Here is a 57,671-nt window from a genome sequence, read left to right as displayed (position 1 = left end):
ACACAGATAAGCCTACAAACGTAGGCTTATCTAAAATCTGCTTTTTCTAAACTCGCTTCTCCATTAAACTGTCCGACCTTTTTGCAGATCCAAGAGAACACCATGCAACGCGACTACACCTTAAATTGCTTAATTACCATGCCTCGCCATGAACTAGAAGAATTTAGTTTAAGAATGATTCATCGCCTTGTTCCTGAAGATGCAATGACGGAATTATTTACGTTCGAGCAAGAAGAAGTCACCAGCGAAGAACGCATGCAATCAGCGAAATTTGACGCAATGCTTCGAATGACCGCTATCGCGCTTGGTGAAGTGAACCTAGCCTTCTCAGAGTCAGATAACTCGCAACAGAACATCGAGCGTATGACTCGCCTACTGCTTTGGCACTTCTACTCGATCTCTTTCAACCTTGAAGAAGCAATCGCAATCGAAGTGCACTGTGAGAAAGTTGAGAAGATCTTAAAGAACGCACCTAAAGATGCGTTTGGCTGGGTTAAAGAATTAACTGAGCTGCTTCACTTCTACGCGAAAGTGAACGAAGGCAACGAAGACAGTAAAGACGCTTAGCGTTAGTTCTACGTAAGAACACATCAAGCTAAACCGAAGGCAGACAGAGCTATACCGAAGGCAAGTAAAAGCTTTGCTGAAAGGAGTTCTCTGCCTTTGTTGTTTCTAGCACGCTGTGATGTAACATCAGTATCGACTGCGCGATTTTAGTGCCGATACCTAACGAACCATTCGGCGCTTCCTGTTCAACCTCATTATGAATCACCACCTTCACCCGTTTTGAATCCGCTTCAAAATCAACATCTAACGACACCACGGTGCCACTTGGGCTATGCCTCAATGCATTATCTAACAGATTCAAAATCAACCTCTCAAGCAGATCACTGTCACCCACAGCCTTGATTCCATTAGGCATATTAACGTTCAACTCAACATTTTTATGGCGATATTGGCTTTGTATCGTTTCTAAGCATTCGCTCATCATCCCATTGAAATCGATTGAAGCGTATTGATATGTGGGTACCGGGTTATCATTCTTGGCGCTATCTAACAGCGAATAGAGCTGTTCAGACAACTTGTTGCCGTTACGGTAAGCAACGTCAATTAACGGGTCTGATTGCGGGTTTTGAATCTTCCACGTTTCCAGATAACCCAACACACTCGACAATGGCGTTTTCAAATCATGACTGAGTTGCAATAAGCTTTGTCTGCGGTGTGATGACTGATATTCAAGTTGCAAAAATTGCTGTTGAATGTGCTTCGCCATCAATTGGTACGAGCGTGCAATCGGCACCAATTCTGGTACTTGATGAATGAAGTTCGGATCCAATCGAAAATCTTGCTCTGCTTGTTGTTGCAGCTTGTTGGTTACTGCTTCTATTGGGTTTAACAGGCTACGTTTGACCAACAGATAAGCCCCAACCGCAAAACCTAAGATAGAGATCAGCATAAGCCCCGCTAGCGCGATGTATGGCGTGTCGACCTGCGAATTGGCAATCACGGTGTGGCGATTACTGCCAATCAAAACATACAGATACCCAACGGTCGAACCTAGCTCTTCAATCGCTGCCACGGAGAAAACCTTGCGAGCCCCCGGATTGATCGGATCTTCCCCCAGAATGGGATAAGGCTCGTCGTTTAAAAACTGTTGAATGGGTGCTAAGTCTATCTGGTTCGCTAACACAGTGCCTTCTGGCGCAGCATGAGTCGTAATCTTGCCCTGACTATCGAGGAAATAGATATCGAAATCTGGCCCTATCAACATCAAGGTGTGGAAAATGGATTTGAGTGCTTTCGGGTTGTAGTCGGTACCAATCATCAGAGGATTATCGTCGCGCATATGAACGGCGAGCTCTTTGTGTAGGCTCTGCTTAGTTCTTTGCTCTATAGTCTCTTTTTGCCAATGATAGGTGTAAGCAATCACCACACTCACGAGCAGAAACCACAAACTGGTGAACAACACTAAACGCGATTTGAAACTCATGTTCTCTCCTCGATGGCTCGTAGGTCTTACTGGCTTTTTAGTAAACTTAGGGCGCGACACATAGACCTAAGCTTTCGACTCAAACTTATAGCCAACGCCCCAAACGGTTTTAATGAAATCATCATCACTATTCGGCATCGCAAGCTTGGTTCTTAGACGGTTGACCGTGCTGCACACAGTATGGTGGTAGCCAGAGTGATGAGTATTCCAAACGTGATCGAGCAGCTCGTCTTTGCTATACACACGCCCCGGGCGGGTTGCTAAGAAGTGAAGTAAGGTAAACTCGGTAGCAGTAAGCGGTACATCTCGGTTATCGAGTGAAACCTGATGGCGTTCAGGTTGAATAGTGAGCCCACCAAAATTCATAATTGATTCTGTTGTCACAACCTCTTGAGTGGCTGATTCGACATGACTTAAACGGCGAAGTACGTTCCTCACTCTTGCTTGAAATTCAAGAACGCTGAAAGGTTTCGTTATGTAGTCATCAACACCGGCTTCTAAGCCTGACACCTTATCTAACTCTGCGTCTCTTGCGGTTAGCATGAGTACTGGCGTCCAATCCTCTTGCTGACGCAACATTCGACAGAAATCGAGTCCGTCACCGTCTGGTAAGCCACGATCCAGTACGATCAAATCGAAATGACCCTCTTTATAGAGCGCCTGAGCCTTTTCAATCACATTGGTTCTGATTACGTCATGCCCTTGGAACTTAAGATGCATCTGCACCAGTTCAGCCAAGTCATCATCGTCTTCAACCAACAATATGTTTGCCATCAAATTTACCGCAGCATTATTCATGATCCCTGCTCTATTCTGAGTCTGCCCACCTTTCAATTGACCGGAACAGAGCAGGAATTCTTTCATCTTGCTTTCAACCTGTTACTCAGTTCGAGTAATGGTGATTCTTGCACCGGGGTTAAGGAAACGATGATTTGCACTTAAAGTAGAAGTCGTAAGGCCGTCATCTTGGCTGATTACGCCAGAGTGGAAACTCACTACATCGGTGTCGTCTCGTGTGGTATTAAAACCTTCACCACCGCCTGCTGGTCCCGGAATGGTTGCAGCAAGCTCATCGTTCAACTCAGTTCCCGAATCCCAAACATTCATGTTCATGGTAAAGGTATCGCCCACCGCTAAGGACTTGAGTGATAAACCGGATTCGCCAACAAACGCATCATTGGTGTTCACCAACATTGAAGCGACAGAGATATACCCTTCTTGATTTGGGTCGACACGAATAGAGACCGTGTCTTGCTCACCTGAAAGAATCAGCCCATTGCCTGAGATGCCTTGATAAACATTGGCGTCACTGTCACTAAGCGCAAGCAATTGTGCATTACTGCCACCTTCCGCCAAGTATTCAAGATCGACAGAGGCACTTTGCCCAACTTCGAACAGGTCAAAGTTCGTATTGTGAGTTAACACCGCGAGTGGTGACATTGGTTGATTGGGGGTGAGGTTAGTAACACTCACATCATAGCGATAGTAATCGTCGTCATCGTCCGGACAACCCGCTAACACAGCTACTGATGCAGCGATAAATAGAATTCTAGCTTTCATACATCCCCCTTACTTCACAACAATGGTGATAGTTGCAACAGGGTTTAACCAACGATGGCTGCTGCTATCGAGGTCACTGATGCCACCCGCCGCATCACTATCACCAATGTTACCTGGGTGAATATGAACCTTAGCGTTTGATACTGCCGTTTCTACACCTGTGCCACCAGCGCCAAAGGTAATGAATGGAGGGTTCGGCATACTGCCCGCCAGCTCATCATTGGCTTCGGTGCCTGCGTCATAACCATTTAGAGTCGCTTTGTAGGTGCCCGCTTGAGTTGGGATTTTCCAGCTATCTAGACCAACAAAGCCGTCGTTGGTCGGCAGCAACATGGCACCCAATGATAGGTACTCTAAATCACCAGTACTGATATCAAACGTAGTTGCGACGCCCGGATTTAGAATTCCGGCGGCCGGGTTCTCAACCACCACGCCTCCCGCGTTGGCAATGACACCAGATAAACCTGAAATATCGCCACCTTCGGCCATGGACTCTAGTTCCGCAGAAGCCGTTTCACCCGTTCTAAACATGAATAGGCTTGAGTCATGAGCCGCCGCTAAGATAGGCGTAAAGTAGATCCCTTTCGTTGCATTAGTGACAGTGATTTCAAGCTCAGCAGCCTGAACTTGAGCCGCTCCGAAGGCCAGCATAGCCGAGCTGATCACTAAGCTGATTTGAGTACGTTTATTCATTTTGATTCCATCCTTTATCGAGTCCTATCGTTGCCAACAAAACGAATAACAGCGATATACCGTTACCTTTGCCAGAACGAACTGTGGTGTTGTTGACTCTAAGAATGGCGATCAAATCTATCAGCAACTTCATTGAATTCTCATAAAAGTCTCACAAGTTTATCCAAACTTATTACTGCAAATAAAAATAGCGATAAAATCGCTAATATTTAAGCGAAAAATATCAATTTATTATTTACGTAAGAAGGGATAGAAAAGAAGGTAAAGAATAGAAATGGAACGAATAAAACGCAAAAAGGCCGAATCGATTTAACGATTCAGCCTTTATTCTAGCGTACTGTTGTTACTCTTTCCCAAGCCGTATTTGGCCTTTCAATCGAGCTAACAACACAACATCAAATTAGAACGCGTAGTTTGCGTCAATCAGTTCGCTAACTTCCACTTTGCTTACTTCAGCACGAGCTTCAAGCCATTGAGCAACTTGCAGTTGTTCTGCTTCTGTTACTGAACGGTAGCGCTCAATTGAGCATAAGAAACCTTCAAACAGCTCAAGGCCGCCGCCACCAAAGCACAGACCGATGCTGTCGATGAAATCAATGAACTCGTCAATGAACACATCGTATTGGTCAAAATCAGCAATCGAAGTCTTGCAGCTTACTTCAAAACCCAGAATCGCGAATTCACCTAGGTATAGCTTTTTGCGTAGGCGGCGATTTTTGTTTTCGATTTTATCTAATTTCATAACTGTCTCTCTTTTCGTTTGATAAAGCATTTATACACAGTTCCACATCAATCCCCAAGAGTTTTGTATTACACAAGGGTGTTAATGGCAAAAATCGTGCTACAGAAACAAAACCTTAATCAAATCTATAAAAATCTGTCACTTAACTGCTTCACGATTAGTCACACATTGACCCAACTTATTAACCAATTAGTTAGTAGGTGGGTAAGTCATGAATAACGAATAATAAAATCAGCCAATAGGAAGCAGTAGAGATGAGCAAGGAAACATTTGATAGCACTCGTTTTAATAAGAGTAAAAACAAACCCTTCGAAGAAGTTTTAGATGCGAACCTTTCAAGAAGAAATGTTCTCAAAGGCGGTTTAGGCATCAGTGCAATGACTGCATTTGGCGCTTTTGGTTTAGCAGGCCACAGCACAGCGCACGCGGCGACAGCATCATCTAGCGCACCGCAAAAAAGCACTGCTACACTTGCATTCGAACCGGTTAAAGGCTCACTGACAGACAGTGTCGTTGTGCCAAAAGGCTATACAGCACAAGTATTGGTTCCTTGGGGTACTCCACTTAACAAGCAAGGCAATGCTTGGTTAAAAGACGGAACCAACAACGCACAAGATCAAGCAAACTCACTGGGCATGCACCACGACGGCATGCACTTCTTCCCGCTTAATGGCAACAGCAACGATGGTTTGTTGGTGATTAACCACGAATACATCGACCAAAAAGCACTGCACGCTAATGGTCCTACATACGATGAAGGCAACCGCCCTAGCCTTGATGAAGTACGTAAAGAGATCAACGCGCACGGCGTCAGTGTGGTTCGTGTAAAACTTGAAGGCAACCAATGGGTGATGGTCGATAACGATCCACTTAACCGCCGCTACACGGGCGCGACCGTAATGGATCTATCTGGTCCTGTTGCTCATAGTGAATTTACCAAAACCAAATTCTCACAAGACGGCAGCCAAGCTCGTGGCACGTTGAACAACTGTGGTAATGGCTACACGCCATGGGGCACTTACCTAACGTGTGAAGAAAACTGGCCGGGTTATTTCGTTAATAAAGGCGAGACAACACCAGCCCAAGAACGTATTGGTATCGCTACCGACAAAACACGTTACGGTTGGGACACGCTTTCAGGTAACAAACAAGAACGCTTAGACGAATTTGCTCGCTTTGACGTAACACCAACAGGTGAGTCAGCAATGGACGATTACCGTAACGAAGCACACGGTCACGGCTACATAGTTGAAATCGACCCATACACAGCAAACTCTCGCGCTAAAAAACGTTCTGCACTGGGTTGTTTCCGTCACGAAGGCTGTACGTTTGGTAAGTTGTCCGAAGGCGAGCCAATCGTATTCTACTCTGGTCACGATTCTCGCTTTGAATACCTTTACAAATTCGTTTCTGAAGAGAAATGGGACCCGCGTGACGCAGACCCAAGCAATCGTCTAAGTGCGGGCGACAAGTACATGGACAAAGGCACACTGTATGTGGCTAAGTTCAACGATGACGGTTCAGGTACTTGGCTACCACTAACGTTGGGCAGCAAGACTACAAACGGCGGCAAGCTAGGTGATTCATTTGATTCTCAAGCAGCACTTATCATCAATACAGCAGGCGCTGCCGATCTTGTTGGTGCAACGCCAATGGATCGCCCTGAATGGTGCTCTGTTGACCCAATGACAGGTACGGCTTACCTAACGCTTACTAATAACAACAAGCGTAAAGAAGCGAACTCTGCGAACCCTCGCGTAGACAACAAGTTCGGCCATGTTATCCGTTGGGATGAAGGCAAAACGGCAGGCGAGTTCGATTGGGATATCTTCGTATTTGGCTCACCAGCAGTGGAAGATGAGTCTATTAATCGCTCTGGTCTAACAGACATGAACCAGTTCGCGAGTCCTGACGGCTTAGCGTTTGATGCTCGTGGTATTTTATGGATTCAGACAGATAACGGCGCAGATGAAGTAACTGGCTACACCAATGACCAAATGTTGGCAGTGGTTCCATCTCAGTTAACGGATGACAATGGCAACAGCGCGGTGATTGATGCAAACAACCAAGCACAGCTTAAACGCTTCTTTGTGGGTCCAAACGGTTGTGAAGTAACTGGCTTTACTATTAGCCCAGATTTCAAATCACTGTTTGTGAACATTCAACACCCAGCAAACTGGCCATCGTCAGAAGATGCAACGGCTCAGACTCAGGGCAACGTTCGCCCAAGAGCATCTACGGTTGTGATTCGTCGTGAAGACGGCGGTGAAATCGCGGTTTAAATATACAACGCAGGCTAAGATCAGAAACGTTTCTGTTATCTAGTTTCTGTTCGCTAGCTAAGTAAAATGAAAAAGAGCGATAAGGCCAAATGCCCTATCGCTCTTTTTATATTCTATGCATTCTTCGGTTTAAGTAAGAATCCGAATTTTCAAAACTCACCGTAATCCTAAGTAGTCATCATTCCACGTACGAGTCATCCTCGAGAAGGAGGAACGACTGAGTCGGGGATCTCTAACCGTTATCACTGATCGCAATACCGTTAATCACAGTTAACTCACGAACAACCAAACGCCAACACCCATCATCAACGTACCTGCAATGCGGTTCATCAACTTGACGTTATCAGCTTTACCCAGCATATGTTTTAGGCTCTTACCACCTGTCGCGTACAAGGTCATGCAGACAAATTCAGAAACCAGAATAATAGACACTAAAATCAACAACTGCGGTGCTAAGTCTTTATTGCTATTAATGAAAGGAGGCAATAAAGAAATCATGAATGCCCAGCCTTTCGGGTTCGCAATCGCTGTTACGAAGCCTTGAACCACCAAGTCCCAATCATTGCTGACTTTTGTTGTTTGGTTGTCAGTGCTGATCGCCAGTTTGCCTCTTGAACGCCACATCTGAACGCCCAAATAGAACAAGTAAGCTGCGCCAACAAATTTGAAGCCCGTAAATAGCCACGGGTAGTTCAACATAATAGATGCAATACCCAATACCGCAGCAATAGAAACCACTGCAACACCAGCCAATTCACCGATCATCATCCATAATGTACGCTTGTATCCAACACTCATTCCTAGCGTCAAAGCCAAGGTCATACACATCCCGGGCGTGATTGACACGAAGAAAAACGTGGGAATAAAAGCCCAAAGTAGTGCGCTATCCATATTATTACCTTATCGACTTATTTTTATTTACTGGTTCTTACTTTGATTTGATGCTTCTTATTATTACGCGGCTCGAGATGAAACGAAGTAGTGATGACAATAAACAATATTGCGATCAATACAAACAAAAAGAGCCACATAACAGTGGCTCTTTTCAATCACCAACCGTAATTACTTACGACGGTTTTTAATTCGCTTCATCATAGTCAAACGACGTTCAGCGCTTGCTTGATCTTGTGGCTCTTCGTTCGCGTTGTTCTTACGACCTTGGCGGTTTTTGTAAGCCGATTTAGTGTTCAGCTTCTCAATGTAAGCATCACGTTTCTTCGGTTCATAACCCGGTTGTTCAACACGGCGAATACGTTGTTGAATCAGTTTTTCAACTTGAACAACAGTCAGCTCTTCTTCGCGGTTAACGAAAGAGATTGCGTGACCTTGTTTACCAGCACGACCTGTACGACCAATGCGGTGAACGTAATCTTCCGCTAGGAAAGGCATGTCGTAGTTAATTACGTGCGGTAAGTCTTCGATATCAAGACCACGAGCCGCAACGTCGGTTGCCACCATCACACGTGCTCTGCCTTCTTTGAAGTCATCCAAAGCACGACGACGAGCGCTTTGCGCTTTATCACCGTGACAAAGTACCGCTTTAATACCATCAAGCTTAAGCTCTTTAACTACATCATTCGCTGTTTCTTTGTAGTTCACGAACACAAGAACCTGACGCCAATTTTTACGGCCGATAAGCTCAGAAAGCAGTTCAGTTTTACGTTCTTGATCCACTGGGTAAACCACGTGACCGACAGTAGCAGCCGTTGAGTTTTCGCGCTCAACACTAATACGTTTTGGTTTACGCAGAATATCAACAGACAGTTGGTTTAACTGAGTAGAAGTCGTTGCAGAGAACATCATGATTTGCGGTGATGTTTCTACATCCAACATGATCTTACGAACGGCATTGATAAAGCCCATATCAAGGATACGGTCAGCTTCATCAAATACTAGGAATTCTAGGTTAGCAATAGACACGTTACCCGCTTCTAAGTGCTCTTCTAAACGGCCAGGTGTTGCAACCAAAATATCCACACCCAGTTCTAGTTGACGAACTTGTGAAGACATCTTGTTACCACCGTAAACCGCAGAAACGCTTAGATCCGTGTATTTAACGTAGTCTTTAATGTTTTGAGCGATCTGCGCAGCAAGCTCACGAGTTGGAGCAAGAATAAGGCCGCGAGCCGTTCCTCTAGACGCCTTTTTACCGCTGTTCAAAAGGTGTTGGATAACAGGCAATGAAAATGCCGCTGTTTTACCCGTACCGGTTTGAGCAGTAGCAAAAATATCATGGCCTTTACGAGCCATTGGAATCGCTTTTTGTTGAATTGGAGTGAGTTTTTCATAACCACACTCAGTCAACGCTTTGACTAATTCAGGAGCAAAACCTTGAGAGGAAAATGACATTGTTACGGGTTCCTTAAGCAGACAGCCTACATTCTTATTTCAGCCGAGCACTATAAAGTAATTAGAGTGATTTATCTCACATTTATCGTGATATAACGCAAACTTTCTCATTTAATCTGGTGTTTACCCCACCTTCAACGAAGTAAACACCGAAATCCTTGGTTCAAACAGCAAAAACAGGGCTATTTGATGCCACACAGCTTGAGTAGAATCTGCTCGAGATCGCCCCATGGCATAAGCTGCGAGTCGATCACTTCCAGTCGAGATTCAAAACCATCAAGCGTAATTTCGTTCACAGACACGACTTGATTCGCCACATTGAATGCGTAGCAACCTTGGTCGGTGTTCACGACGGCTTTTACTCGTTCAGCGGTTAGATCCGACAACATAGAGAATAGCGCATCGAAGTCGAACTTATGCTCTGCGCCAAACAACCAACCACAACTGAAATAGCCCTGCCCTTTATTCTCTTTACGGATGAAGGCTTCACCGGGAGGAAGTTGGAATTGAGGCTCTTGTTCAGCGTGATCGTGGTGGTGCGCTTCAAGATTAGATGAAGCACTGCCGTATACTCTTTCAATGTCCAACACTTCCAATGGCACTTCACCAGCATGAATTAGCTTATGGAAGACTTTTGCTGGCGATTGATCCGTCACCCAATCATTAAACACATCGATGTCTTCAGAATGAACAAGGTCAACCTTAGTACCAAGAATCACATCTGCACTGTTTAGTTGATCATTAAAATTCTGATTCGAGGTGTACTTTTCATTAGATAGATTTCGTGGGTCAACCAAACCAAGCGTCGCTTTTAAATCGACATATGGTGTGTACTGATCTGAAGTCAGTGTCGCAATCACTTGTTTAGGGTGACCAAGCCCTGTCGGCTCAATCAATAAACGGTCTGGTTTTTGGCGAAGTAAGGCATTAATACCTACCGACATAGGCACGCCCGCAGTACAACACATGCAGCCACCCGGCACTTCTTTAATCAAAGCGCCTTGATCTGTCATCAATGCACCGTCAATACCGATTTCCCCGAACTCATTAACCAGAACAGCCCAGTTTTCATTCTCAGGTTTATTTTTTAGCAGGTTCAAGATGGCTGTCGTTTTACCAACACCCAAGAAACCCGTAATGATGTTTGTAGGAACTTTTTTAGTCATATCAGTTCTCCTTTTTAAGGGAGTATATACTCAATCACCAAAAAGTTGACCCCAATCGATTGTTTATACTGAGATTCGTTAATAGAGGTTAGAGCGACAATAATCAGAAGAGATAAAAAGTAGAGGCAGGATGTGGAAATGGGATGCTCCAGACGAACTAAAGGCGTACTTACTCAGTACGCCTCACCCTCGTTACTCAATCGTGAGTTCGCGAATCAGGAAGCCTTAAATATCGACCTGAACATTTAACGAGGAACTAAAACTTTGTTTCTGAATCCATCCAAATTGTGTGTAAAACCTCACTTCTCCTTGCGGTTCGTTATGTTGCTTTACGATTTAACTATGGTTCATTTTTGGGGATATTCAAGCCGCCGCCAGAGAATCGATCAAAATTGTGACGGTGATTCCACTATTGGCCATAGATTCCATTTATGTAACACGTACATTCCATAAATGAAATTCAACTTTTCATCTTTGTTGCTATAGGATATGCAGAGGAAGCGTATAATTTAATGCAACACCGCCTTAACTCATTCAGGAAACTTATCTCTATGACCAGAAGAGAGAAAATTAAGCAGTCCTTACTAGCCAAAATGCCAAGGGATGCTATTAATCAATTTCTCTCAAGAGATAAGACCCCAGCTTCGGTTCTCTTTCTTTCTTGTATTGTGGGTTTACTTGCGGGCGTTGTGGGTACCTATTTCGAAGTTGCGGTTCATTTCATCACAGAAACCCGTACCGATTGGCTTAAAGATGAAATCGGTAGCCATCTACCCCTTTGGCTTGCTGCTTTCCTTATTAGTGCTGCATTCGCCTTTATTGGTTATTTTCTCGTTCACCGTTTTGCTCCAGAAGCTGCCGGTTCAGGTATCCCTGAAATCGAAGGGGCAATGGACGGCATGCGCCCTGTTCGATGGTGGAGAGTATTACCCGTAAAATTCTTTGGCGGCATGGGCGCACTCGGTTCAGGTATGGTTTTAGGCCGCGAAGGGCCAACCGTTCAGATGGGCGGCAGTATCGGTCGTATGGTCACTGATATCTTTCGAGTCAAAGATGATGACACTCGCCACTCACTGTTGGCTTCAGGTGCCGCAGGTGGCTTAGCCGCCGCATTCAACGCACCACTGGCAGGAATCATGTTTGTGGTTGAGGAAATGAGACCACAGTTTCGCTACTCACTCATATCAATCAAAGCCGTCATCATCTCAGCAGTTTCAGCCAACATTGTGTTTCGTTCTATCAATGGCCAATCTGCCGTTATCACAATGCCTCAGTACCAGCCGCCTGAACTCGACGCACTTTGGTTATTCTTATTATTAGGTGTGTTGTTCGGCCTGTTTGGTGTGATTTTCAATAAACTGATTACGCTTTCCCAAGACCTGTTTGTGGCGATCCACAAGAATGACCGTAAACGCTACTTAATGACAGGCACCCTACTTGGCGGTTGTTTTGGCTTGTTGCTGCTCTATATACCTGAATTAACTGGTGGTGGTATTGGTATCATCCCGAACATCACGAATGGCAACTACAGCGCCAATGTGTTGTTGTTGATTTTCTTAGGCCGAGTCCTCACTACCCTGCTTTGTTTCGGCTCTGGTGCGCCAGGCGGTATCTTTGCACCAATGCTTGCGCTAGGAACACTCTTTGGTTATGCGTTTGGGCTTATCGCAGCGGCATTCTTTCCTGAACTGAATATTGAACCGGGTATGTTTGCCATTGCAGGCATGGGAGCCTTATTTGCTGCCACCGTTCGAGCGCCTATCACTGGTATTCTGTTGGTTATTGAAATGACCAATAACTACTACCTGATCCTGCCGTTGATCATTACCTGCTTAGGTGCGGTAATCATTGCTCAAATGTTAGGTGGGCAGCCAATTTACAGTCAACTGCTTAACCGTACGCTGAAAAACGAAAAACTAAGACAACAAGATCTCCCTCAGCAAGAGGAAGTACGTTAATTACAAATGACTCATGAAACAAAAGCACACATTCAACGTGCTTAATCTCCCGATTCCGTATCAAAATCAAAAAAGCAAACGTTAAACTTGGTATCATCCACTCAAAATTAGTTGAGTGCCCTCAAAATCTATTGATGAAAGACCTACACACTCTAACTAAAGCAAATAGTCCAATATTCTGTAATTAACTAAGTCGGAGCAAGTCGTTGAACTGGAGAAGATTAACCCAAGTAAAAAATGTGCCGCCATCACAGGCGTCTTTAGCACTTGGCGTTATTGGGTTAGGACAAGCTTGGGCGTTATATATCCCGGGCATTGGTGAGATCATTCGTCCCTACCTTGCTGCATTCGGCGCGCTATTATTGCTGCCTGTTTTACTGCGCTATTTAACGAGCTTTAATACCTTCCTTAATGATATTCGCCACCCGTTAAGCGGAAGCTTGATGGCACCAATGAGCATGGCTTTACTGATTCTGTGCGACTATTTAGCCGAGATATCGCCAGCTATCGCCTACCCAGTTTGGTTCTGCGCGCTATTGCTGCACTTTACCATGATGGTGTTGTTCTTCAGTTTTCAGATCATCAACTTCAAAATGTCGAACATTGTACCGAGTTGGTTTCTGTATCCGGTCGGTTTGATTAGCAGTTCCTTAGCTGGCACACAGTTCGGGCACACCGTATTTTCAGAAACACTTGCAGTCACTTGTATTGGTATCTATTTCCTTATGTTGCCAGTGGTGTTGTACCGCTTGGTGTTCGAAGGCAATCTTCCTCGCCGAGCAAGACCAACACTCGCTATCATGGCTGCTCCGGTTAACTTATCTTTAGCCGCTTACTTGGTTAACTTTGACAACCCAGACCCGATTCTAACAGGCGCATTGTCTGGCATTGCCATCACCATGACACTATTGATTTACTTGTGTTACATCCGCCTAATGCGTTTGAAGTTCCAACCTTCAATTGCTGCCGTCACCTTCCCATCCGTGATCAGCGCTATTGCCATGCATCGACTAACCACATTTTTCGGCGCGGAATACCCACAATGGTATTGGCTACACAAGTTTGGTTTCTTTGAACTAACCATCGCAACCATTCTAGTGATTTGGGTTGCAGGTGGTTACGTGAAAATGTATTGGCCTGAGTTTTTTGATTCCGATTACATGTCTAAGAAGGTTAAACGTTCTTAGATAAAAGCTAAAAGATCCTAGCTTCAACCATCATACTCTGCAGTAGGTGATGATGTTAGACAGAGCAAACCAAAAAAGGCCTCACAATGTGAGACCTTTGAATAGGCAAGGTTTTTAATAGATCAGGCGAGTGTTACTAGAAATGCCGAGAGCTATTAGAAGTTAGCGTGAGGGCCGAATACTTCGTAGTGAACGCGTGAACGGTCAACTTTCAATGCATCTAGCTGCTCTACGATGTTCTTCATGAAACCAACAGGACCACAGATGTAGAAATCGCTCTCTTCAAAGCCTTTAGTATCAGAGATAGACGCTAGATCCATTTGGCCTTGATGCGTGTTTTCACATGCAGATTCGTCTTTGTTCATGTACCACGTTTTCGCTTCCCAACCTTTGTCAGCAACAATATCTTTAACACGAGTCGTGAAAGAGTGTTGGTCTACGTTCTCACAAGCGTGAAGGTAAAGTACTGGCTCGTTTTTATCTTCCGTGTTTAGGAACTCAAGCATAGACTGCATTGGCGTTACACCAACACCTGCAGAGATAAGTGTTACTGGCTTGCTGCGCTCTTGATACATGAAGTCACCCGCTGGTGCGTATAGATTAACTTCATCACCAACAGCAACCGTATCGTGTAGGTGGTTAGATACAACGCCTTGTGTCTCTTGGCCTTGTCCTTCACGTTTAACAGAGATGCGGTATTGCTTGCCGTTTGGCTTATCAGACAGTGAGTATTGACGAATCTCGCTGTATTGCGAGCCTCCCGGTTTCACTTCGATACCGATGTATTGACCTGGTGTGTAATCCAGAACTTCACCGCCGTCTTTTGGCATAAGGATAAAGCTAGTTACTAGCGCTGACTCTTCGATCTTGTCTGCAATCACAAACGCACGTGCCGCTTCCCAACCACCAACAGCTTGCTTACGCTGTAGGTAAAGTTCAGCTTCACGATCGATGAATACTTGAGCTAAGAATAGGTAAGCGGCTGTCCACGCTTCTTCCACTTCTGGAGTAAACGCGTCAGCAGCTAGTTCACGTAATGTTTCAATCAGGTGCAAACCAACAATTTGGTAGTGCTCTGGTTGAATGTTAAAGCTTGTGTGTTTCTGAGCAATACGTTCAACGGCTGTTGTTAACGCTGCTAGATTTTCAATGTTCTTTGCATATGCCGCGATAGCTTCAAACAGTGCTACGCCTTGGCGACCTGTTCTTTGGTGAGTCATATTGAAGATATCTTTCAACTCAGGGTTATGCGTGAACATACGTTGATAAAAATGCTGAGTTAAAGCTGGGCCTGCGCTCTCAAGTAGAGGGATAGTAGATTTGATGATTTCGATATGTGCATTGTTAAGCATGAATTTACTCCGAACACTGAGCCTTATGACCTATATGTCATTTTGACTACTAAAAATTAAGAATGACTTATCGATTTTCTGAAACCTTAGTTATTTTTAGAAACTGAGTTATTTTGACTCGTTTTCATTTCAAAAAATCGCGAAACCTGATTAATGCCACCTGATTGATTGAGATCAAGAATAGTCTGTTTAATCAGCGCTATAATTGGGCTTCGCTGTATCTTTTGCACAATCAGTGCCAACTTTATCAATCCCCGTCATTACTGGTTTTCTTCTCAAAACTCATCTTATAAAAATGTCAAAAAGACCTTTTTTTTAAGTCAATAAGACTCTATTATGTAGATAAACACACAGTTAGAGTTTTTTATGCAAGATATCTCCGCATCTACCCTCATGGAAATGACCATTGGCCTCGCAAGTGGTGTCAACGATCAAGATCGTTTCAATCGCCTGATCGATGCCATTCGCAAAACCATAACGTGTGATTGTGTCGCGCTTTTAAGCCTTCAAGGCGACACACTAGTACCTATCGCAATGCAAGGGCTCAGCCGAGATACATTCGGTCGTCGCTTTATCATTTCAGAACACCCACGTTTTGAAGAGATCTGTGCGTCTCGATCTCCTGTTCGTTTCGATGCTGACAGCTCCCTACCCGACCCTTTCGATGGTTTGCTTATTGACCATGATGGCGATTTACCAATGCATGCTTGTATGGGCTTACCTTTGCTATTTGGCGATAAGCTCTTAGGCATTCTGACTCTAGACAGCTTGAAACCTGATGTCTTCGCGAATATTCCGGCGCGTAACCTTGAAGTGCTGGCGGCTATTGCAGCCTCAACCATGCAGATGGCACTGACCTTCTCGCAACTTGAACATCAAGCAAAACAGTCAAAGCAATTACTCGAAGAGTTGAACGTAGAAGCGTGGGAACGTGACGGCGGTGAGTTGATTGGTAACAGTGACACCATGGTCGCGCTTAAGAACGACATCGCTGTTGTAGCTCCATCTGAGTTTAATATCTTGATTCATGGTGACACCGGGGTTGGTAAAGAGCTTGTGGCTCGTACCCTGCACCACCAATCTCAACGTAAACGTAACCCACTCGTCTACGTAAACTGTGCTGCAATTCCTGAAAACTTAGTAGAGAGTGAACTGTTTGGTCACGTTCGTGGCGCGTTCACTGGCGCAGACAAAAACCGCTTAGGTAAGTTTGCTTTAGCCGATGGTGGCACACTGTTCCTTGATGAGATTGGTGAATTGCCTTTGGCTGCTCAAAGTAAGCTCCTACGTGCGCTGCAAAACAACGAAATCCAACCGGTTGGCCAAGACAACATTCAAACCATTGATGTGCGAGTATTGGCAGCGACAAACCGAGATCTAAAACAAGAAGTTGAAGACGGTCGATTCAGAGCCGATTTGTATCACCGACTGAGTGTGTACCCTATCGCGGTACCGGCACTGAAAGATCGTGGTGACGACATCAGCCTATTAGCGGGTTTCTTCTTAGAACAAGCGCGTCGTAAGCTTGGTATCAACCAAGTTAAGTTCCGCTCTGACGTTCTATCTTTCCTAAACCGTTATGGTTGGCCGGGTAACGTGCGTGAACTTGAGCATGTGATCAGTCGTTCCGCATTGAAAGCGTTAGCACGCAGCACCAATAAAAACCTAGTGACAATTACCAAGGAAGATTGTGGTCCACTCGACCAAGATCAGCCTATTGCCACGACACAGGTGAAGAACACACCGTTATCGACACCAACGATCGACCTTTCTGCAGGGCTACGTGGTGCAACGGACGATTTTCAACGCAGTATCATTACTGAGGTGTTGGAAGATGCCAACTTTAACTGGGCACAAGCAGGGCGAGTTCTGAAAACCGACCGAGCAAATCTGACTCGACTGTCTAAGCGTTTAGGGCTAAATGTGGCTAAGTCTCACACGATCGAACGGACAAAATAGATATTAGCGGTTTGTTGCGAGCATCTGACAAAACTTGTGTATATAATGCTGCAAATTGTAACGCTAATTTTAAATATGTAGAGAGAGTTATGAAGTTTATCCGTTGGTTCTTAGGTCGTGTCATCTTGTTATTGAATTTTGTTTTCAGCCCACGTGGTGTGAAGCGTTCTCAAGAAGAACAAAGCAAAGTGAATGAGCAAGCAAAAACGCACACGTTATACCAATTCGAAGCGTGCCCATTTTGTGTGAAAGTGCGCCGCGCGATGAAACGTCAGTCGGTTCAATTTGAACTTCGTGATGCAAAAAACAACGAGCAACACCGTGCTGAGCTTGAAGCTGGCGGCGGTCGTGTGAAAGTGCCTTGTCTACGTATCGAAAAAGACGGCAAAACTGAGTGGATGTACGAATCTTCAGATATCGTGACTTACTTAGAAAAGCAGTTTGCATAAGCAATAAAGCGACAAAATCTAGATACAAAAAATCCCTCTAATGTGAGGGATTTTTTATGTCTGTTATTTGGCGTTAATCGCTTCAAATTGGGCGCGAAAGTTCAAACCACTACTTCGCTACAATCAGCATCAATTCCACACGGCGGTTACACGCCTTGCCTTGCGCAGAAGCGTTGGTGCAAGCTGGTACGTATTCGCCAAATCCACGAGTATAAATAGAACGACTCGACACATAGTTACTCTCTAATCGAGCCTTCACTTCTTTTGCTCGCTGCTCTGAAAGCGGATCATTGATTCGATCTGTGCCCGTGTTATCGGTGTGCCCTTCAATCACCACATCAATATCTTGGCGTTGAGCAAGGTAGCTGCCTAGCGTATCTAGCCATTGATTATACGCTGGCTCAGGGAATGCTGAACCTGTTTTAAAGTTCACGTGCTGCTCAAGCTTTACCATCACATGGTTACCCGGCAACACTTCAAAATCGATACGGTTTTGTCTTAAAAAGACTTCCAGTGGATCGTTAGTCGAAACGCCACGTCCGTAGTTGGTCGTGATGGTTCTTTGTTGATGAGTGCTGCTCTGAATCGAGTACCCACGATTACTTGCTACTTGAGTCATTTGAACCACACCCCATTCAGGATGCATCAAGTCGTAATCGGTTTGCGGCGCAGTTTCTAGCATGTCACCGCCAAGTAAGTCAGTTGGTGACGTGGCTTCACACCCAGCCAAAGCTATGCTCAACATTATCGCTAAATATCTCATTACTTCACCAACCACTCATGCAGATAAACCATTCACTAATGTCTATATCGGCACCGAGGGAAAAACTTTAGACGAAAAGAAAGCAGAACCCAAAAAAGTGCTGTTGATCACAGTTAACCGTCTACTAGCCTGTCTTCAGCCGCTAGTTCGAACTGTTTGCATTTATTTACCTTATAATTGTTTTCCAATTCGTACTAAATAGTTAGAATCTCACGACTTCTCAACACTAGAGCAAACATTATGTTTAAACCATTTACTAAATTCATCACAGCACTTGCTGCCGTACTTATTATCGCGGGTTGTAGTGAAACAGACGAGCCACAAAAAGGCGTTCAATACGAAGCGCTTCCAACTGCTCTAACAGAATTTAACTTGTCTCCGATCACTGAAATCTTCTCTCTTAACTGTGGTCACTGCCGTCAAATGGAAAGTGCCATCCCAGAGATTGAATCTCTAACAGACCATACGATTGGCAAGATGCACGTGACGTTCAACGAAAGCGCTCAAATCAGCGCAATGATCTACTACACAGCAGTGATGCAGCTTGATGCGACGCCTGACCACGCGTTCATGGACGACCTATTTGGTGCCGTTCAAATGGGTGCAGATGCAACACCAGAGCAGCGTCAACAAGCACTAGAGACAGCGTTTACTTCTCGTGGTTTGGTTAGCCCATACCAGCTGAACAAAGAACAGCAAGTCGCTCTTTTCGACTACGTTAAAAAAGCTGAAGAGATTTCAGTAAAAGGTCAGATCAACTCAGTACCAACCTTTATCATCAACGGTAAATACCAAGTACTAACAGCAGGTCATCAAGACGTTGCTGGCATTGCAAAAACGATCAACTACCTTTTGACCCAACCATAATCACGGCTGTAGTCAACTGATTAACACATTCTGTATTAACTACGAAATTCAGCACTCAATATAAATAGGTTTTACTATGTCTAAATTTGTCATCCCGGTCATTGTCTTTCTGTTGGCGGGTTTCATGATTTACCGTACTTGGACGAATCATAAGTCTGGCGGAGAAAACTTCGAACAAGGCCAACAATTTCTAATTGAAAATGGCACCAAAGAAGGCGTGATTACGACTGAAAGCGGTCTTCAATACCTTGTTCTTGAGGAAGGCACAGGCACAGAGCACCCAACTAAGAACAGCAAAGTAACGGTTCATTACCACGGTACGTTGATCGACGGCACTGTTTTCGACAGCTCTGTTGAGCGTGGCGAGCCAATCTCATTTGCCCTTAAGCAAGTAATCAAAGGCTGGCAAGAAGGTTTGACTTACATGGTTGAAGGCCAAAAAGTTCGTCTATTTATTCCAAGCACTCTAGCTTACGGTAAAGGCGGTTCAGGCCCTATCCCACCATCATCGACTCTGATTTTTGATGTAGAACTCATCTCTATCAAATAATCGAAGTGATTGATTTAAGCCCCAACATACGCGCTATGTTGGGGCTTTTTTATATCTGAACATTTGATAGCACTTTGGCTATTTAGCTACTTAACTACCTAGCTACTGTAACAACGACCAAATATACCCTTGAAAACCAACCACTAGACGACTGGTCTAATTTAACCTATAGTACCGCCCATGAACGTAAAAACGAATGACACACGCCTGCATGTTTTAGATGTTGGCTATCAACTAATAGTAAACAACGGCTTTAACGGCGTTGGCTTATCGCAATTGCTTAAAGAAGCGGACGTGCCGAAAGGGTCGTTTTACCACTACTTTAAATCTAAAGAGCAATTTGGCGAGGCGTTGATTCAACACTATTTTGAAAACTACATCACTAAGATTGAAGCAATTTTAGTACACGGTGAAGGTAATCATTATCAGCGAATCTTGAGCTATTTCTCGCTATGGGCGAAGACCGAAAACGGCACCTGTAATGCTCATAAATGCTTGGTCGTTAAACTCAGCGCGGAAGTTTCTGATCTCTCTGATCCTATGCGCCAAGCGCTACTAAAGGGTGCTGAGAAGGTGACGAATACCATCGAACAATGCATTGTCGGCGGTATCGAAGATGGCTCTATAAAGGTTGAAGACAGCCAACAAGCAGCTCAGAACCTATACTCAATGTGGTTAGGCGCGAGCTTATTGAGCAAACTGAGCCAAAGTTCACATAGCTTACACTCGGCTTTAAGCCTTACCGAACGAATTTTAAAAGGTGAAAGCTAATAACGCGCAGCGCGCTTTATAGGCTTTAACTTAAAAGAAATCACCCGCCCTCTTATCAACTTGATGACGGCGGGATTTTTAGACAACAAGACTAGACGACTGGTCTAATTCTAAATATATAAAACATAGATTAAGGATATCCAATGACTCAACAAGACAATCGCCGCATCGTATTGGCTTCTCGCCCAGTTGGCGCACCAACTCAAGACAACTTTCGTTTAGAGACAGTAGCTGCGCCAAGCATCAAAGACGGCGAGATGTTACTTCGCTCAGTTTACCTTTCTCTAGACCCATACATGCGTGGTCGTATGAGCGATGCTAAATCCTACGCAGATCCCGTTGCGATTGATGAAGTAATGGTTGGCGCAACCGTATGTCAGGTTGAAGAATCAAACCACGCTGATTACGAAGTTGGCGAATGGGTACTGGCTTACACAGGTTGGCAAGATCTTGGTGTCTCTAACGGTGAAGGCCTAATCAAACTCGGCAAAGAACCAACGCACCCTTCTTACGCGCTTGGCATCATGGGGATGCCTGGTTTTACCGCGTACATGGGCTTGCTTGATATCGGCCAACCTAAAGAAGGCGACACGCTAGTCGTTGCAGCAGCAACAGGTGCTGTAGGCGCAACCGTTGGACAAATCGGCAAACTAAAAGGCTGTCGTGTTATCGGCGTTGCAGGCGGTCAAGAGAAGTGCCAGTACGCGAAAGAGGTACTTGGCTTTGATGAATGTATCGACCACAAAGCTGACGACTTCGCAGAGCAACTGGCTAAAGCGTGTGACAACGGCATTGACGTTTACTTTGAAAACGTTGGTGGCAAGGTATTCGATGCAGTAATGCCTTTGCTTAATACAGGTGCTCGTATTCCTGTGTGTGGCCTTATTTCTCAATACAATGCGACATCACTTCCTGAAGGCCCAGATCGTATGTCTAGCCTGATGGGTATGTTGCTGGTTAAACGAATTAAGATGCAAGGTTTCATCATCTTTGATGACTACGCGCACCGTTACAACGAGTTCGCTGTTCAAATGACAGAATGGCTATCTCAAGGCAAGATGCACTATCGTGAGCACCTGGTTGAAGGTTTAGAAAATTCGCCACAAGCATTCATGGGCCTATTGGAAGGTCAGAACTTCGGTAAGCTTGTAATCAAAACGAATGAAGCTAAATAAATTCAATAAACTGAACCCGTTAACTAGGTAGAATCATGATTACTTTACATCACCTGAATAAGTCGCGCTCAAAGCGCATCATCTGGCTATTGGAAGAGCTTGGGGTAGATTACCAAATCAAACCATACCAACGAGACAGTGTCACTTTTCTTGCACCGCCAGAACTTAAATCCATTCACCCATTGGGTAAATCTCCTGTCATTGAAGACGATGGCGTCGTGATCACTGAATCTGGAGCTATCACGGAATACCTAATCGACAAATACGGTCAGGGTAAGTTCGCACCTACACGCGGCACCGCAGACTACGTGGAATATTCTCAATGGCTTCACTTCGCTGAAAGCTCAGGTATTTTGCCAATGTTGCTTAAGATCTTTGTAATGAAAGACGGCTGTGAAACTAACTTCCTAGGCGGTTATGCAGACGATGAAAACCAAAAGATCTTAACTTACGTGAATGATGCACTTGAAGGTAAAACCTACTTGGTTGCAGACACACTAACAGGTGCAGATTTTATGATGTCTTTCATCGTAGAAATCGTTGGGAACTTTGGTGCAACTGCGCTCTACCCAAACATTGCTAAATACGGTGAACTTTTAACAAGCCACCCTGCTTACCAAAAAGCTGAGCAAGTAGAGCTAGAACATTCGAACTGATCGAGTTTCACTCAAACACGTGCTTGCTAGGGTAAACACAAGAAACTAAATGAAGCCAAAGCCGATTTATCTTCTGCTTTGGCTTCTCATTTGTCTTCATTTCGACAACAATACCGAACTCTAACTGAACAGCCATAGAGTTTGATCTTAATGCCAACAAACCTCGCTCAATACACACCTCTGCACCTAGCAAACACGAATGTAGATTTAGCGCTACCGACTCGCTTTACGTTCCCGTATTACTATACGCCACACCCTGTGTGTGAACTCACTATGTTGCAGCTTCAACAGTCACTTATCGACTGTGGTGTGAATGAAACCTCGCAAGGTCATCTCTACGCTGTGCTTCTTGTGCAGAACCCAACCACGCAAGAGTTAGGCTACCTTTCTGCGTTTTCAGGCTTGCAGTTAGATCCGGCTGTGGTCTCTCAGTTAAACAACATTCACTTTGTTCCACCAGCGTTCGATTCAAAACAGTTTCAATCTCAGAACAGTGCGAACCTTGCTCGACAGTTGCAACTCGCGGACGACATTGAAAAGCTGCAACAGTCGCACAATCTAGACGCATTATTGGCCGAGCTTGAAGGGTTAAAAATCGAATCAGCACAAGCCATCGAAGCCTTTCAGTTAGCAATGGCCGCGAACAAAGCCCAACGTAGCGAACTCAGAGAGCAAGCAAACCAAGAAAAAGCATTAGGGAACCTAGAGTCAGCTGCAAACTTGCTCAAACAACTGGGTAATCAAAGTAGCCAAGAGAAACGTGACCTAAAAGCACTTCGTATTGAGTGGAAACAGAAGATCGCAGAGCGCCAATCACACGTTGATTTGATTGAAAGTGAACTGAAAAACCGTAAGCAAGATCACCAAGCAGTTTCACAGCAGTTGGAAACTCAACGCCTCTCTCACTATCGCTTTATCGATCAAGCCAAGCAATCTAAGAGTTTACTCGAGTTGCTCGATGGCAAAGACGCACTTGAAGGCTCTGGTGATTGCTGCCTACCTAAGCTACTTAACTTCGCCTTTGAACACGGGTTCAAGCCGCTAGCGTTGTCTGAATTTTGGTGGGGATTACCACCTACAGATATCATTCGACAACACGCAAACCTGTACCCTGTTTGTCAGAGCAAAAGCTTTGAGATCCTCGACCACCAGCTAAGTGATATTGAACTAGAAGATAACCCGCTTATCGTGAACCCTGCTGTAGGTAAGTCTTTTGATATTGTTTATGAAGACGACGAGATCGTGGTCGTCAATAAGCCTGAAGAGTTCTTGTCGGTTCCCGGTAAGTTCATCGAAGATTCTGTTTATACACGCATTAAAGCGCGTTACCCCGATGCGACCGGCCCTTTGATTATTCATAGATTGGATATGTCGACGTCAGGTTTGTTGATCTTGGCGCTCACGGCAGAGTCAAACAAGCACATTCAGAAGCAGTTCATTGATAGAACCGTCGAGAAGCGCTACACCGCTTTGTTAGATGGTGAAATAACGGGTGAATCTGGCTATATCAGCCTTCCTTTGCGCGGCGACATCACGGACAGACCAAGACAACTGGTTTGCCACCAACACGGCCGAAATGCAGAGACCCATTGGCAAGCGGTGAGCACTCATAATGGCAAAACCAAGGTTCACCTGTACCCTAAAACAGGGCGAACCCACCAACTTCGAGTACACTGTGCTCATCCATTAGGGCTTGGTGTTCCAATACGTGGTGACGACTTATACGGATACAAACGCGAGCGCTTACATCTGCACGCTGGCTACCTAAAATTGATTCACCCGACAACCGGTGACTGGATAGAGTTTGAAGTGCCTTCTGAGTTCTAAACCGTTTCCATTTGGTAGGGCTTCGTGCCCTACTCTTATTTCCTTTGCCTCTCATAGCTATCGCTACATGTCGAATAAACTTAGTACGATGCAATGACCAAGAAGCCAGAACCCAACAGAGTCACCATCGCGGGAATACCATCCTTCCACGTATCGAATCTCAAATGAAAGTAAATCGCCCCTAGTGAAGTACTCGCTAATATCAAACCTCCCATCATTTGCGTATGTTCATGTGCTAAACCAACCAAAGCACAGAGCAACAATACAGCTCCAGTAAACTCAACCATGCCAACTAGAAACATAATCACTCGGTTTAATCCATAGCTTTTAAAAAAACCAAGTTGGATTTCAAACACTTTACGCTGCCAAGCAAGTGTCTTGATTGAGCTTGCCAATAAAAAGAACACCACCAGTAATACACTCACCACTGAAATCATATTGCCACCTTTCTTAAGAGTTATTAACGTCAGTGGGATTATTTAATCATTCATAAATCGAACGATAAATGCTAATTTCATGATAGTTAGAATTCCAATTTGGAATGGTTGAGTTTAGATAGCAGACATAAGGCAAGTGGAATGGATAAAATTGAGTGTATTCGTATCTTCGTAGAAACTGCGCAGCTGAACAGTTTTACTGCTACTGCCAATAAACTCGACATGACACAAAGTGCCGTCAGTAAAAAGATTGCGTGGTTAGAAAGTGATTTAGGAATGACTCTGTTTCAGCGAAACAGTCGCAAAATATCCCTAACCCATGCAGGAAAAGACTACCTCACTTATTGTGTCCGCTTCCTAGAAGAAATGTCCGCAATAGAAAGTCAGCTCAAGCGAGAAACCGAGTCCGTAGAAGGTGAATTGAAAATATCCGCTCCAAGTGCCTTTTCAACCATGTTACTCAGTGAACCGCTTCAAGCATTCATTGAACAACACCCGGGGATACGGGTTAATCTCAGCGTTGACGACCGCATCGTTAATCTCAATGAACACAATATTGATGTCGCCATCCGCGCATCACAACTGAAAGACTCAGGCCTAAAAGCGCGCTTGTTGTTTAATAACAGAGTTCACTACTTCGCTTCACCCGAATATCTAGAGAAACACGGAGCACCGAAACAGCCTCAAGAATTAATCAAACACCACTGCTTAACCTACTCACTGATGACGCCTACGAATGAGTGGCGTTTTACCGACAAGAGCCACAAAGCCAGCAGTATTAAAGTAAATCAAATATTCACTTCAGACAGCCCAGAAATGCTGCTTAAGATGTCTCGTCAAGGTTTAGGTATTGTTGCTTTGCCGAATTGGATGGGTAAGGAATTTGTTGAGAAAGGGGAATTAACACGGTTATTGGCAGATTGGAGTAACGACCAGCTACCAATCTACGCGGTGTATCATGCGAGCGACTATTTGCCCCAAAGAATCCGAGTGTTTATCGATTTTCTTGCGGATTATTTGAGTTCAAGAAATAGTTAAAGCTCTAAGAACAGCTAGAGCTCAACTGAGATCGATAGCTAAAATAAAGTCTTAGCCCATTACATCCTTGCGCTGATCAACGCATTCATAAGAGCCCATTTCGAACTCACGACAAATCCATGGTCGGTTTTCGTAGATAGTACACATCAGTGTTTCTCTATCTACCGCAGAGCACCAACCGTCATCTAAGCGCTTCATGGTTTCACCGCCCCATTCATCATAAGCGATGTGCTCTTCAGGTACGCCCGTATCTGTGATGATCATAACTTCTAAACGACAACAGCATGCCTGACAATTGGCACAGGTTACTTCGGGTTCGGTTACGTTCTTTATCTCTATCGTCATAAGTGACTACACTGCTAAATTTTGCGTATAGTAATCGAAACAGCCCGCTACGGCTAATAAAGATAGTGCGGCGCGGGGTTTTCATTGATGTAGAAATAACAATGGGCGCTGTGATTCACTCACAACGCCCATAATATTTCGACTTTTCAGCGCGGCTTATCGCCACAAGCTCTATCTAGAATAGGCTCGCGAAGAACAGCTTAACGTAGTCCATTAAACGTTTGAACAAACCGCCCTGTTCAACCGCTTCAAGCGCGATCAAAGGCTGAGTTTGAACATCTTCACCATCAACAGTGTAATGAACCACACCTAGAGTTTGACCTTCTGCAATTGGCGCTTTCAGTTCAGAATTAAGCTCGATAGATGCAGTCAGCTTTTTACTGTCCGACTTAGGCAACGTAATGAACGTGTCTTCTGCCACACCTAGTTTCAATGTGTCTTGCTCACCAAACCATACCTTCTCTTCAGCCACTTGATCGCCGCCTTTGTGCGGGTTTAGTGTATCGAAGAAACGGAAGCCATAGCTCAACAGCTGTTTGCTGTCTGATTCACGGCTCTTAACGCTTGATGCACCCATCACAACCGCGATAAGTCTCATCTCACCTTGTGTCGCTGAACTCGCCAAACTGTAGCCAGCACCAGAGGTGTAGCCCGTTTTCATGCCATCAACGGTTAAGCTTCTATCACGCAACAAGCCATTACGGTTGTGCTGTGTGATGCCGTTGTAACTGAAAGAGCGTTCGCTGTATAAGCCATACACATCCGGTAAATCACGAATAATGGCACGACCGAGTAGCGCGATATCATAAGGAGTCGAATAGAGATCGTCTGCATCTAAACCATGTGCATTGGCAAAATGGGTGTTTTCTAGCTTCAGAGAGGTCGCCCAAGAGTTCATCAGGTCGACGAATGCATCTTGCGAGCCCGCAACGTGTTCCGCTATCGCAACACTTGCATCGTTACCTGATTGAATAATCAAACCTCGGTAAAGATCCATCATTGCTACATCGGTATTTACTTCGATGAACATCTTTGAAGAGTCTGGGAATTTCTTCGCCCACGCGTTCTCGCTGATTCGTACCTGATCATCAGCAGAGATGTTGCCTCGCTTCATCTCTTGACCTGCCACATAGCTGGTCATCAGTTTGGTCAAGCTCGCTGGGTTTAACTTCGTGTGTGCGTTTTTTTCTACCAGCACATCACCAGAATTAAAATCAATTAACACATACCCTTTTGCGCCTAGGCTAGGTGGGCTTGGTACTATAGAAGGCGCTGCGATAGCTGCATTACTTACCATCGCGGCGTTACTTACAATGAATATACTTAATAGAGGGAGAGAGTATTTGGAAAACAGTTTCATTGAATCAAACCTAAGTTAACGTTTTGAGCAGTATAGACAAATGCTAGCAAAAGAAGCGCGAACTTTACGTTGCTTTACGTATTTGTACCATTCGTTACAAATAAAAAAGTATAATCTGCGATCTGACCATATTTTCCACAACTAATATTTACTCCACGAATGCATTAAACGCCTAATGCTATCGCTCAGGCATGCGTCTAAATAACATTTCCACAAAGCCAGTAATGCGCTGTTTGCTCTCGCTTGGCTCTAAATCAGGTTGAATGCCAGACTGTGCTAATGCTTGCCATTGTACGACCTCTGAGTTAGGTACGAAAAACGCAATGTACAACGACCCTTTCTCCGCAACTTTACCTTCACCATCGTAAAATGGCACACCAGTAGATAGCTTAATCGCATCGAAGATAGACTCATCGTTCAGTTCCGATTCTTCCGCCAATCCAAAGCCTACAACAACATCGCCGACACCATCCTGCTTTAACTGGTAACCTTTACTTGAGAGTTGTTCTTGAATCGAATCACGCACTAAATCGGTCACCACGGTTTCATCGTATTTTTGAGAAAGGTAAACCTTTTCTGATTCAGGGTGCCATGAGTACGTCATCACGCCGTGTTTCATGAAATCAAAGTCACCGCTAGTCACCACACCATAATTGTGTGTTGGTGGTATTTCTTGCGTGGTGCATGCGGTCAGCCCAATAGCCATCAAAGCCAATAGTGCTGCTTTTTTTATGCTTTTTGTTGCACAAATGGATCGTTTTATCATTCGAGGCTTCCTTACCTATATAAGAATAACTATCAATTCAACCTCCAACATAAATAGTAATTATGTTAACAGAAAGGTCATTAAACGTTTGCGTAATCGCTAACCTTCACTTCTGTCCGTTTTGGGGGTTTAATCACAAAAACAGAGTTGGTATAGTTCACCCCGTTAAACAAAACCAGACCATTCGAGGCACGGAGCTTCCTCAATCATCTCATGAAGAGAAGAATTGGTACCGACAAAGTATCGGCAAATTTAAGAGGGTCAAACAATGGAATTCAATATGGTTGAAATTTTAGGTTACGCTGCGTCTATTATGGTCGCAATTTCATTAACAATGAAAGATATCGTTCGTCTGCGTGTCCTTAACTTTATTGGCTGTGCACTCTTCACAGCATACGGCATCATGATTGACGCATGGCCAGTTGCAGCCACCAACGGCTTTATCGCTTGTGTAAACATCTACTTCCTTGCAAAAATGCAAAAGGAAAAAAAAACGGAAGCGATGAAAGCAGCGAAAGCTTAAATTAGCGATTAGCCTTTCAAATAATTCTGAAAAAGCCCAAATAGAGCGATCTATTTGGGCTTTTTTGTCTCTGTCGTTCTCAAGAGCTCGATTTATGTGAACAAAACTTTTCAATTCAATGAGGCTTTCAACCGATCACATGTAAGCAACCTGATATTCGTTCTCTCGATACGCTTGAGTGTTGTTACGTCCGCTTTCTTTTGCTTGATAAAGCGCTTTGTCGGCTTTATCGATAGCGGTTTCAATATCAGTCAGTGCCTGAGCATGGCAACAACCAGCGCTGATAGTCACTGGCGACACTAAGCCTTGAAGTTGCTCAACACATAGACGTAACGCCTCTGATAATTCGAATAACTCATGTTCATCACAATCAAACGTCACCAAAATAAACTCTTCACCGCCATAGCGTGCAATCAAACGACGACGGTTAACAAATCTCTTAAGTGACTTTGCGACCGCACAGATAACTCGATCGCCTTGAGCATGACCGTATTGATCATTGACCCGTTTGAAATGGTCAATATCAAGCAAGATGACGCCGACATTCGTTATCGGATAAGGTGAATTCTGAGTAATTTTCAGTTTTAGCTGCTCGATGAAACTCCGTCGACTAGGAAGCCCAGTAAGGTAATCGAGGCTTGCTACATCCAGGATTTTAAGATGACGATGCCGCAGGTAAAGCACCAACACGACAATAATGCTCAACAAACTTACAACCAAAGCCATCAAACTAATAAACAACAGGCTATGATTTCGATTAAGCTCTTGCTCTAAGATACCTGCAGAAATGACCCAATTAAGATAAGGGTAAAACTTATAGAAGATTTTTTTGTTGGTCGTGCCACTATCACTGGAAATCGAGTAACTGAATTGACCTTCTGGTTTGGTGGCGATTCGATCAATAAGCAGTTCAGACGAGTAGCCTATTAAGGATTTCAATGATTTATGTTCATAATCCGGATGAAGCACTAAGTTACCTTGCAGATCGACAATGTACACATAACCGCTATCACCAAACGCGTACTTTCTAAGTTTGTCTTTTAAACCTTCAAGATCGACCAAATACATCAGTTCTTCTTTATAGGTCGTCGCAACCAAAGTGTTGCCACTCGGGAGCCTCATCGAATAAGCGACTTTGGCTCTACGGCTTATTTCATGAGGGTTAGCGTGAAAGTACTCGATCATGCCAGAGTCAATAGTGAGCTGTTTTTGGATATGAGTAAGATGCCCACGCTTCTGACCTTGCAAGAATGGATGATAGAGATGGACGCCTTGAGGTGACATCAAATAGATATAACCCGATTGTCCAATGTGTAATTCACGGGCAATTTGGCTTACCTGTTCAACTTCTTGTTCTGGCGTGGTATGCCATACATGAGACGCAACGGTATCCGTAATTCCTTTAAGATATGTCTTTATCGCCTCATTAACTGTGGTGTCGACAATATCGTAGCTCGCGTTAACAATCGTACGAAAAAACAGTTGGTTAGATTCCAACAATGACCTTTCAGTTCGATTGAATTGAAAGGCAGAAAGAATCATCGACACGACGGCGATCGCAATTGAAAAATTAAGAATGTATTTACGTCTGACTTTCAAGATTACCCCGTAGATTTATAATTTCAGGTAACGCTGTGACTTCTCTTATATACAGACTGTTTTATATCATGTTTTTATTTTTTACTGAACGAGTGTCGATATTTTCAAGGGTTTCTATACGCAATCTGTGACTTATGACAAAAACGCCGAACTGGATTCAGTTCGGCGTTTTAATTTTACGTTTAAATTGATGACTTAATTTATACTAACATCCTGATAAATAGACTTAAAAGCATTCGCATTTATTACCTATTACTACGCTCTATTGTCTATAAAGAGATTACTTAGCATTAAATTAAGAACAAACTTGAGTCCAGCTACCGTCGCTACCCGGTTCAGAACTTGTCCACCAGTTTGCTTGGTAAACACTACCGTTATGAACCACTTGGTCGCCTGTGTTTGCATGGCTTGGATTACCCGCCCAATCTTTCTGAGGTAAGTCTGGGTAAACCGCTAAACCTGCTGTATCACATGTGCCTGGGTTGGTGCCACCATCGCCAGGGTTACCGCCACCTGAACTGATATCACCTAATGGTAGATCTGGCTGCTCGAAGCTAAATGCGTAATCAACACCACCGACATTCACCGCGTAGTTAGCTGGGCCAGAGATTGGCAAGTAATACACCATATCTAGCTCATACACACCGCCAGCAGGAAGCTCTTCCCATGTCGGCAAAGTAAACGCCACTCGGTGCATGGTTCCATCTAATCCACCGATGTTATCCGCACGAGTATGACCTGAAGCAATCACAGTCAAACCACCACCCGATTGATCTTTCGCGTTATCAGGCGCAGACACAGGAATATCGAATTGGAACTCAGTTCCACCCGGAAGAGCTTGCCCTGTGTTGTTCGCGAACGTGATCTTAGGGTTGATTGGGTAGTTTTGGTCACCGACCTTGAAGCCACCAACCGATACCGCGATATCTAGCGCTTCTGTTGGGATAGCACCCGTCGCTACTTTGTTTCCATATGGAGTCGCGGACTTAAACTTATCGTAGATAGCTTTCGTCATGGTGTTACCCATGTGGAACTCACCGTTACCACTATTACACGCTTGCTCAGTGGTATCGATAGAGGTTCGGTTGCCATTCGCATCGAGTACATAACAGTTGTAATCCCCTGCTAGTTCCCAGAACATGATGCCGCCGATCTCTTTGTCGATAACGTAGTCCGCTTTCACGTCGATAGACTGTTTATCTTCCGTCGAAAGGAATACGCCCTTCTCTGCGTTCCACAACCAAGGTGCAACCGCCACGCTGTCGTAGTTTCTCGTGTAAGTGCCCGTTAGAACATCTGAAGGATCATTCACAGGATCTAGCTTGTAAGCTTCAGCATAAGAACCCCAAATACCTTTCTCTAGGTTCTTCGCGTGCCACATTGGATTAGAACCCGCGCCCATTTCGTTACCTTTTGGATCGGTATCGTGCCACATGTTATCGATACCAATAGCGCCATGGCCACAGTTGTTCTTCTCTCCTTCACCCGTACCCGCTGAACATTCAGATTGGTTTGGCAGTGCTGCTCGGCCCCAAAGACCATTCTCACCACCCGTTACGCCTTGCCAACCACGAGTGTAGTAAGGCACACCGATGTTAATACGGCCTGCTGGCATAGAACCACGGAAGTAATGGTAAGCCCAATCCGTGTTCAGATAACCAATACCACCGTAAGCCGCCGTGCCGTAAACGTTCCATTGCGCTAGCTCTGAATCTTTACCTGTATCAAACAAGGCTGCGTTATGACCTACGTGATCGTTCCACGCACCGTGAAGGTCGTAAGACATGATGTTCACGTAATCGAGGTACTTGGTTACATCGAATGTTTCCATACCGCGTAACAGGTAACCAGAAGAAGGCGCCGCGATCGTTAACATGTAGTGATTGCCATCTTGCGCAGAGGCTGCATCAAGCTTCTCACGTAGCACTTTCATCAACACTTGGTACGAAGCCCATAGGTATTGACGACGCGGCTCCATGAAGTCTTTGTCGTATGGATTACCGGCACCCGCCATTGAGGTTGGGTATTCGTAATCGATATCCAGACCATCGAATTGGTATTTACGCAGCATTTCAACAGCGGAAGTTGCGAATGTTTCGATACCTTGGTGATTGATAGAGCCGTCGGCATTGGTTGTCATTGTGTAGAAACCACCATCAGCCACTCGGCTACCGTCAGTGGCAAAGTGACCACCGGTTTCAGCCCAACCACCGATTGATATTAGCGTCTTGACGCCGTGTTTTTTCTTCGCTGTCGCTAATGCACCAAAGTGACCTTTGAAGCCTAATGCAGGATCAACTTCCACACCCGGCCACTCTTTGCCAACCGCTGCGTTTTCAGGATCATTCACATCACCGACGTTTACTTTGCCATCTGAGCCGATGCTCACAAAAGCGTAGTTAATGTGTGTGAGTTGTTCCCAAGGGATGTCATTTACTAAGTAAGCCGCTTGTGGGTCATCCCCTGCACGCCAACTTGTGAAGTAACCAATAACACGACGTGGGTGATCCGCGCCCATTTTCTCACGACCTTCATCATCGTAAATCGTACAGTAAGGAACATCGACACCTTGAGTTTGATATAAGCCATCAGGGCGACATGTGCTCACTGTTGGAGCGCCATTCACAGTCAACGATGCCAACGCAGAATCTGCAGTCGCACCTTGGTCGTCTGTTGCTTTTGCGTAAACCGCTAAAGAACCCGCTTGAGTCGTTGTGTAATCTAACGTGTAAGGGCTCGTTGCTGCTGTACCCACAAGAGCACCCGCTACGTAGAAATCAACCTTATCAACCGTGCCATCGCTATCTGCTGCCGTTGCTGTCAGTGTGACTACACCACCAACATCAACAGATGTCACTGAAAGTGCAACTGAAACTGTCGGTGCTTCATTCCCTGGTTGTGCTGAATCAACAGAGACAGAAACCGCACTTGCAACACTTGCTGCGCCTTCATTATCCGTTGCAACAACAGAAACCTGATGATTACCCGACGTTGCAGCCCAAGTCGCTTCGAAAGGTGCCGCTGTGACTACCGCAACTGATGTGCCATCAACAAAGAACTCAACCGAAGCCACACTGCCATCAGAATCTAGTGCTGTTGCACTCAATACAACATTATCGCCTTCAGTAATCACGTCAGAAGCAGAGGGTGCCGTTAATGAAGCCGTTGGTACTTCATTTGGCGTACCGCCACCTCCGTCGCCGCTACACACATCGACTTTCTTCCATTGTGCGTAGTCGCCTTTAAATTGGCTTGGGTTGTTATTTTGATTCCAGTAATTTGCCGTATAAGCACTGCCGTCATGTGAAACCTGATCACCACCTGTGTATACAGTGGCAGAGTCCCACGTTTCTAACGTTGAGCAATCCACAGCCGCATAGCTGTTGAACGCCATTAAGCATGACGCGGTGAGCGTACTGAGTGTAAAAACCTTCTTGGCCACTCTTCCTTGATTTAGGTGCATGTTAGCTATCCCTTAAGTTGTTGTTTCAAGATGTTTAATTTAAATGGGACTTTCCTCGCCACTTAAATCTCTTCGCAAAACAACTGTAGGTAACAGCGCCAATTTAACACCTAAAATATTCAATATTTATAAAATGACTCGCATTAATTTGTTTATAGCATGCAATGAGTCGACACTTATTTTGCACCAACAACTAATATTAATTTATTTCGGAAAGCTAAAAAATAACGTCTCAAAAATCAGAAATGTGATTTGGATTCGAGAAAAAAATTCGTATCAAAACTAGCCAAAAAGTAGTGATTTAAAGGCGATTTGGGATTCTTTTGGGAATTCGCCCACTTTTTGATAACAAATGTGTTAGTATCGGCGGCTTTTTTGACGAACCTCACATTTCTATGCAAGTGTGGGAGAAATACATAGGCTTGAAAGAGCCAAATATAGCGAAGAAATAATGTCCAACTTGACGCAAGTCGCCAACGAAAACATCAACGCAGAATCTACTTCTATCGATTTCAATAAAGCTCAATCTTTGGGTGAAAAACTGGAACTCGGAAACCCAGTCTTTTGGCTTAGTGGCAGTTTTTTAACCCTCTTTGTCATCCTAGCCTTCACCAACACCTCCGTGTTGTCCGAACTTGTAAACATCGGCTTTAGTTATTCAACTAAATGGTTCGGTGCTTTCTGGCAAGTCCTACTACTTCTCAACTTCATTATCGGTTTAGTGCTTGCACTAGGTCGCACCGGCCACGTTCGCTTAGGAACGCTTGCCCTACCTGAAATGACCACCTTTAAATGGATGTCTATCGTCCTATGTACGCTGCTAGCCGGCGGTGGTGTGTTCTGGGCAGCCGCAGAGCCTATCGCTCACTTTGTTTCAGCTCCGCCACTGTATGGCAACGCAGATCCTCAAGCGATGGCGTTCAATGCTCTATCACAATCTTTCATGCACTGGGGTTTCCTTGCATGGGCAATCTTAGGTGGTTTGTCTTCCATCGTGTTAATGCACTTGCATTACGACAAAGGCCTTCCTCTTAAGCCTCGCACTCTGCTTTACCCAGTACTTGGCGACAAAGCGATTAACAGCTGGGTTGGTAACGTTGTCGACGCATGCAGCATTGTGGCTGTAGCCGCAGGTACTATCGGCCCTATCGGCTTCCTTGGCCTACAAATCAGCTACGCGCTAAGCGAACTGTTTGGCATTTCAGACAGCTTTGCAACTCAAAGTGTTGTTATTATCTTTGCTATCGCAATGTACACGCTTTCTGCTTTGAGCGGCGTGAACAAAGGTATCCAACTGGTAAGCCGTTACAACATCATCTTGTCTGTGTGTCTAATCGGCTACATCCTTCTTGTTGGCCCAACGAGCTTCATCGTTGATGGCTACCTGCAAGGTATGGGCGAAATGGTTGATAACTTCATCCCAATGGCGCTATACCGCCAAGATACCGCATGGCTAGGTGGCTGGACTGTGTTCTTCTGGGGTTGGTTCTTAGGTTATGGCCCAATGATGGCTATCTTCATTGCTCGTATCTCACGTGGCCGTACTATTCGCCAAATGATCGTTTCTATTAGCATCGTTGCACCGCTTGTAACGTGTTTCTGGTTCAGCATCGTTGGTGGTAGTGGTCTAGCGTTTGAATTAGAGAATCCAGGTGTGATTTCTAGTGCGTTCGAAGGCTTCAACCTTCCGGCGGTTCTTCTAGCAATTACTGCGCAACTGCCGTTCCCAACTCTGATTGCAATTCTGTTCCTGATCCTGACGACCACGTTCATCGTGACAACAGGTGACTCAATGACTTACACCATCAGTGTAGTAATGACGGGCACTACAGAGCCGAACGCAGCGGTACGTACCTTCTGGGGTATCATCATGGGTGCGGTAGCGATCGCACTTATCTCAATGGGTTCAGGCGGCATCTCCGCTCTACAGTCGTTCATTGTGATCACAGCCGTTCCTGTATCGTTCATCTTGCTGCCGTGTCTATGGCACGCACCAAAAATCGCGAAGCAGATGGCAAGAGATCAAGGTCTCGCTTAATGCCTAATCCGATTTAGTTTCGGATAACCTAGAACACTAAAAAGCCACTCAAGTGATTCACCTGAGTGGCTTTGTTTTATCTGATCGTTGCTTGTATCGACGAAGCTTATTTCTACCGATAGTTCGGCTTATTGAAACTTTTCACCCGCAGCAACCATAAACGACATCTCAACCAATAGTTCAGGGTTAGCAAGTTCTGCTTTCACGCATGCACGGCTTGGCGCACAACCTTCAGGGAACCACGCTTCCCAAACTTCATTCAGTGCATCAAAGTTAGCGAAATCCGTTAGATAAATAGTCACTGACAATACGCGAGATTTATCACTGTCGACCAAACTCATCATTTCTTCAGCTTGTTCGAAGATTTGCTGAACCTGACTCTTAATTCCTGCCGTTGTATCCGTCTCAGCCACTTCCACAAAGCTTGCGATACCGTTAAAAACAGTTACATCAGACCAACGTTTGGTCGGGTTAATTCTATGAATTTTCACTGGTTATACTCTTCTTATAATTAGAGTGAACATCAGCGTAATCTAATCCAAATCGCGAATGTTGAAAACAAAAATTGGAAAACTCGCGGAACCTTTTGAACAGCACTATCGCCTACCCATTGCTTTGGCTTTCAACATCACCAGCCTTTAAGTTCCTATCGAGACAATAAGTCGTTACCTATTAAGTTTTAAGATAAATATATTAAGTATTATTCACGGCGCGAAATTTAATCTGAGCTATTGCGGTCATATTCAGGGATTTTATTAAATGGAGTACTTTTATGCATGTTCAAACCTATGATTTAAAACAGAGTAACGTCGGATACAACCTAGGCGTGATTGGCGTAGCATTGGTGTTAGCTTGGATTGGTATTTATAAGTTTACGCCAACCGAAGCGATGCTCATTGAACCGCTAATCGCAAATCATCCAGCAATGAACTGGCTTTACAATCTGTTCTCAGTGCAAGCTGTGTCTAACATGGTGGGTGGCGCGGAGATCATTGTCGCGGTTGGACTGATCGTTGGATTTAAGAAACCGACAGTAGCTTTCTATTCAGGCATTGCGGCAGCGGCTATCTTTGTTGTGACACTTAGCTTCCTGATTACAACGCCAAACGCTTGGAAAGTATCGGATGGCATCTTAGTCACTAACTTCTTTTTAGTGAAAGACATCCTGTTTTTAGCGATCGCAATTAGCGTAATCGAACGGAATAAACCTCAGAAATAACTGTAAATCTAGAAGTGGCCAAAACCTAGAAGTAACCTTAAACCTTGAAATAAAAAGGCTCGAAGCTGGCTAGAAGGACGCTGCCAGCTTCTAATGTATAAAGATTTACTTTGCACTAGTATCGTGATTAAAGCGCTGTCTCGTTACCAATCCCCATTTTTCGTCTTGGTATTGATCTTCTACGTAATTATCTGAGGTGTAGTCGCTAACAACCTCTCTCCAGAACTTAACTGCATGCTCTGCGCCCAGTACTTGCTTGATCTCCCAACTGCCTTGGAGATGTTCAAACAACTCACAGATAAACTGCTTGCCGACTTTATTTTTTCTAAAATAAGGCACCACATAGAAGTCGCAAATCTCAAACTCATTTGGGGCTTTAGTTTCAATGGCTGTTAACGCAGCTGGAACACCGTCGATGTAAAGTAAATAGCCCGTTACGGTATCGCCAAGCGTCGGATAAATCTCAAACAAGCCATACTCGTCTGGCTTATCGCCGATGATCTTTGAAAACTCGGCCGCATAGCCCTGATACAAATTCGCATATACCTGCTGATTACCACTATAGACTGTCACAATGTTCATAAACTGATCTCTGTATTGTTTCACACCACAATTGGTGTTAGCTCATCTTGTCTAAATCTATTATCTCATTGATCATAGGACAAATATTAAATATCAAACAGTTACATCGTTACTTAAGTAGATATCGACTTACGATAATAGTTGGCATCTTGATGTTCTCCTTTGAACACCGCGTAGTTCTCAACATGCTCGACCAATTCAAAACCTGTATTGGATAAGATTTTGTTGGAACCGACATTGCCCACTAACGCATAGGCATCAACATATTTAAGGTTGGTCTGCTGCGTCAAATAGTCTAGAAACTGCTTTACTGCGTTAGACGCAATGCCTTTTGAAGCAAAGGAATGACCAACTCGATAGCCTAGCTCTCCACTGTCAGAGCTTTGGTCGATATCGCGAATGTTGATTCTTCCACATACAGTGCCATTGATGTCTTTGATCAACATAGGGATCACCTCACCGTTCTCATATTCAGTGAGAAAGCTCGTGATTTGCTCGGCAACACCCTCATAGGAATAGAAACGGTCTTCCCTAGCTGGGACAAATTGCTCAAACCACTCTCTATTTTCGACCTCAAAATCCAAGAGCGCACTTGCGTCATTCAGTTGAAGTAAGTGTAAAAATACATCCATGACAAATACTCTAATGTTTCCCTAAAAAGCCGCACCTTATGATTCATGAATCGTGGCTTATTAATTCGGTTACGGTAAATCTCTCAATTTCTTGGCTGGGTTACCTGCGTAGATACCTTTTTCGGTGATGTCTTTTGTTACCACACTGCCCGCGCCAATTACTGCACCGTCACAAATGCTCACAGACAGAACCGTAGCGTTAGAACCGATCGTGACGTTGTCAGCTATCAAGGTACGTCCCCAACTGTCTGGATTAGGATCTGGCTTGCCCTCTCTGAATAAATCGTTGGCAAACATGACTCCGTGACCAACAAAGCAGTCACTTCCAATGGTCACATACTCGCAAATAAAGGTGTGAGATTGAATCTTACTTCTCGCACCTATCACGGTGTTCTTTTGAATCTCAACAAAGGGGCCAACGAACACATCATCTTTAAGTTCACAACCATAAACGTTATTTGGTTCGATGATAGTGACATTCTCGCCACAGGTAATATCAGTAATCTGCGCCTTTAACACTCTTGGACTTGCCATACTTCCTCTCGACATTAGCGTCACAATTCAACCTAAGCGATTGTGCCGTATGCATTAAAGTGCATCAAATCGAGATATTGAGAGTTAGCAATGGATCAAAAATTCTGCATAAATTAAAACAGTCCTACCAATACAACTGACAACAGCACCCCACCGATAAAACTTGGGGCGTGGAATGGCTGAGCCCGAGATTTAATGTACTCTTTCTCAAGGTCTTCTTGGTAAGTTTTAACGGCGAGTTCTTTTACGTAGTTATTTTGCATAATAAGCTCCTTCTTAATCAGTAAGAGAAGCTTAAGACTTGAAGTTAGGTTGAGGTAAAGCAAAAAATCAGATTAATTGAACACTTTATTTTTGTTACTCGAGGATTACCCTGAACACATCGTTATTCACACCGCCAACATCTACTAACTCTCCCGGTTTCATTAGAAGCGAGGTGTTCAGCTGTCGTGTTGAACGTGGCTCTTTTGTTTCTCGAATCACTAACATATCGACAAAATAGCCTGAGTCTTGCTTTGATATTGAGCCCGAAAACGTAACGCTTTCAACCCTATCGGCAAGGACTGAATTGAATGTTTTATCCTCTAAAACACCTGCGGAGATGGATGTATCACCATAAAATAGCGTGATGGTTGTTGGGTCGGGTACCAACTCTTGATTGGACGAACACCCTATTAGGGTAAGGCATAGCAGTAAAATGGATCGAAATTGCATAAACGGGTTTCTTTATTACGTTAAGCGTCTGTTTTTCATATTAAAACACTTCAACCTTATAAATACCATGTTTACGGGATAAGCTTAGGTGTGTCGCTTCGATTGGCTTGAGTAATGAGGTGAACGGATCAGATCACGGCCTGTTAAATTTGCTCCCTGTTTGGAAACTAAAGCCGAGATCTGATCGATATTATCGAGAAGGGTTCAATTGATTTAAGCAACAACGTCTTGTGGAGGTGTCCCTTCACAATTAGAAACGACTGCATCAATTTGTACTAAAGCATTCAGTGGGATTTCTGAAACCCCTACTACCGTTCTTGCAGGCAACTCAGCATTAAAGAATGTGGTGTAGATTTCGTTTACCGCATCAATATCTGAAATATCCTTAAGTTGAATATTAATTTTCACCGTATCGTCCATGCTATGGTCAACGCGTTCAATTATCGCCTTAATATTGTTTAAACATTGCTCAGCTTGTTCTTTTGCCCCACCAGCAACAATTTCATTTGTTTTCGGATCTAAAGGTAATTGCCCTGAAATATGATTGTAGTGAGAGAAAGCAACAGTATGCGAATAAGGCATAAATGGTGCAGCATCGGTATTATTGGCTTCTATTACCAGTAAGCGAGTGTCTTCAGGTAATTGTGGCGGTGTTCCGTCGCCATGTGAAATTGATGTATCGATTTGAACTAAAGCACCCATTGGTAATTCAGCGGCGTTAACAACGGTACGAGCAGGAACATAGCTTGGGAAGAATTTAGCACATACTTCATTTACCACTTCCGCATCTGCGATATTTTTTAGGTAGATAGTCGTTTTAACCACATCATTCATTACATGACCGATGCTTTCTAGAATAGCTTTGATGTTTGATAGACATTGTGCTGTTTGCGCTTCAATACCACCATCAACCAACTCACCTGTGGTTACATCTATAGGCAACTGAGCTGAAAGATTGTTGTAGTGAGAAAAGGCTGCAGTCTGCGTGGACACAGTACTTTGAGGTGCATTATCCGTATTTCTTGATACCTTAATTAGCGCGCAAGGTGCTTGTGGTTTAGTGCCTTCACCGTTAGAAATGAGAGCATCCATTTGTACTAGCGCATCGCTGTTTGGCAGTGCAACGACACCCACGACAGTACGTGTTGGCAGGCTGTTGTGGAAGAAGCTTTTGTAAACTTCATCAATAGCATCGATATCAGAAATATTCTTAACGAAAACATTAATCTTCACGACATCATCCATAACATGGTCGATGCTTTCAACAATCGCTTTTATATTATTCAAACATTGTGCGGCTTGATCTTTAATATCACCGACGACTATTTCACCCGTTTTAGGGTCAATCGGAAGTTGAGCAGAAAAGTTATTATAATGAGAAAAAGCGACCGTTTGTGTAGATACAGAATTAATTGGTGCGTTTTCAGTGTTTCTTGAAATTTTAATGATATCGCTACTCATCGGTATTATCCTTTTAATAAAATAGGTATACGTATTTAACAATCGTATTTGGAAGAATGATTAAAGTAGCGCCATGTTAGTTTAATTGTTTTAGGAGAAACGTGATAACCGTCAGGCTATTACTTGACTATAAATCAGCACGTTACAGAATAATTAGTCACAACACGACTAATTATCCGCAATACGGTCGCTAACCGAGTAGTAAATTCTTTCTATTTTCAGATATATTCAACAATCATGAATACTCTCTCAGATAGAGTGAGGAATAATTTTGGTAATTTAGAAAGAATTTGATAGGTCGTTCACACTAAAGTTCTTAAAAACCGCTTACTGACTGTATTGTTTGATTTTTATTCTTATATACGTGCATAAAGTCTTAACCTAAATAACTAATTATTTTAGAGCACTTTTACTATATAAATACATTAATAATAAATTAGAAAATCAAATACCAACATACTGAAATTACCTACAATTCAATACATTTGCTCATCTTGATTAACAAGGGAGTGATGTTCTCATAGGTTGTCCCTTTTCTAAGCCTGCTCTCTCAACAACAGCCTGAGTAAATAGCTCATAGCTGAAACATGTTATGCACCAGACAAATAACTCTTATGTTTCAAGGTCATTATCCAACATATGCCCACCAAGATAGTATGCACGCAACATGAAGATCACTTATCGCTTCATAACGTTTAAATCTATTTGTCGACCTCGAAGAGAGTTCAATATCAATGATTAAACGAATTTGTTTGGTCAACTTGAGGATTAGAAAGTGAACAAAAGAACGAAACTGTTAGGCCTGAGCCTAGTTATGACCTCCCTCTCTGCTCTTGCCGGTGGTGGCTACATCACAGACCCAGCCACTCACATTTCATTCAATTACGACAACGTGACCCTTGAGGTTGCTCAGGAAGAGCTTGCGACATGCCAAGGTGTTGCTGAGTCAACGCTGACAGCACCTACAGAAACCAAGAAAGGAAGTGGCGTAAAAGGCGCTGCTAAAGGGGCGGCGGCTGGCGCTGCTGTTGGCGCTATCTCTGGTGGCTCTGGATCTGACGCTGCCAAGACTGGTGCGGCGATTGGTGTGGTATCCGGTAGAGTTAGCGGCCGACGAGCAGGGGCTCAGGCCGAAGAAGATAACAAAGCCATGTATGCGACTGTGTTGAGAAACTGCATGATTGATAAGAAATACAACGCCCTGAACTAAGGAGATTCGGCAATGACAAAGCTCATTAAAACAAGAGTGTTAGCTGCTCTATTAGCAGGTTTTTCCGCTCCCTCTATGGCTGATATTGCGTTCGGCTTGGGGTATCAGGAGGGTGATAAACTCTCATCTCAATACGTCGACCTGATGTTTCGTGGTGACCTACTTGAGATTGGCGGTGAGTACCAGAACAGAAAGCGTGATGACCAGCTAGAAGACTACGACCAAGACGCGATCAGTGAAGGCATGGCGTTTTTAAAGGTCGGCGCAGGTTACAGCTTCCCGCTTAAACGCATCACGGTTCGCCCTTATTATAATTTCGGCATAGGTGGCGCTCAGCTCAGCGACGAGGTTGATGACGCGGCCAACCCTGACGCAACCTATTTCAACGCCCTCGGTGTATCGACTAAATGGAAGTTTGCAGAGCTAAAAATGGAATGGAGAAACTACCAAGTGGACAGCGGCGAGTCAGAGGGTGAGGATCTACCTTATGACATTGATGAGGATACGTTTAACGTCTCTATTGGTATGGCATTCTAGCGACTGGTTTTATGGGGCTAAACAAACTCGTTAGAGCGGTGAAGCCTTCTACTTTCTCCCGCCAATCAACAATTTAAAGAACTACACCGCTCTTGGAGTAGTATTGAAGTGGCGCTTAAATTCGCGACTGAATTGGGATGGGCTCGAATAGCCGACTCGGCGAGCAGCATCGCTGATTCGCAGGCCTTCTAGTTGAATCAGCTCTTTGGCTTTGTTGAGCCTGACCTTCTTCAAATATTGAAGAGGTGACTCAAACGTCACATTACGGAATGCATTGTGGAAGGCAGACACGCTCATGTTGGCTTCGTCAGCAAGCGATTGAACAGTGATGGTTTGGTCGTACTCTTCATGCACTTTAGACAGCGCTTTGGCAACACGTGCGTAATGTCCATCATGATGAGCTAAATCAAACAGCACACGCCCTTCTGAACCGGTTAATGCGCGGTAGACAATCTCTGTCACCATGGCATCGCCCAAGATGTTGGCTTCAATGTCGCAATGTAGCGTTTTCACCAATCGGGTAAAGCTCTCTAGCATTTGCTCTTCCATTGGCGTCGATTCTAAGCCGCTCGAGTTCTGTTTGTGCTTGTTGCAGTAGCTCTCTAGAAAGCCCTGATCTTCGAGCTTTTTGACTAAGCTATGTAAACGTTGAGAATCAATGCTAATCGACAAGCCAAGCAATGGCTCGCCATTAACAGGCAAGGCTTCGCACTCTAACGGCATTGGCACACCCACCACAAGATAATCACCCGCAGCGTAAGTCACTGGCCTTTCGCCAATGTAGATGTTCTTTTTGCCCTGTCCGAGCATGATAATGCCAGACTGGTAAGTAAATGGCTGACGCTGATTCCCGCCACTACTTCTATACAACCACACGCCGCTAATTTCAGTTTCTCTGATCCCTTCAAGGTCATCCCAACCTTTGTGTTCTACATAAGACTGTAATAACTGCGCGAGTGTTTTCATAAGTGGCGACTTTCCATTCCAAGTGCTAAGAGTAAGTAAGCTAAAGCAGAGGAAGAATATCAAGTTCGTAGAAATAGGCAATTTATTTGGAGGAACAGCTCTTCATTGACCTAGATTACTGTACTAATATGCAAATATAGAAATTGAGCAATAAACCAAAATAACAAATTTCGCTTTACACAAGGAATCTCTGATGCAATTTACTTACGTTAACCCTACTGTTATCCATTTCGGCCAAGGCCAAATCAACGCTATCAGCCAAGCGGTTGATACTTCAAAGAAAGTACTGGTCATCTATGGTGGCGGTTCAATCAAGAGCAACGGTGTTTACGACCAAGTTGTAGAATCTTTGAAAGATCACTCTTGGATTGAGTTCTCTGGCGTTGAAGCAAACCCTACAAAAGAGACGCTAGACAAAGCAGTCGCTCTTGTTAAAGAAGAAAACGTAGAATTCATTATCGCGGTTGGCGGTGGTTCGGTAATCGACGGTTCTAAATACGTTGCTGCAGCGGCTAAATACGACGCCGACGGTTGGGATATCCTAACGGGCAAACACCAAGTAACTGAAGCGACGCCAATCGGTGCGGTACTGACACTTCCTGCAACAGGTTCTGAATCTAACATGGGCGCAGTAATCACGCGTAAAGCGACTCAAGAGAAGCTTGCTTTCCTTAACCCTGCAGTACAGCCTAAGTTTGCGGTTATGGACCCAGATGTAATGAAGTCTCTACCTGAGCGCCAACTGATCAACGGTTTAGTTGATGCGTGGGTTCACGTATGTGAGCAATACATCACGATGCCAACAGACGCGATGGTTCAGGACGGTTACGCAGAAACACTGCTTAAGAACCTGCTTGTACTGGGTAAGCAATACGACGAGCGTGACAACGATGCATGGCGTGCAAACCTAATGTGGACAGCAAACCAAGCGCTTAACGGCCTGATTGGTACGGGTGTTCCTCAAGATTGGGCAACACACATGATTGGCCACGAATTCACTGCACTATGGCACGTAGACCACGCGCGCTCACTTGCGATCGTTCAACCTTCACTACTTCGTAACCAAATTGAAGCGAAACGTGGCAAGCTAGAGCAAATGGGTCGTAACGTATTTGGCCTAGAAGCGGGCGCTGATTTAGCAGAACGCACAATCGCTGCAATCGAAGCCTTCTACCACAGCCTAGACGTAGCAACCATGTTCGACGGTTACGAAACAAACAAAGCAACGGCAATTGACAATGTTGTCGCTCAACTTGAATCACACGGCTACCTACAACTTGGTGAGAATCAAGCAATCACGCCAGAGAAAACACGTGAGATTCTAGAGTCTGCGATTCACTAAGAATCGGGAAAAAGAAAGAAAACAAAGATAGTGATCATACAAAGATGAATTTTCACATCTGACTGAACCCATTACTTTTTTCTTTCGTACAACAGAAGCAGCGTTCATTTTGGGCGCTGCTTTTTAATTTGCCCTACAAGATGCTATTAAATTCTCATAAGTCCCTAATTTTATGTGCAATCATATTTCTATATTGTTAAGGTAAACCTGTCTCTTTACTAGGTATGAACAACGATTTGAACAATCTCAAGGAAATGGTTAAGTTTAAGTCACTTAACAAGTGGTATGGTGATTTTCATGCCCTGAAGGATATCGATTTAAATATTGAACAAGGAGAGATAGTGGTGATTTGCGGACCGTCTGGTTCGGGTAAATCAACCTTGATCCGTTGCATCAATCAGCTAGAACCTTTCGAAAGTGGCGAGCTTTCCGTGCTAGAACAAGTACTCCCGAGTAAGTTCAACACACCGGGTCAAGTCGGGATGGTGTTTCAGCACTTTCATTTATTCCCCCATCTTACCGTGCTTGAGAACCTTACTCTTTCTCCAATTCGTACGCTTAAAAAAAGCAAACAAGAAGCCGAAAAGATAGCAATGCACTATCTCGAGCGTGTGCACATTGCAGAACAAGCCAACAAATACCCAGTGCAACTTTCTGGCGGCCAGCAACAACGTGTGGCTATCGCCCGTTCCCTGTGTATGAAGCCGGAATTACTCTTGTTTGACGAACCCACTTCAGCGCTTGATCCGGAGATGATCAACGAAGTGCTCGATGTGATGGTTGAACTGGCGAGTGAAGGCATCACGATGGTGTGTGTCACCCACGAAATGGGCTTTGCAAAACAAGTGGCCGACCGCGTTATCTTCATGGATGAAGGACAAATTGTGGAATCGAATACCCCACAAGCGCTCTTTGAAAACCCTCAACATGAACGTACTCAAGCGTTCCTAAATCAGATCCTGACTTATTGATGTTGATTCGAATTATTAAACCCGCCCTTTCCGCTCTAGTACAAATTGTTGTATTGGTGGCTGCTGTTGTTTGGATTCTCGATTCTGGCGCACAAACCATGGGATACAGCTGGCAATGGGAGCGCGTGCCGGACTATATTGCTTTCTATGAAGATGGCGAATGGTGGCCTGCAGAGTTAGTCGAAGGGTTGTTGGTTACTATCAATATCTCTCTGATTTCTTTGGTCGCGACGCTGTTCATCGGCTTAACGACAGCGCTATTGAGAAACTCAAATTCTGTGGTTGGACGCACCTTAGCCACCAGCTATGTTGAGTTGATTCGTAACACGCCGTTATTAGTACAAATTTATTTACTCTATTTTGTGTTTGGCCCCGTGTTAGGGCTGGATCGTTTTAGCACTGCCGTTTTAGCCTTGGCACTTTTCCAAGGTGCTTACACCGCCGAAATCTTCCGTGCTGGTTTAAATGGTATTGCGAGAGGACAATTTGAAGCAGCTCAATCTTTGGGCTTATCAAAGACCTATACTTACTGGGATGTGATTCTTCCTCAGGTGGTGCAACGCACCTTGCCACCTTTGACTAATGAAGTGATCTCTCTTATCAAAAACTCTTCGATTGTGAGTGTCATGGCTATCTTTGACCTAACAACCGAAGCCAGAAACATCGTTTCTGAAACCGCGATGCCATTTGAGATTTGGTTCTCTGTGGCGATCATTTACCTTGCACTTACACTTTCACTTTCTGCCGTTGCAGCTTGGCTTGAGCATAAGCTCGGAGCTAACTGGCGAACACAATAAGGATTTATCAGCATGAAGCTATTTAAAACCGCAATTACAGCCCTACTTGCGCTTGCCGTCAGTTTGCCTGCACTTGCTTCTGAAACGCCTAACCTAGACAAAATCAACGAACGCGGCTCTCTACGCGTTGGTATGTCGACATTTGTTCCTTGGGCGATGCGTAACAAACAAGGCGATCTTGTTGGCTTTGAAATCGACGTGGCGAAACGCCTTGCCGAAGATTCGGGTTGGAAAGTCGAGTTCGTTCCTACGGCATGGGACGGCATCATCCCTTCTCTACTTTCGAACAAGTTTGATGTGATCATCGGCGGTATGTCTATTACTGAAGCGCGAGCTAAAAGCGTACTGTTCACTGAACCATACTCGCACTCTGGTGTTCAACTGGCTGCTAATAAAGAGCTAGCGGAAGGTTTTACTCAGATCTCTGATTTTGATTCTCGTCGCGTGAAAATTGCTGCTCGTCGTGGTGCGTTCACAGTTCAAGTGGCTCGTGAAACCTTCCCTAAAGCGAAAGTTCTACAGTTCGATGACGATGCTCAAGCATTCCAAGAAGTGTTAAACGGCAACGCGCACGCGGTTATCGCGTCTAGCCCGAAACCAGAACACGAAGCGATCAAAAACGCAGACACGCTATTTATTCCATTTGAAGAGCGTCTATCCAAAGGTAACGAAGCATTTGCAGTTCGCCTGGGTGAAACTGACAAGGCAGAGTTCTTCAACGAATGGATCAAAGCACGTACTGAAGACGGTTGGTTGAAAGAGCGTTACGAGTACTGGTTCTCTACTTTAGATTGGCAAGACCAGATTGCTCAAGGTCAGTAATCTGAAGTTGAGCTCACTTTTTAATATGAGCTAATCTGTCGAATCTAAATCAAGGCAGTGCACTGTTTGCACTGCCTTCTCATCGACGATTTAAGTAGCCTTTTTAAGTAGCTTTATTTGATTCGTCTTAGATCCAAGCAACAACCCAATAATAATTAATGTTTAAACAGGAATGACGTGAGTAGTACTAGCGCATTAACAACACCTAAGCCCAACGTTCATATGAAGCCTTGGTATCAACGCCTTACTCTTTTAGATGGTGTGTTACTCGCTGTCATTTGTGTGTTTGCAGGCTGGCTTTATTATCGCTCTGCTGTTGGTATTAACTACCAGTGGCGCTGGGAAGATGCGTTTACCCTGATTTTTATTCCGCCATCCGAAGGTAACGTCCCGTACTTTTTCCAAGGCTTGATCGCCACACTGCGCTTGAGTGTCTGGAGCATGGTGTTAGCACTCTCTTTTGGCACATTACTTGGCGTTGCAAGGCACTCTAAAATTGCTTTCTTTCGTACACCTGCGCTGATTTTTATCCAGTTGGTTCGAAATATTCCACCACTGGTCTTTGTCTTCATATTCTATTTCTTCGTTTCTAACCAACTGATTCCATTACTTGGTTTAGAAAGTATCTTGCGTGAACACAACGGCGATATTAACGCTGTTCAAGCCTTTCTGTTTGGTCCTGCTAACCTTTGGGAAAACTTAGCGTCTGGTGTTATCTGTATTGGTTTGCTCTCTTCGGCTTACATCGCAGAAGTGATTCGAGCTGGCTTAGAAAGTATTCCAAAAGGGCAATGGGAAGCGGCTGACTCGCTCGGCTTATCGGCGTTGTCTAAGTATCGATTTGTGGTTGGCCCGCAAGTATTAACGGCCATCACACCGCCATTGGCTGGCCAAGCAATCTCTTTGGTTAAAGACACGTCGATTGTGTCTCTGATTTCGATCCAAGAGATGACTTTCGTTGGTACTGAAATGGCAAACTCGTCAGGTTTGATCTTCGAGATCTGGCTGATTGTAGGCTTCGTATATTTTGCTTTATGCTTTGTGCTTTCACGCCTGTTCAAAGTAATTGAGCAACGTTCTAGTGCTTACCTTAACCATCAGTAACGTCATTAATCAGAAGTACCGACTCGCCCAACTATTCATCACCCTTACCCATTTCACCTGATTGGTTTAAGTTATTGACCAATCAGGATTTATTCCTTCATATTTCTTCTTAGAAACACAGCAAAATACTCGTCTAATCACTATACTTAACGTATCGAACTACGTTGATTCATCTCAAGGACATTGCTCAACATGGACAATCATAAAGAAAGAGCTTTTTACGCCGTTGTCGGCGCATTGGTTGGAGACGCCGCTTCAATGGGGCTGCACTGGCTGTATGACCAAGAGAGGATCTTACACGTGGCTGGTTTTGAGCCTGAATTTCGCTCACCGAATCGGTTCGATTATCAAGACAAAGGCTACTTTGCGCACCAAGGAAAAACCGCAGGTGAACAATCGCAATATGGTGCTCAGCTATTGGCGATGGTCGACAGTTTAGTTGACAACCAAAAATACGATGAAGCGAGCTACATCAAACACTTCCGCTTCTGGTTTGATTTTGGTGGTAGTTGGCGAGGCTACATTGATAAAGCGACTCGTATGAGCTTGTTGAACATCCATCAATTAGAATTGGCAAACGCCCCAATTACAGCCTGTGGCGCGGATGATACACAGCTCCCCGCAGTCTCAAAGATCATTCCATTAGTGGCGTGTACTTATACCTCTCACACTTTGCCAGCGATGGTAGAGAGCGCGGTACGAGTGACCAACAACAACGACAAAGCCGTGGAATGGGCGCAAGCCATCACCCTACTGATTCAAGCAGCAATTCAGGGCAACTCGCCACTGCAATCGGTAGAAATGGTGCGACAAACTTGTAGCAAGTTCATACACGATCAAATCGACGAAGCACTGGCTGATCCAGAGCTTTCGATTACAGATGCCGCGAAGAAGTTTGGATTGCATTGTGAATTGAGCGCTGCGTTCCCCTTGCTGATACGCATCATTGCGGGTGCTCAGAGTTATCAACAAGGCATTCGCGACAATATCTTGTGTGGTGGTGACAGCTGCGGTCGTGCGATTGTGATTGGTGCGGTATTAGCGGCGTGTTTCTACGAAGAAGACGGTGGAATTCCAACCGAATGGCTAAAACAAGTCAAACTCAATGGCGGTGTACTGTCTTTGCCTATTGAGTGATTCCCACAATAGCGAACTAAAGTCTGACATAAGACAAGCACACTGCTAGGTCAGACTATCGTTCCTATAAAGTTGGAACACACTGTGACAACTCATTCTTTAGCCACACCACAAACGGGCTTTCTGGCTCATCATGGTTGCTATCTTGTGTGAGCAATATGTACTGATGGCCGGAAGGTACAAAGCCGAACGGCGCGATTAAGTTGCCTCTATGCAAATCATCAACCACCAATGGATAAGAACCAAGAGCCGCTCCTAGCCCATCAACGGCCGCTTGAAAGCAAAAATAGAAGTGTGCAAAGGTTTGGTTTGAAATAGCTTGCGACACCATTCGGCTATCAAATTCACTATCTTTGGTGATGGATGCCCAGTGGCTCCAAGCGTTTGGTCGCGTGGCGCTGTGCAGTAATTTCACATCGGCTAGTTTGTCTTTGACCTGTTGCCAATAATCAGGTGAGAACACAGGGCCAACCCATTCTTCGACCAACGGTATCTGTTTGTAATGCTCGGTTACGTTGAAGTCGTCCCGGCGAATGGCCATATCTAAACCAGTTGCGCCTAATGTCACAGGTCCACCTGCGGTAGACAATCGAACATCAATTCCGGATTCGTTATAGAAATCACCGAGTCGAGGCATTAACCAACGCATGGTCAATGTGGGTTCGCATGAGACTTCCAACGCGTGATGATTCAGCTGATTAAGCTTGTGGACCCCAGTCTCCAAGGCTTGGAACGCTTGCTCTGTGTAACTTTTGAGTAATTCCCCTTCTTTGGTGAGACACACATTCCTGCCCTGTTTGTAGAACAAAACTTGGGATAAGTGATTTTCCAATACCTTGATCTGCTTACTGACTGCGCCATGTGTGATATTGAGTTTATCCGCCGCTTCACTGTAACTGCTCGAATGCGCTGCAACGTGGAAAATATGGAATGCTTTCAAATGTCTCATGTGTGATTTTTTCTCACAGATAGGTGGAATTCATTTCGATTATAGGCAGCAATAAAAAACCATACAATGCTGGCTCATCAAATATAAAGAGTTGGAGTCATTATGGAGTGGTTAAGCCTAGCAGTATTGGGACTATTGATTGTTATTAGTCCAGGCGCTGATTTCGTTTTAGTTTTAAAAAACAGTGTCAATCAAGGAAGACAAGCAGGGATTTGGACTGCAATAGGTGTGAGTTTAGCCATTTGTGTTCACATCAGTTATTCAATGCTTGGAATCAGTTACTTAATCTCACAGAATGAGCAGCTGTTTGACATGATCAGATACGCAGGCGCAGGCTACCTTATTTATCTAGGACTAAAAGGTATCTTGAGTGCGAACAACAAGCTTGCACCTACGGAAGATGCAAAGCAAAGCACCAGTGTTTGGCGCTATTTAGCCCAAGGCTTTTTATGTAACGTGCTCAACCCAAAAACCATGTTGTTCTTCTTGAGCATCTTCAGCCAAGTCATCTCACCTGACGCAGAAAACCAGCATGTCGCACTTGGCTATGGGCTTTACATGATCGTTCTTCACGGCTTATGGTTTGGCGTTGTCGCTATGCTGTTTACTTCGAATACATTGCAAAAGCATCTATTAAGAGCAAAGAAAAGGCTTAATCAAGCGTGTGGATTTGGCTTAGTGACGTTCGGAGCACTGTTGGCGATTAAATCGTAAACAAGCGAGTCACAAATAGAAAGCGATTCAAAACGACTGAATCGCATCTAACTGTCTCTTGGTAAACCTCTAAACAAGATTCATCGGTCTAATATCGGCACTATCAGGGAAGATAGCGTTGAGTTGTTTCACTTCTATCGATAAATGTTGGTTGAGCACGCCCTTGATAACCGAACGCATATCAGTCGTTGGATTAAGGTCTCGGCCTTCATATAGCTGGCTTTGGCTCAAGCCCGGCCAATTGGCAATAACCTTACCACCCGCTCCTTTCAACGATGGCAGCGCACCACCCGCAATAAACATAACGTTGCCAGTGCCATGGTCGGTGCCTTTAGTGCCATTTTCTTTTGCTGTTCGACCAAACTCACTGGCCGCGATGATCACTGTCTTCTGCCAACGATCACCTAGTGAAGCCTTGAGAGCCGCTAACCCAACATCCAAAGTTTTAAGTTGATTGCTCAACCTACCATTTACGCTACCTTGATTGGCGTGAGTGTCCCATCCACCGAGTTCTAACGCTGCGATGTTTGGTCCGTTATCAGCCGATAAGATATCGCCTGTTTTACCCATCAATGATTTAAACTGTTTGCCGACACCTTGGTCTCCCACCAATTGATCTATCTTCATGACACTTTCAAAGTTTGAAGACAGCATTTGGTCACTTTGAAACAGCTCTTCCAGCAGTTCCGTTTGTTTATCGCGTGTTTTTAAGCGGTTTGGGTACCAACTTGCCACGGTCGATTCGCCCTGCATGATGAGTGGTAAGCCCGAATCAATCGCTATTCCATCGTATTTTTCTGAGCTCAACGAGAGTAAACGGTTAATCCATCCTACGGTGTTAAACGGGTCGGAAGTGCCATTCTCTAATATCTTCTGTCCTTCAAAATGTGAACGCTCGCGATAAGCGGTTGAACAAGCGTGTACAAAGCTGAGTTCGTTATTTTCATACCATTGATGGCATTGCTTTAGAGATGGATGAAGCCCAAAGAAATCATCCAACTTCAGTAGCTGTTCTGGTTTCAATCCGATGTTGGGTCTCAAATTAGAGTAATCAGGATCGGCATGCGGCACTACAACATTTAAACCATCTATCGCGCCACGCAGTGATACCCAAATTAAGATATTGTCTGAAGCTGTTTTTGCAAAGCTTGGAAATGGCAGTATCGCACTGACGCCAACAGCCGCCGCAATGCCCATGAACTGACGGCGGTTAATACTATGTGGCGCTTTATTCTGAGAACAATCTGACTTTTTCATACCCACTCCTAACGATATTGAAACTGCGGGCTTAGCCACAACAGGGAAAGTTGCATTGCAGCGCTGTCGGCTTTGTTCAATACAATTTGAGTGTGTTCATCAATAGCATCGCCATATAAACCCGCGATCACTTTATCCACTACCGATTTCGGTTTAACTCCCGACGCTTTAGCCGATTTTATTGCAGCAGATGCAAGCCTATTCGCAACTTGCATACGTTGAGTCAACGCCGAAGGGCTATTGTAGTCTCTGTCTTGATCCGACCAGCCTGCTGGTGAACCCGGTTTAAAAGGAGGCTGCCCTAAATTGTTGAGAGCATTGAATGCCTGTTTCTCGTTTAAAGAAATATCGGCACTACGAAGGACGGCAAACAGCCACTCCTTCGGCGGTCTAAAACGATTGGGGTTAGGTTTACTCGCCTCAGCGCTGTTCAATAACAAGCGATAAATAGGCAGCAAATCTCCTTCACCTTTCAGATATTCAGCAACCATTTGATTTAAGAGTTCTTTAGGTATGTCGCCAATGAAATGCTGGCAAAGCTTGCCAACCAAGTGTGTAGCAGTGTCTTTGTGGGTCGCTAAGGTTTTTAAACACGACTCTCCTTGCGAGACGCCGGATTGAGAATAAGCCTTTCCAAGCAGTGTGATACTTCCTGGCTCATGCAGGTTATTAGCAAATCGAAACCCAGCATCAGGAGATTTAAATTTAATGCCCCAGCCTGAAATAGCTTTTGCTAAGGCAATGACGTCTTGCTGAGTGTAAGAACCGTTAACGCCAAGAGTGTGGAGTTCCAAAATCTCACGCGCGAGGTTCTCATTGAGTCCCTTATTACGGCGCTTTCCGACTTTTGAATTGGGACCAATCGAGAGTTGATTATCGAGATACAGAAGCATCGCAGGATGTTTAGAAGAAGCCATCAGCATCTCACCAAAGTTACCATTCCAATGCTGGCGAACCACATCGTTTTCTATACTTGCCGCTAAGGGCATCAGTTTTCGATTATCGACCGAGATGGCGAAGTGATTGCTCCAAAACTGAATGATGCGCTCTTGAAAACCATAAGGGGTATCAACGCTTTGTAGGTGGCGAGCTTGAGCTTGTTGTCGATACTGCGTTCGAAGAAAAGACTGCGCTTCTTTCTTCATAGCTTGCATCTGTTGTTCGTTACCCTTGGCCTTCATTCGTTGTACACGATTCTCTCCTACTTTAATCAGAGTAGATTCGGTACTCGGTAAGTCTTGTATAGCTTGGTGAACGAATGGCTTTTTATCCAACTGTTCTACAGGAGAATAATAGGTTGTTTGACCTAATCTAGGCCCAAAACCAAACCTTTGTTCACCCACGATTTTTGAAGTCGGGTAATAATTCATTGCACACTCCCTTACGCTCGATCTTTTCTAAGTGTAATCGCTTAGTCATCAAGCATAGGGAGCTTTACAAGGTTTTACGTTAGATGGGTGTCAGGTGCCTATCAAGTTACAGACACGGTGTGATCATTTTGAATGAATGTCTATTTACGCCACATATAGACAAACTGCTCGTTCTGAGAGGTGATTTCAAAGCCAAATCTCAGATACAACTGCCCAACTCGATTACCTTGTAGATAACAAAGTTCGATGCGTTTATTGAGGCTGTCAGCCTTAGTTAAGCAATCTTTCAGTACTTGGCTGCCAATGCCCTTTCCATGATACTCAGGCAGTAAGAAGAATCGACAAAAATAGAAATGTTCGCCTTTGTCTTGCAACAACACACTGCCAATCGCTTGACCTTGATATTCAATGATTTCAGGTCGTTCTTCTGCCCACTCTTCGGCGTGTATAACTCGTTGAATCTGCTCATCCCAACCAAATACGGCCTTGATCGGTTCAAACTCAGCGGCTTTCTTAAGCTCGAACAGAAATTCATAATCTGATGACTGAGCCGGTCTTGTTGAATACTTCAAAATACCTCCAACAATAATTGGCTATGGTTTCATTTTCGTTTAAGCCGGAATTCAGAGCCCCCGACACAACCAAAAATGCCACGCTTAAATGTTCATTTTGGTTCTAGTTGGTAACGTAAGACTTCGTGTTTATCTTGCTCTGAATAAAAGGTATTCAGGAATTGTCCACCGCACTTCTCTATCACCTTTTGCGAAGCTATATTGCCCCTCTCACACGTAATAATAGCGCTTTCGGACAATACGTGCGTTGAGCCCAAGACAACATATGACTTGCGATACCCCGCCCTCTGGTTTGCGGCAGGGTCTCATACCCGATATGTCCAATGACATCGTGAATGTACGGACTGGTACCATGACGAACTCTTATCACTCCAAGAATACGGCCAGACTCGAAACAAAAATAAGTAGAAGCAGGCGTCCACCCTTCTGGCAAGCCCTCACCTTTTGAATAAGCAATTCGTTTTTCCAAATAGGCATCACTGCCATCAGAAATGCCCGTGTAAATATCTAACCCATCTTCAGTACAGGCATTCACATAGTGATGAAAGGCAGTTGAATGCGAAAGAGCAGCTTTAACCATGTCCATATAATGTTGATTCTCCTCCGGTTTTTACGCTATTTAGTTCAGTAGCAACTCGCAATTTTGACCGATTATCGACTATTGCTTCTTAACGTACTTCGCCGTAACCAGCATTTCACCGCCACCATCCAACTTACAATCTAGCTGATGGTCTTTGCCTTCATTGATACGTCGAATCACGGCTTTAGTACCAATTTTCAATACGCTAGAACTGCCTTTCACTTTAAGATCTTTAATGAAAGTTACTTTGTCTCCAGTCTCTAACACAGCACCATTCACGTCCTTAACACGCGCAGCTTCTCTTTCTAAACGTTCTTCTTCCGGATTCCATTCATAGGCACACTCAGGGCAGATTAGGTTGTTTTGGTCTTGATAGACATATTCAGATTGGCATTGCGGGCAAGGAGTTAGAGACATACGTTAATACTTCATTTAAATAGAATTTGCTTCATTTTAATGACTCTTGTTAGGCTTAGCGAGCATAAATCTAACAAGTTTTACGGAGAGCTAATTGTCTTTAAAAAAGAGCCCTTCCTAAAACGAACAAACACAGCCGCTAAGCTGTGTTTGTTTAAAAATTTGAGAAGCGGAACAGTTTAACGTTCGACTTTTGGTGAGTAAATCGAGTAAGCGGTGATTTGCCCTGCCACGATTGCCGAGAACATGAATAACGCCGACAAACCGATACTCGGGATAGGTAAAATCGATTGTTCAAACACCGACTGGCTGGCACTCACTAATACTCGACTACCCGGAACCAAGATGATAATCCCCTGCACGATATAAATAGAGCCCGTGAGCTCCATCTTTTTAGCAATCCAAGTTCCGTACAAAGTAATAAGAACCGTCGTAACCCAAGTGCCGACAACCCAACCACTATCAAAACCTAGATAGAATGGGCCCCACATACCGAGAACCGCTACTGGTAAGCCAAGCAAGATGTCTTTAGGGCGAGCATTAAACATCACACCGATAGACACAGAGATCAGCACCAAGCCCGATATGTGCATCCACATCGGTACCGCATTGGTATAGTCGATGGAAACCGCTTGTCCCCATATCGCTTCACCGATGTTGAGCCCCATGATAATCCCGACAAACAGCTTAATCAGCGTTAATGCGCTCTGCCCAAGCAAGCTGGTACCAGAGACTAGATCATTAAACGCCAAACATTCTAATGCGTTGGCTATGGATAACCCGGGGACAAACAAGACAATCGAGGCGATACACAACGCCCACACCGGAATCGGCAACCCTGTACTCGCCAGAAACGCCACAAAGATACCCGTTAACAGTGCCGAGATGAATTCAACCGCGATAGCGCGACGTGAATGAAGAACTTGTTGACATACCCAAACCATCAAACCCAATAACGCGGAAAAGCCCACCGCTTCCAACGTACTGCCCACCAGCATCAAATAGGCCGGCGGAATACCCATATTGGCAAGTGCAGTCACAAATTTGGAGTAGCCGACAGGCTCTGGTACAGGCTCACTGCTTGGCTGGTTAATACGAATGATCGTATTGGCCAACAAACTCAGGTTAATTGACGCAGGCTTTAGACGCTTAAGAATAACGGCGTTGTTATCGTCTGGAAATTGATAGTTAATCGCAGTTGGCGTTGCTTGGATCATCACGTCAACACCATGCTTTTTTGCATAGAATTGAGTGTATTTCTCTAGCTTGTAAGGAGCACAGCCACTGCGGTGAAGAGTGTCACCAATTTCAACAATTTTGTTAATTCGGAACTGAGAAGGCATGGGTATTTTAGGGGAGACAAAATGTGCGGCAAATGTACCAAACGATAGACGGAATGACGAGACTTTTGCGTGAATTATCAACTGAACTCGTTACTTTTTTCTGCAAAGCCTTAGAAGTGCCTATAACTCTACTCATTTGGGATTAGTTTACTGAATATTTTGACCGGCTGATAAGTTAAATTTATGCATTCAGATTGTTATTAGTGGACGCCAAAACACAAATAAAAATCAGTTTATGTTAACACTCCAAATTCCTTAATTTTCATGAGATTTATGACAGCCAAGTACCACTAAAACAAGTTTATAAATTAAGGCGGATTTATCGCAAAAACAGCATGACATTTACTATTATTTCTCGCCCTCCTTTTTTAGAGATTTTAGTCACATTTTATTCACTCTGAAAATGCCGAACATGATGGAAAAACTAGCGGAGTGGTGGTTATGCGAGCACTTAGAATAAAAATGAAAGAAAAAGGTTTCGTTTTCAGTTAGATGTGGCATTATCAAACTCGTTAAGACGATGTGCGTGCATCGTATAATGGCTATTACCTCAGCCTTCCAAGCTGATGATGCGGG

Annotated in this window: 56 protein-coding genes and 1 pseudogene; 25 read left to right on the top strand and 32 right to left on the bottom strand. The window is 44.3% G+C overall.

Annotated features, from left to right (window positions below; translation table 11 throughout):
- Positions 1 to 102 precede the first annotated feature (102 nt).
- Positions 103 to 567: a hypothetical protein gene (locus AB6E85_RS08615; protein ID WP_017062624.1), complete on the top strand. Its 465-nt coding sequence runs from the start codon at positions 103 to 105 to the stop codon at positions 565 to 567.
- 49 nt (positions 568 to 616) lie between these two features.
- On the opposite strand, the gene AB6E85_RS08610 is transcribed toward AB6E85_RS08615, so the two are convergent.
- The 6 genes from AB6E85_RS08610 to AB6E85_RS08585 form a co-directional block, all read right to left on the bottom strand.
- The gene (locus tag AB6E85_RS08610) at positions 617 to 1,990 is read right to left on the bottom strand and encodes a sensor histidine kinase (protein WP_372142262.1); all 1,374 of its coding nucleotides are present in this window, start codon (positions 1,988 to 1,990) and stop codon (positions 617 to 619) included.
- Between the two features lie 66 nt (positions 1,991 to 2,056).
- Positions 2,057 to 2,788, bottom strand: coding sequence for a response regulator transcription factor (locus AB6E85_RS08605; RefSeq protein WP_248642492.1), 732 nt, complete (start codon positions 2,786 to 2,788; stop codon positions 2,057 to 2,059).
- Between the two features lie 81 nt (positions 2,789 to 2,869).
- Positions 2,870 to 3,550: a spondin domain-containing protein gene (locus AB6E85_RS08600; protein ID WP_017062627.1), complete on the bottom strand. Its 681-nt coding sequence runs from the start codon at positions 3,548 to 3,550 to the stop codon at positions 2,870 to 2,872.
- 9 nt (positions 3,551 to 3,559) lie between these two features.
- Positions 3,560 to 4,243 (bottom strand): spondin domain-containing protein, encoded by a 684-nt coding sequence (locus AB6E85_RS08595; RefSeq protein WP_048606346.1) that lies wholly within the window; start codon positions 4,241 to 4,243, stop codon positions 3,560 to 3,562.
- A complete protein-coding gene (locus tag AB6E85_RS08590; protein WP_170213724.1) occupies positions 4,236 to 4,376 on the bottom strand; it encodes a hypothetical protein in 141 nt (46 codons plus the stop codon). Before AB6E85_RS08590 ends, AB6E85_RS08595 begins: the two co-directional genes overlap by 8 nt.
- A 267-nt stretch (positions 4,377 to 4,643) precedes the next feature.
- Entirely contained in the window at positions 4,644 to 4,985 is a 342-nt protein-coding gene (locus tag AB6E85_RS08585; protein WP_048606344.1) for a YggL family protein, read from the bottom strand.
- A gap of 254 nt (positions 4,986 to 5,239) precedes the next feature.
- Here AB6E85_RS08585 and AB6E85_RS08580 point away from each other — a divergent pair, with 254 nt between their 5' ends.
- Positions 5,240 to 7,267 (top strand): PhoX family phosphatase, encoded by a 2,028-nt coding sequence (locus AB6E85_RS08580; RefSeq protein ID WP_372142261.1) that lies wholly within the window; start codon positions 5,240 to 5,242, stop codon positions 7,265 to 7,267.
- A gap of 270 nt (positions 7,268 to 7,537) precedes the next feature.
- Here AB6E85_RS08580 and AB6E85_RS08575 read toward each other — a convergent pair whose 3' ends face one another.
- The 3 genes from AB6E85_RS08575 to AB6E85_RS08565 all read right to left on the bottom strand — a co-directional run bounded on the left by AB6E85_RS08575 (position 7,538) and on the right by AB6E85_RS08565 (position 10,782).
- Positions 7,538 to 8,158 (bottom strand): LysE family translocator, encoded by a 621-nt coding sequence (locus AB6E85_RS08575; protein ID WP_004731394.1) that lies wholly within the window; start codon positions 8,156 to 8,158, stop codon positions 7,538 to 7,540.
- A gap of 171 nt (positions 8,159 to 8,329) precedes the next feature.
- Complete coding sequence (locus AB6E85_RS08570; RefSeq protein ID WP_019821956.1) at positions 8,330 to 9,616, bottom strand: DEAD/DEAH box helicase; 1,287 nt, start codon at positions 9,614 to 9,616, stop codon at positions 8,330 to 8,332.
- 182 nt (positions 9,617 to 9,798) lie between these two features.
- A complete protein-coding gene (locus tag AB6E85_RS08565; protein ID WP_372142260.1) occupies positions 9,799 to 10,782 on the bottom strand; it encodes a GTP-binding protein in 984 nt (327 codons plus the stop codon).
- A gap of 551 nt (positions 10,783 to 11,333) precedes the next feature.
- Between AB6E85_RS08565 and clcA the strand changes: the two genes are divergently transcribed.
- Together clcA and AB6E85_RS08555 are read left to right on the top strand one after the other, a co-directional pair.
- Positions 11,334 to 12,740 carry a H(+)/Cl(-) exchange transporter ClcA gene (gene clcA, locus AB6E85_RS08560; protein ID WP_372142258.1) on the top strand — a complete coding sequence of 469 codons (1,407 nt, stop codon included), beginning with the start codon at positions 11,334 to 11,336 and terminating at the stop codon, positions 12,738 to 12,740.
- A gap of 206 nt (positions 12,741 to 12,946) precedes the next feature.
- Entirely contained in the window at positions 12,947 to 13,927 is a 981-nt protein-coding gene (locus AB6E85_RS08555) for a TDT family transporter (RefSeq protein ID WP_061038186.1), read from the top strand.
- A 155-nt stretch (positions 13,928 to 14,082) separates the two neighbouring features.
- Here the strand turns inward: AB6E85_RS08555 and hmpA are convergent, their stop codons facing one another.
- Positions 14,083 to 15,279, bottom strand: coding sequence for an NO-inducible flavohemoprotein (gene hmpA / locus AB6E85_RS08550; protein WP_372142257.1), 1,197 nt, complete (start codon positions 15,277 to 15,279; stop codon positions 14,083 to 14,085).
- A 366-nt stretch (positions 15,280 to 15,645) separates the two neighbouring features.
- Between hmpA and norR the strand changes: the two genes are divergently transcribed.
- Both norR and AB6E85_RS08540 read left to right on the top strand, forming a co-directional pair.
- A complete protein-coding gene (gene norR / locus AB6E85_RS08545) occupies positions 15,646 to 17,238 on the top strand; it encodes a nitric oxide reductase transcriptional regulator NorR (protein ID WP_017072223.1) in 1,593 nt (530 codons plus the stop codon).
- 89 nt (positions 17,239 to 17,327) lie between these two features.
- A complete protein-coding gene (locus AB6E85_RS08540) occupies positions 17,328 to 17,687 on the top strand; it encodes a glutaredoxin (RefSeq protein WP_017062638.1) in 360 nt (119 codons plus the stop codon).
- A 109-nt stretch (positions 17,688 to 17,796) separates the two neighbouring features.
- Here the strand turns inward: AB6E85_RS08540 and AB6E85_RS08535 are convergent, their stop codons facing one another.
- On the bottom strand, positions 17,797 to 18,432 hold the full coding sequence (locus AB6E85_RS08535) for an OmpA family protein (RefSeq protein WP_372142383.1): 636 nt from the start codon (positions 18,430 to 18,432) through the stop codon (positions 17,797 to 17,799).
- Positions 18,433 to 18,690: 258 nt separating this feature from the next.
- Between AB6E85_RS08535 and AB6E85_RS08530 the strand changes: the two genes are divergently transcribed.
- The 6 genes from AB6E85_RS08530 (at position 18,691) to AB6E85_RS08505 (ending at position 24,296) form a co-directional block, all read left to right on the top strand.
- The gene (locus tag AB6E85_RS08530) at positions 18,691 to 19,317 is read left to right on the top strand and encodes a thioredoxin domain-containing protein (protein WP_372142256.1); all 627 of its coding nucleotides are present in this window, start codon (positions 18,691 to 18,693) and stop codon (positions 19,315 to 19,317) included.
- Positions 19,318 to 19,393: 76 nt separating this feature from the next.
- A complete protein-coding gene (locus AB6E85_RS08525) occupies positions 19,394 to 19,867 on the top strand; it encodes an FKBP-type peptidyl-prolyl cis-trans isomerase (RefSeq protein WP_017062642.1) in 474 nt (157 codons plus the stop codon).
- Positions 19,868 to 20,047: 180 nt separating this feature from the next.
- Positions 20,048 to 20,638: a TetR/AcrR family transcriptional regulator gene (locus tag AB6E85_RS08520; RefSeq protein ID WP_372142255.1), complete on the top strand. Its 591-nt coding sequence runs from the start codon at positions 20,048 to 20,050 to the stop codon at positions 20,636 to 20,638.
- Between the two features lie 143 nt (positions 20,639 to 20,781).
- Entirely contained in the window at positions 20,782 to 21,813 is a 1,032-nt protein-coding gene (locus AB6E85_RS08515; protein ID WP_372142253.1) for an NADP-dependent oxidoreductase, read from the top strand.
- Positions 21,814 to 21,848: 35 nt separating this feature from the next.
- Entirely contained in the window at positions 21,849 to 22,469 is a 621-nt protein-coding gene (locus AB6E85_RS08510) for a glutathione S-transferase family protein (protein WP_048615355.1), read from the top strand.
- Positions 22,470 to 22,619: 150 nt separating this feature from the next.
- Entirely contained in the window at positions 22,620 to 24,296 is a 1,677-nt protein-coding gene (locus tag AB6E85_RS08505) for a pseudouridine synthase (protein ID WP_372142251.1), read from the top strand.
- A gap of 80 nt (positions 24,297 to 24,376) precedes the next feature.
- On the opposite strand, the gene AB6E85_RS08500 is transcribed toward AB6E85_RS08505, so the two are convergent.
- Positions 24,377 to 24,757 (bottom strand): DoxX family protein, encoded by a 381-nt coding sequence (locus AB6E85_RS08500; RefSeq protein ID WP_372142381.1) that lies wholly within the window; start codon positions 24,755 to 24,757, stop codon positions 24,377 to 24,379.
- A 117-nt stretch (positions 24,758 to 24,874) separates the two neighbouring features.
- Here AB6E85_RS08500 and AB6E85_RS08495 point away from each other — a divergent pair, with 117 nt between their 5' ends.
- On the top strand, positions 24,875 to 25,771 hold the full coding sequence (locus tag AB6E85_RS08495) for a LysR family transcriptional regulator (RefSeq protein ID WP_372142249.1): 897 nt from the start codon (positions 24,875 to 24,877) through the stop codon (positions 25,769 to 25,771).
- Between the two features lie 51 nt (positions 25,772 to 25,822).
- Here the strand turns inward: AB6E85_RS08495 and AB6E85_RS08490 are convergent, their stop codons facing one another.
- The 3 genes from AB6E85_RS08490 to AB6E85_RS08480 form a co-directional block, all read right to left on the bottom strand.
- Positions 25,823 to 26,116, bottom strand: coding sequence for a YkgJ family cysteine cluster protein (locus AB6E85_RS08490; RefSeq protein WP_081090056.1), 294 nt, complete (start codon positions 26,114 to 26,116; stop codon positions 25,823 to 25,825).
- Positions 26,117 to 26,291: 175 nt separating this feature from the next.
- Positions 26,292 to 27,476 (bottom strand): serine hydrolase, encoded by a 1,185-nt coding sequence (locus tag AB6E85_RS08485; RefSeq protein WP_372142247.1) that lies wholly within the window; start codon positions 27,474 to 27,476, stop codon positions 26,292 to 26,294.
- Between the two features lie 178 nt (positions 27,477 to 27,654).
- Positions 27,655 to 28,242, bottom strand: coding sequence for a DUF4136 domain-containing protein (locus tag AB6E85_RS08480; RefSeq protein ID WP_372142245.1), 588 nt, complete (start codon positions 28,240 to 28,242; stop codon positions 27,655 to 27,657).
- Between the two features lie 268 nt (positions 28,243 to 28,510).
- Between AB6E85_RS08480 and AB6E85_RS08475 the strand changes: the two genes are divergently transcribed.
- The gene (locus tag AB6E85_RS08475; protein ID WP_017068159.1) at positions 28,511 to 28,765 is read left to right on the top strand and encodes a YgjV family protein; all 255 of its coding nucleotides are present in this window, start codon (positions 28,511 to 28,513) and stop codon (positions 28,763 to 28,765) included.
- Positions 28,766 to 28,900: 135 nt separating this feature from the next.
- Here AB6E85_RS08475 and AB6E85_RS08470 read toward each other — a convergent pair whose 3' ends face one another.
- Together AB6E85_RS08470 and AB6E85_RS08465 are read right to left on the bottom strand one after the other, a co-directional pair.
- Complete coding sequence (locus tag AB6E85_RS08470; RefSeq protein WP_372142244.1) at positions 28,901 to 30,364, bottom strand: diguanylate cyclase domain-containing protein; 1,464 nt, start codon at positions 30,362 to 30,364, stop codon at positions 28,901 to 28,903.
- A 295-nt stretch (positions 30,365 to 30,659) separates the two neighbouring features.
- Positions 30,660 to 33,827 carry a chitinase C-terminal domain-containing protein gene (locus AB6E85_RS08465; protein ID WP_372142243.1) on the bottom strand — a complete coding sequence of 1,056 codons (3,168 nt, stop codon included), beginning with the start codon at positions 33,825 to 33,827 and terminating at the stop codon, positions 30,660 to 30,662.
- 451 nt (positions 33,828 to 34,278) lie between these two features.
- Between AB6E85_RS08465 and AB6E85_RS08460 the strand changes: the two genes are divergently transcribed.
- A complete protein-coding gene (locus AB6E85_RS08460) occupies positions 34,279 to 35,865 on the top strand; it encodes a BCCT family transporter (RefSeq protein WP_048606304.1) in 1,587 nt (528 codons plus the stop codon).
- A 128-nt stretch (positions 35,866 to 35,993) separates the two neighbouring features.
- Here the strand turns inward: AB6E85_RS08460 and AB6E85_RS08455 are convergent, their stop codons facing one another.
- Positions 35,994 to 36,356 carry a RidA family protein gene (locus tag AB6E85_RS08455; RefSeq protein ID WP_017062654.1) on the bottom strand — a complete coding sequence of 121 codons (363 nt, stop codon included), beginning with the start codon at positions 36,354 to 36,356 and terminating at the stop codon, positions 35,994 to 35,996.
- A 281-nt stretch (positions 36,357 to 36,637) separates the two neighbouring features.
- Between AB6E85_RS08455 and AB6E85_RS08450 the strand changes: the two genes are divergently transcribed.
- On the top strand, positions 36,638 to 37,084 hold the full coding sequence (locus AB6E85_RS08450) for a DUF417 family protein (RefSeq protein ID WP_050651721.1): 447 nt from the start codon (positions 36,638 to 36,640) through the stop codon (positions 37,082 to 37,084).
- 105 nt (positions 37,085 to 37,189) lie between these two features.
- Here AB6E85_RS08450 and AB6E85_RS08445 read toward each other — a convergent pair whose 3' ends face one another.
- From AB6E85_RS08445 to AB6E85_RS08420, 6 genes are all read right to left on the bottom strand, one after another.
- Complete coding sequence (locus AB6E85_RS08445) at positions 37,190 to 37,666, bottom strand: GNAT family N-acetyltransferase (RefSeq protein ID WP_248367605.1); 477 nt, start codon at positions 37,664 to 37,666, stop codon at positions 37,190 to 37,192.
- A 113-nt stretch (positions 37,667 to 37,779) separates the two neighbouring features.
- The gene (locus tag AB6E85_RS08440; RefSeq protein ID WP_372142241.1) at positions 37,780 to 38,298 is read right to left on the bottom strand and encodes a GNAT family N-acetyltransferase; all 519 of its coding nucleotides are present in this window, start codon (positions 38,296 to 38,298) and stop codon (positions 37,780 to 37,782) included.
- Positions 38,299 to 38,367: 69 nt separating this feature from the next.
- A complete protein-coding gene (locus tag AB6E85_RS08435) occupies positions 38,368 to 38,832 on the bottom strand; it encodes an acyltransferase (protein ID WP_372142240.1) in 465 nt (154 codons plus the stop codon).
- A 113-nt stretch (positions 38,833 to 38,945) separates the two neighbouring features.
- On the bottom strand, positions 38,946 to 39,095 hold the full coding sequence (locus AB6E85_RS08430; RefSeq protein ID WP_372142239.1) for a hypothetical protein: 150 nt from the start codon (positions 39,093 to 39,095) through the stop codon (positions 38,946 to 38,948).
- A 94-nt stretch (positions 39,096 to 39,189) separates the two neighbouring features.
- The gene (locus AB6E85_RS08425; protein WP_048613370.1) at positions 39,190 to 39,546 is read right to left on the bottom strand and encodes a hypothetical protein; all 357 of its coding nucleotides are present in this window, start codon (positions 39,544 to 39,546) and stop codon (positions 39,190 to 39,192) included.
- A gap of 213 nt (positions 39,547 to 39,759) precedes the next feature.
- A complete protein-coding gene (locus AB6E85_RS08420; RefSeq protein WP_372142237.1) occupies positions 39,760 to 41,007 on the bottom strand; it encodes a RidA family protein in 1,248 nt (415 codons plus the stop codon).
- Positions 41,008 to 41,782: 775 nt separating this feature from the next.
- On the opposite strand from AB6E85_RS08420, the gene AB6E85_RS08415 reads away from it, so the two are divergent.
- On the top strand, positions 41,783 to 42,217 hold the full coding sequence (locus AB6E85_RS08415) for a hypothetical protein (protein WP_372142235.1): 435 nt from the start codon (positions 41,783 to 41,785) through the stop codon (positions 42,215 to 42,217).
- A gap of 12 nt (positions 42,218 to 42,229) precedes the next feature.
- Entirely contained in the window at positions 42,230 to 42,754 is a 525-nt protein-coding gene (locus AB6E85_RS08410; RefSeq protein WP_050648334.1) for a hypothetical protein, read from the top strand.
- Between the two features lie 81 nt (positions 42,755 to 42,835).
- Here AB6E85_RS08410 and AB6E85_RS08405 read toward each other — a convergent pair whose 3' ends face one another.
- A complete protein-coding gene (locus tag AB6E85_RS08405) occupies positions 42,836 to 43,720 on the bottom strand; it encodes an AraC family transcriptional regulator (protein WP_017067592.1) in 885 nt (294 codons plus the stop codon).
- Positions 43,721 to 43,913: 193 nt separating this feature from the next.
- On the opposite strand from AB6E85_RS08405, the gene AB6E85_RS08400 reads away from it, so the two are divergent.
- The 6 genes from AB6E85_RS08400 (at position 43,914) to AB6E85_RS08375 (ending at position 49,893) form a co-directional block, all read left to right on the top strand.
- Positions 43,914 to 45,062, top strand: a complete 1,149-nt coding sequence (locus tag AB6E85_RS08400) for an iron-containing alcohol dehydrogenase (protein WP_372142234.1) — start codon at positions 43,914 to 43,916, stop codon at positions 45,060 to 45,062.
- 224 nt (positions 45,063 to 45,286) lie between these two features.
- The gene (locus AB6E85_RS08395; RefSeq protein WP_048606287.1) at positions 45,287 to 46,033 is read left to right on the top strand and encodes an amino acid ABC transporter ATP-binding protein; all 747 of its coding nucleotides are present in this window, start codon (positions 45,287 to 45,289) and stop codon (positions 46,031 to 46,033) included.
- Positions 46,033 to 46,830, top strand: a complete 798-nt coding sequence (locus AB6E85_RS08390) for an amino acid ABC transporter permease (RefSeq protein ID WP_102444212.1) — start codon at positions 46,033 to 46,035, stop codon at positions 46,828 to 46,830. The genes AB6E85_RS08395 and AB6E85_RS08390 overlap by 1 nt, the downstream gene beginning before the upstream one ends.
- Before the next feature lie 12 nt (positions 46,831 to 46,842).
- Positions 46,843 to 47,652 (top strand): transporter substrate-binding domain-containing protein, encoded by an 810-nt coding sequence (locus AB6E85_RS08385; RefSeq protein ID WP_081230536.1) that lies wholly within the window; start codon positions 46,843 to 46,845, stop codon positions 47,650 to 47,652.
- A gap of 177 nt (positions 47,653 to 47,829) precedes the next feature.
- On the top strand, positions 47,830 to 48,756 hold the full coding sequence (locus AB6E85_RS08380; RefSeq protein ID WP_081230537.1) for an amino acid ABC transporter permease: 927 nt from the start codon (positions 47,830 to 47,832) through the stop codon (positions 48,754 to 48,756).
- A 192-nt stretch (positions 48,757 to 48,948) separates the two neighbouring features.
- Positions 48,949 to 49,893 (top strand): ADP-ribosylglycohydrolase family protein, encoded by a 945-nt coding sequence (locus tag AB6E85_RS08375; protein WP_372142232.1) that lies wholly within the window; start codon positions 48,949 to 48,951, stop codon positions 49,891 to 49,893.
- Positions 49,894 to 49,957: 64 nt separating this feature from the next.
- Here AB6E85_RS08375 and AB6E85_RS08370 read toward each other — a convergent pair whose 3' ends face one another.
- Positions 49,958 to 50,842, bottom strand: a complete 885-nt coding sequence (locus tag AB6E85_RS08370; protein ID WP_372142231.1) for a LysR family transcriptional regulator — start codon at positions 50,840 to 50,842, stop codon at positions 49,958 to 49,960.
- A gap of 102 nt (positions 50,843 to 50,944) precedes the next feature.
- Here AB6E85_RS08370 and AB6E85_RS08365 point away from each other — a divergent pair, with 102 nt between their 5' ends.
- A complete protein-coding gene (locus AB6E85_RS08365) occupies positions 50,945 to 51,556 on the top strand; it encodes a LysE family translocator (protein WP_372142230.1) in 612 nt (203 codons plus the stop codon).
- 69 nt (positions 51,557 to 51,625) lie between these two features.
- Here AB6E85_RS08365 and AB6E85_RS08360 read toward each other — a convergent pair whose 3' ends face one another.
- From AB6E85_RS08360 to AB6E85_RS08335, 6 genes and pseudogenes are all read right to left on the bottom strand, one after another.
- Positions 51,626 to 52,813 (bottom strand): DUF1501 domain-containing protein, encoded by a 1,188-nt coding sequence (locus tag AB6E85_RS08360; protein ID WP_372142229.1) that lies wholly within the window; start codon positions 52,811 to 52,813, stop codon positions 51,626 to 51,628.
- Between the two features lie 8 nt (positions 52,814 to 52,821).
- Positions 52,822 to 54,183 carry a DUF1800 family protein gene (locus tag AB6E85_RS08355; RefSeq protein ID WP_372142227.1) on the bottom strand — a complete coding sequence of 454 codons (1,362 nt, stop codon included), beginning with the start codon at positions 54,181 to 54,183 and terminating at the stop codon, positions 52,822 to 52,824.
- Positions 54,184 to 54,323: 140 nt separating this feature from the next.
- The gene (locus AB6E85_RS08350) at positions 54,324 to 54,755 is read right to left on the bottom strand and encodes a GNAT family N-acetyltransferase (protein ID WP_372142225.1); all 432 of its coding nucleotides are present in this window, start codon (positions 54,753 to 54,755) and stop codon (positions 54,324 to 54,326) included.
- Positions 54,756 to 54,847: 92 nt separating this feature from the next.
- Positions 54,848 to 55,341 (bottom strand): annotated as a pseudogene (locus AB6E85_RS08345) (GNAT family N-acetyltransferase).
- Positions 55,342 to 55,413: 72 nt separating this feature from the next.
- Positions 55,414 to 55,752, bottom strand: coding sequence for a zinc ribbon domain-containing protein YjdM (locus tag AB6E85_RS08340; protein WP_372142224.1), 339 nt, complete (start codon positions 55,750 to 55,752; stop codon positions 55,414 to 55,416).
- 179 nt (positions 55,753 to 55,931) lie between these two features.
- Positions 55,932 to 57,095 (bottom strand): threonine/serine exporter family protein, encoded by a 1,164-nt coding sequence (locus AB6E85_RS08335; RefSeq protein ID WP_004731486.1) that lies wholly within the window; start codon positions 57,093 to 57,095, stop codon positions 55,932 to 55,934.
- Positions 57,096 to 57,671: the final 576 nt, after the last annotated feature.

The sequence above is a fragment of the Vibrio sp. 10N.247.311.51 genome (assembly GCF_041467855.1).
GTDB lineage: Bacteria > Pseudomonadota > Gammaproteobacteria > Enterobacterales > Vibrionaceae > Vibrio > Vibrio coralliirubri.
This window is presented reverse-complemented; position numbering and strand designations above follow the sequence as displayed.

Excerpts from the sequence above, each read along its gene's own strand:
- AB6E85_RS08565 (WP_372142260.1), bottom strand. The coding sequence starts at position 10,782 with ATGACTAAAAAAGTTCCTACAAACATCATTACGGGTTTCTTGGGTGTT.
- AB6E85_RS08335 (WP_004731486.1), bottom strand. The coding sequence starts at position 57,095 with ATGCCTTCTCAGTTCCGAATTAACAAAATTGTTGAAATTGGTGACACT.
- AB6E85_RS08605 (WP_248642492.1), bottom strand. The coding sequence starts at position 2,788 with ATGAATAATGCTGCGGTAAATTTGATGGCAAACATATTGTTGGTTGAA.
- AB6E85_RS08340 (WP_372142224.1), bottom strand. The coding sequence starts at position 55,752 with ATGTCTCTAACTCCTTGCCCGCAATGCCAATCTGAATATGTCTATCAA.
- AB6E85_RS08505 (WP_372142251.1), top strand. The coding sequence starts at position 22,620 with ATGCCAACAAACCTCGCTCAATACACACCTCTGCACCTAGCAAACACG.
- AB6E85_RS08360 (WP_372142229.1), bottom strand. The coding sequence starts at position 52,813 with ATGAAAAAGTCAGATTGTTCTCAGAATAAAGCGCCACATAGTATTAAC.
- AB6E85_RS08395 (WP_048606287.1), top strand. The coding sequence starts at position 45,287 with ATGAACAACGATTTGAACAATCTCAAGGAAATGGTTAAGTTTAAGTCA.
- AB6E85_RS08580 (WP_372142261.1), top strand. The coding sequence starts at position 5,240 with ATGAGCAAGGAAACATTTGATAGCACTCGTTTTAATAAGAGTAAAAAC.
- AB6E85_RS08530 (WP_372142256.1), top strand. The coding sequence starts at position 18,691 with ATGTTTAAACCATTTACTAAATTCATCACAGCACTTGCTGCCGTACTT.
- AB6E85_RS08390 (WP_102444212.1), top strand. The coding sequence starts at position 46,033 with ATGTTGATTCGAATTATTAAACCCGCCCTTTCCGCTCTAGTACAAATT.
- AB6E85_RS08425 (WP_048613370.1), bottom strand. The coding sequence starts at position 39,546 with ATGCAATTTCGATCCATTTTACTGCTATGCCTTACCCTAATAGGGTGT.
- AB6E85_RS08525 (WP_017062642.1), top strand. The coding sequence starts at position 19,394 with ATGTCTAAATTTGTCATCCCGGTCATTGTCTTTCTGTTGGCGGGTTTC.
- AB6E85_RS08450 (WP_050651721.1), top strand. The coding sequence starts at position 36,638 with ATGCATGTTCAAACCTATGATTTAAAACAGAGTAACGTCGGATACAAC.
- AB6E85_RS08435 (WP_372142240.1), bottom strand. The coding sequence starts at position 38,832 with ATGGCAAGTCCAAGAGTGTTAAAGGCGCAGATTACTGATATTACCTGT.
- AB6E85_RS08355 (WP_372142227.1), bottom strand. The coding sequence starts at position 54,183 with ATGAATTATTACCCGACTTCAAAAATCGTGGGTGAACAAAGGTTTGGT.
- AB6E85_RS08590 (WP_170213724.1), bottom strand. The coding sequence starts at position 4,376 with ATGAAGTTGCTGATAGATTTGATCGCCATTCTTAGAGTCAACAACACC.
- AB6E85_RS08610 (WP_372142262.1), bottom strand. The coding sequence starts at position 1,990 with ATGAGTTTCAAATCGCGTTTAGTGTTGTTCACCAGTTTGTGGTTTCTG.
- AB6E85_RS08445 (WP_248367605.1), bottom strand. The coding sequence starts at position 37,666 with ATGAACATTGTGACAGTCTATAGTGGTAATCAGCAGGTATATGCGAAT.
- AB6E85_RS08480 (WP_372142245.1), bottom strand. The coding sequence starts at position 28,242 with ATGATAAAACGATCCATTTGTGCAACAAAAAGCATAAAAAAAGCAGCA.
- AB6E85_RS08460 (WP_048606304.1), top strand. The coding sequence starts at position 34,279 with ATGTCCAACTTGACGCAAGTCGCCAACGAAAACATCAACGCAGAATCT.
- AB6E85_RS08535 (WP_372142383.1), bottom strand. The coding sequence starts at position 18,432 with ATGTTGAGCATAGCTTTGGCTGGGTGTGAAGCCACGTCACCAACTGAC.
- AB6E85_RS08410 (WP_050648334.1), top strand. The coding sequence starts at position 42,230 with ATGACAAAGCTCATTAAAACAAGAGTGTTAGCTGCTCTATTAGCAGGT.
- AB6E85_RS08485 (WP_372142247.1), bottom strand. The coding sequence starts at position 27,476 with ATGAAACTGTTTTCCAAATACTCTCTCCCTCTATTAAGTATATTCATT.
- AB6E85_RS08510 (WP_048615355.1), top strand. The coding sequence starts at position 21,849 with ATGATTACTTTACATCACCTGAATAAGTCGCGCTCAAAGCGCATCATC.
- AB6E85_RS08385 (WP_081230536.1), top strand. The coding sequence starts at position 46,843 with ATGAAGCTATTTAAAACCGCAATTACAGCCCTACTTGCGCTTGCCGTC.
- AB6E85_RS08465 (WP_372142243.1), bottom strand. The coding sequence starts at position 33,827 with ATGCACCTAAATCAAGGAAGAGTGGCCAAGAAGGTTTTTACACTCAGT.
- AB6E85_RS08475 (WP_017068159.1), top strand. The coding sequence starts at position 28,511 with ATGGAATTCAATATGGTTGAAATTTTAGGTTACGCTGCGTCTATTATG.
- AB6E85_RS08430 (WP_372142239.1), bottom strand. The coding sequence starts at position 39,095 with ATGCAAAATAACTACGTAAAAGAACTCGCCGTTAAAACTTACCAAGAA.
- AB6E85_RS08440 (WP_372142241.1), bottom strand. The coding sequence starts at position 38,298 with ATGGATGTATTTTTACACTTACTTCAACTGAATGACGCAAGTGCGCTC.
- AB6E85_RS08365 (WP_372142230.1), top strand. The coding sequence starts at position 50,945 with ATGGAGTGGTTAAGCCTAGCAGTATTGGGACTATTGATTGTTATTAGT.
- hmpA (WP_372142257.1), bottom strand. The coding sequence starts at position 15,279 with ATGCTTAACAATGCACATATCGAAATCATCAAATCTACTATCCCTCTA.
- AB6E85_RS08420 (WP_372142237.1), bottom strand. The coding sequence starts at position 41,007 with ATGAGTAGCGATATCATTAAAATTTCAAGAAACACTGAAAACGCACCA.
- AB6E85_RS08495 (WP_372142249.1), top strand. The coding sequence starts at position 24,875 with ATGGATAAAATTGAGTGTATTCGTATCTTCGTAGAAACTGCGCAGCTG.
- norR (WP_017072223.1), top strand. The coding sequence starts at position 15,646 with ATGCAAGATATCTCCGCATCTACCCTCATGGAAATGACCATTGGCCTC.
- AB6E85_RS08540 (WP_017062638.1), top strand. The coding sequence starts at position 17,328 with ATGAAGTTTATCCGTTGGTTCTTAGGTCGTGTCATCTTGTTATTGAAT.
- AB6E85_RS08595 (WP_048606346.1), bottom strand. The coding sequence starts at position 4,243 with ATGAATAAACGTACTCAAATCAGCTTAGTGATCAGCTCGGCTATGCTG.
- AB6E85_RS08570 (WP_019821956.1), bottom strand. The coding sequence starts at position 9,616 with ATGTCATTTTCCTCTCAAGGTTTTGCTCCTGAATTAGTCAAAGCGTTG.
- AB6E85_RS08615 (WP_017062624.1), top strand. The coding sequence starts at position 103 with ATGCAACGCGACTACACCTTAAATTGCTTAATTACCATGCCTCGCCAT.
- AB6E85_RS08375 (WP_372142232.1), top strand. The coding sequence starts at position 48,949 with ATGGACAATCATAAAGAAAGAGCTTTTTACGCCGTTGTCGGCGCATTG.
- AB6E85_RS08515 (WP_372142253.1), top strand. The coding sequence starts at position 20,782 with ATGACTCAACAAGACAATCGCCGCATCGTATTGGCTTCTCGCCCAGTT.
- clcA (WP_372142258.1), top strand. The coding sequence starts at position 11,334 with ATGACCAGAAGAGAGAAAATTAAGCAGTCCTTACTAGCCAAAATGCCA.
- AB6E85_RS08520 (WP_372142255.1), top strand. The coding sequence starts at position 20,048 with ATGAACGTAAAAACGAATGACACACGCCTGCATGTTTTAGATGTTGGC.
- AB6E85_RS08400 (WP_372142234.1), top strand. The coding sequence starts at position 43,914 with ATGCAATTTACTTACGTTAACCCTACTGTTATCCATTTCGGCCAAGGC.
- AB6E85_RS08405 (WP_017067592.1), bottom strand. The coding sequence starts at position 43,720 with ATGAAAACACTCGCGCAGTTATTACAGTCTTATGTAGAACACAAAGGT.
- AB6E85_RS08585 (WP_048606344.1), bottom strand. The coding sequence starts at position 4,985 with ATGAAATTAGATAAAATCGAAAACAAAAATCGCCGCCTACGCAAAAAG.
- AB6E85_RS08575 (WP_004731394.1), bottom strand. The coding sequence starts at position 8,158 with ATGGATAGCGCACTACTTTGGGCTTTTATTCCCACGTTTTTCTTCGTG.
- AB6E85_RS08600 (WP_017062627.1), bottom strand. The coding sequence starts at position 3,550 with ATGAAAGCTAGAATTCTATTTATCGCTGCATCAGTAGCTGTGTTAGCG.
- AB6E85_RS08370 (WP_372142231.1), bottom strand. The coding sequence starts at position 50,842 with ATGAGACATTTGAAAGCATTCCATATTTTCCACGTTGCAGCGCATTCG.
- AB6E85_RS08490 (WP_081090056.1), bottom strand. The coding sequence starts at position 26,116 with ATGACGATAGAGATAAAGAACGTAACCGAACCCGAAGTAACCTGTGCC.